The 49,653-nt window shown below is 67.1% G+C and carries 60 protein-coding genes, 3 pseudogenes and 1 other annotated feature (1 of these 64 cut by a window edge); of the genes and pseudogenes, 36 read left to right on the plus strand and 27 right to left on the minus strand.

Annotation, left to right across the window (positions count from 1 at the left end; genetic code table 11):
• Together ACFWAY_RS22545 and ACFWAY_RS22550 are read right to left on the minus strand one after the other, a co-directional pair.
• On the minus strand, positions 1 to 22 hold the start of the coding sequence (locus ACFWAY_RS22545) for a diguanylate cyclase domain-containing protein (protein WP_378512224.1). Its footprint begins 1,376 nt before the window's first position; the window shows 22 of its 1,398 coding nt (coding positions 1-22); the start codon lies at positions 20 to 22; its stop codon lies beyond the left edge, outside the window.
• Between the two features lie 202 nt (positions 23 to 224).
• Positions 225 to 1,169, minus strand: coding sequence for a phosphatidylserine/phosphatidylglycerophosphate/cardiolipin synthase family protein (locus tag ACFWAY_RS22550; RefSeq protein WP_378512225.1), 945 nt, complete (start codon positions 1,167 to 1,169; stop codon positions 225 to 227).
• A gap of 207 nt (positions 1,170 to 1,376) precedes the next feature.
• Between ACFWAY_RS22550 and ACFWAY_RS22555 the strand changes: the two genes are divergently transcribed.
• The 10 genes from ACFWAY_RS22555 (at position 1,377) to ACFWAY_RS22600 (ending at position 10,284) form a co-directional block, all read left to right on the plus strand.
• Complete coding sequence (locus ACFWAY_RS22555) at positions 1,377 to 1,604, plus strand: hypothetical protein (RefSeq protein ID WP_378512226.1); 228 nt, start codon at positions 1,377 to 1,379, stop codon at positions 1,602 to 1,604.
• Positions 1,605 to 1,881: 277 nt separating this feature from the next.
• Positions 1,882 to 2,274, plus strand: coding sequence for a hypothetical protein (locus ACFWAY_RS22560; protein WP_378512227.1), 393 nt, complete (start codon positions 1,882 to 1,884; stop codon positions 2,272 to 2,274).
• Positions 2,271 to 4,394 carry a hypothetical protein gene (locus ACFWAY_RS22565; protein WP_378512228.1) on the plus strand — a complete coding sequence of 708 codons (2,124 nt, stop codon included), beginning with the start codon at positions 2,271 to 2,273 and terminating at the stop codon, positions 4,392 to 4,394. The genes ACFWAY_RS22560 and ACFWAY_RS22565 overlap by 4 nt, the downstream gene beginning before the upstream one ends.
• Complete coding sequence (locus ACFWAY_RS22570) at positions 4,394 to 5,191, plus strand: hypothetical protein (RefSeq protein ID WP_378512229.1); 798 nt, start codon at positions 4,394 to 4,396, stop codon at positions 5,189 to 5,191. The genes ACFWAY_RS22565 and ACFWAY_RS22570 overlap by 1 nt, the downstream gene beginning before the upstream one ends.
• Positions 5,192 to 5,519: 328 nt before the next feature.
• Entirely contained in the window at positions 5,520 to 7,505 is a 1,986-nt protein-coding gene (locus tag ACFWAY_RS22575) for a cutinase family protein (protein WP_378512230.1), read from the plus strand.
• Entirely contained in the window at positions 7,502 to 7,762 is a 261-nt protein-coding gene (locus ACFWAY_RS22580; protein WP_378512231.1) for a hypothetical protein, read from the plus strand. Before ACFWAY_RS22575 ends, ACFWAY_RS22580 begins: the two co-directional genes overlap by 4 nt.
• 146 nt (positions 7,763 to 7,908) lie before the next feature.
• On the plus strand, positions 7,909 to 8,718 hold the full coding sequence (locus tag ACFWAY_RS22585; protein ID WP_378512232.1) for an N-formylglutamate amidohydrolase: 810 nt from the start codon (positions 7,909 to 7,911) through the stop codon (positions 8,716 to 8,718).
• 348 nt (positions 8,719 to 9,066) lie between these two features.
• On the plus strand, positions 9,067 to 9,228 hold the full coding sequence (locus ACFWAY_RS22590; protein WP_378512233.1) for a hypothetical protein: 162 nt from the start codon (positions 9,067 to 9,069) through the stop codon (positions 9,226 to 9,228).
• Positions 9,229 to 9,364: 136 nt separating this feature from the next.
• A complete protein-coding gene (locus tag ACFWAY_RS22595) occupies positions 9,365 to 9,853 on the plus strand; it encodes a hypothetical protein (RefSeq protein ID WP_378512234.1) in 489 nt (162 codons plus the stop codon).
• 155 nt (positions 9,854 to 10,008) lie between these two features.
• Positions 10,009 to 10,284 carry a response regulator transcription factor gene (locus ACFWAY_RS22600; RefSeq protein ID WP_378512235.1) on the plus strand — a complete coding sequence of 92 codons (276 nt, stop codon included), beginning with the start codon at positions 10,009 to 10,011 and terminating at the stop codon, positions 10,282 to 10,284.
• A gap of 212 nt (positions 10,285 to 10,496) precedes the next feature.
• Here the strand turns inward: ACFWAY_RS22600 and ACFWAY_RS22605 are convergent, their stop codons facing one another.
• Positions 10,497 to 10,754 (minus strand): hypothetical protein, encoded by a 258-nt coding sequence (locus ACFWAY_RS22605; RefSeq protein ID WP_378512236.1) that lies wholly within the window; start codon positions 10,752 to 10,754, stop codon positions 10,497 to 10,499.
• Between the two features lie 144 nt (positions 10,755 to 10,898).
• On the opposite strand from ACFWAY_RS22605, the gene ACFWAY_RS22610 reads away from it, so the two are divergent.
• Together ACFWAY_RS22610 and ACFWAY_RS22615 are read left to right on the plus strand one after the other, a co-directional pair.
• Positions 10,899 to 11,852, plus strand: coding sequence for a barstar family protein (locus tag ACFWAY_RS22610; protein WP_378512237.1), 954 nt, complete (start codon positions 10,899 to 10,901; stop codon positions 11,850 to 11,852).
• Positions 11,853 to 12,002: 150 nt separating this feature from the next.
• Complete coding sequence (locus ACFWAY_RS22615; protein ID WP_378512238.1) at positions 12,003 to 12,278, plus strand: hypothetical protein; 276 nt, start codon at positions 12,003 to 12,005, stop codon at positions 12,276 to 12,278.
• Here the strand turns inward: ACFWAY_RS22615 and ACFWAY_RS22620 are convergent.
• A complete protein-coding gene (locus tag ACFWAY_RS22620) occupies positions 12,269 to 12,769 on the minus strand; it encodes a serine/threonine protein kinase (protein WP_378512239.1) in 501 nt (166 codons plus the stop codon). The genes ACFWAY_RS22615 and ACFWAY_RS22620 overlap by 10 nt on opposite strands.
• A gap of 165 nt (positions 12,770 to 12,934) precedes the next feature.
• On the opposite strand from ACFWAY_RS22620, the gene ACFWAY_RS22625 reads away from it, so the two are divergent.
• Complete coding sequence (locus ACFWAY_RS22625; RefSeq protein WP_378512240.1) at positions 12,935 to 13,450, plus strand: hypothetical protein; 516 nt, start codon at positions 12,935 to 12,937, stop codon at positions 13,448 to 13,450.
• 31 nt (positions 13,451 to 13,481) lie between these two features.
• On the opposite strand, the gene ACFWAY_RS22630 is transcribed toward ACFWAY_RS22625, so the two are convergent.
• The 7 genes and pseudogenes from ACFWAY_RS22630 to ACFWAY_RS22660 form a co-directional block, all read right to left on the minus strand.
• Positions 13,482 to 13,949 carry a hypothetical protein gene (locus ACFWAY_RS22630; protein WP_378512241.1) on the minus strand — a complete coding sequence of 156 codons (468 nt, stop codon included), beginning with the start codon at positions 13,947 to 13,949 and terminating at the stop codon, positions 13,482 to 13,484.
• 64 nt (positions 13,950 to 14,013) lie between these two features.
• Positions 14,014 to 14,223: a glyoxalase gene (locus ACFWAY_RS22635; protein ID WP_378512242.1), complete on the minus strand. Its 210-nt coding sequence runs from the start codon at positions 14,221 to 14,223 to the stop codon at positions 14,014 to 14,016.
• A gap of 117 nt (positions 14,224 to 14,340) precedes the next feature.
• Positions 14,341 to 14,658: a hypothetical protein gene (locus ACFWAY_RS22640; RefSeq protein WP_378512243.1), complete on the minus strand. Its 318-nt coding sequence runs from the start codon at positions 14,656 to 14,658 to the stop codon at positions 14,341 to 14,343.
• Positions 14,659 to 14,787: 129 nt separating this feature from the next.
• Positions 14,788 to 15,241 (minus strand): annotated as a pseudogene (locus tag ACFWAY_RS22645) (SixA phosphatase family protein).
• Positions 15,242 to 15,766: 525 nt separating this feature from the next.
• On the minus strand, positions 15,767 to 16,003 hold the full coding sequence (locus ACFWAY_RS22650) for a hypothetical protein (RefSeq protein WP_378512244.1): 237 nt from the start codon (positions 16,001 to 16,003) through the stop codon (positions 15,767 to 15,769).
• Between the two features lie 172 nt (positions 16,004 to 16,175).
• On the minus strand, positions 16,176 to 16,496 hold the full coding sequence (locus tag ACFWAY_RS22655; protein ID WP_378512245.1) for an ANTAR domain-containing protein: 321 nt from the start codon (positions 16,494 to 16,496) through the stop codon (positions 16,176 to 16,178).
• Between the two features lie 143 nt (positions 16,497 to 16,639).
• Positions 16,640 to 16,840, minus strand: a complete 201-nt coding sequence (locus tag ACFWAY_RS22660) for a three-helix bundle dimerization domain-containing protein (protein ID WP_378512246.1) — start codon at positions 16,838 to 16,840, stop codon at positions 16,640 to 16,642.
• 204 nt (positions 16,841 to 17,044) lie between these two features.
• Between ACFWAY_RS22660 and ACFWAY_RS22665 the strand changes: the two genes are divergently transcribed.
• From ACFWAY_RS22665 to ACFWAY_RS22680, 4 genes are all read left to right on the plus strand, one after another.
• Entirely contained in the window at positions 17,045 to 17,566 is a 522-nt protein-coding gene (locus ACFWAY_RS22665; protein ID WP_378512247.1) for a DUF6328 family protein, read from the plus strand.
• Positions 17,567 to 17,581: 15 nt separating this feature from the next.
• The gene (locus ACFWAY_RS22670; RefSeq protein WP_378512248.1) at positions 17,582 to 19,042 is read left to right on the plus strand and encodes a CHAD domain-containing protein; all 1,461 of its coding nucleotides are present in this window, start codon (positions 17,582 to 17,584) and stop codon (positions 19,040 to 19,042) included.
• 429 nt (positions 19,043 to 19,471) lie between these two features.
• Positions 19,472 to 19,675 carry a three-helix bundle dimerization domain-containing protein gene (locus ACFWAY_RS22675; protein ID WP_378512249.1) on the plus strand — a complete coding sequence of 68 codons (204 nt, stop codon included), beginning with the start codon at positions 19,472 to 19,474 and terminating at the stop codon, positions 19,673 to 19,675.
• A 517-nt stretch (positions 19,676 to 20,192) separates the two neighbouring features.
• The gene (locus ACFWAY_RS22680; protein WP_378512280.1) at positions 20,193 to 20,660 is read left to right on the plus strand and encodes a SixA phosphatase family protein; all 468 of its coding nucleotides are present in this window, start codon (positions 20,193 to 20,195) and stop codon (positions 20,658 to 20,660) included.
• 35 nt (positions 20,661 to 20,695) lie between these two features.
• Here the strand turns inward: ACFWAY_RS22680 and ACFWAY_RS22685 are convergent, their stop codons facing one another.
• Both ACFWAY_RS22685 and ACFWAY_RS22690 read right to left on the minus strand, forming a co-directional pair.
• On the minus strand, positions 20,696 to 20,941 hold the full coding sequence (locus tag ACFWAY_RS22685) for a winged helix-turn-helix domain-containing protein (RefSeq protein WP_378512250.1): 246 nt from the start codon (positions 20,939 to 20,941) through the stop codon (positions 20,696 to 20,698).
• A gap of 23 nt (positions 20,942 to 20,964) precedes the next feature.
• Entirely contained in the window at positions 20,965 to 21,387 is a 423-nt protein-coding gene (locus ACFWAY_RS22690) for a hypothetical protein (protein ID WP_378512251.1), read from the minus strand.
• A 586-nt stretch (positions 21,388 to 21,973) separates the two neighbouring features.
• Between ACFWAY_RS22690 and ACFWAY_RS22695 the strand changes: the two genes are divergently transcribed.
• A protein-coding gene (locus tag ACFWAY_RS22695) for an IS3 family transposase (RefSeq protein WP_378512252.1) occupies positions 21,974 to 23,235 on the plus strand; the annotation gives its coding sequence in 2 pieces (ribosomal slippage) (positions 21,974 to 22,268 and positions 22,268 to 23,235; 1,263 coding nt in all).
• Positions 22,258 to 22,389 (plus strand) — a sequence feature (AL1L pseudoknot). It overlaps the preceding gene by 132 nt.
• 251 nt (positions 23,236 to 23,486) lie before the next feature.
• On the opposite strand, the gene ACFWAY_RS22700 is transcribed toward ACFWAY_RS22695, so the two are convergent.
• From ACFWAY_RS22700 to ACFWAY_RS22715, 4 genes are all read right to left on the minus strand, one after another.
• Positions 23,487 to 24,203: a GAF and ANTAR domain-containing protein gene (locus ACFWAY_RS22700; RefSeq protein ID WP_378512253.1), complete on the minus strand. Its 717-nt coding sequence runs from the start codon at positions 24,201 to 24,203 to the stop codon at positions 23,487 to 23,489.
• A 172-nt stretch (positions 24,204 to 24,375) separates the two neighbouring features.
• Positions 24,376 to 24,522, minus strand: a complete 147-nt coding sequence (locus ACFWAY_RS22705) for a hypothetical protein (protein WP_378512254.1) — start codon at positions 24,520 to 24,522, stop codon at positions 24,376 to 24,378.
• Between the two features lie 403 nt (positions 24,523 to 24,925).
• Positions 24,926 to 25,957, minus strand: coding sequence for a hypothetical protein (locus ACFWAY_RS22710; protein WP_378512255.1), 1,032 nt, complete (start codon positions 25,955 to 25,957; stop codon positions 24,926 to 24,928).
• Entirely contained in the window at positions 25,954 to 26,982 is a 1,029-nt protein-coding gene (locus ACFWAY_RS22715) for a hypothetical protein (RefSeq protein ID WP_378512256.1), read from the minus strand. The genes ACFWAY_RS22710 and ACFWAY_RS22715 overlap by 4 nt, the downstream gene beginning before the upstream one ends.
• 578 nt (positions 26,983 to 27,560) lie before the next feature.
• On the opposite strand from ACFWAY_RS22715, the gene ACFWAY_RS22720 reads away from it, so the two are divergent.
• Together ACFWAY_RS22720 and hadA are read left to right on the plus strand one after the other, a co-directional pair.
• On the plus strand, positions 27,561 to 27,839 hold the full coding sequence (locus ACFWAY_RS22720) for a hypothetical protein (protein WP_378512257.1): 279 nt from the start codon (positions 27,561 to 27,563) through the stop codon (positions 27,837 to 27,839).
• Between the two features lie 41 nt (positions 27,840 to 27,880).
• Positions 27,881 to 28,339, plus strand: a complete 459-nt coding sequence (gene hadA, locus ACFWAY_RS22725) for a (3R)-hydroxyacyl-ACP dehydratase subunit HadA (RefSeq protein WP_378512281.1) — start codon at positions 27,881 to 27,883, stop codon at positions 28,337 to 28,339.
• 609 nt (positions 28,340 to 28,948) lie between these two features.
• On the opposite strand, the gene ACFWAY_RS22730 is transcribed toward hadA, so the two are convergent.
• Entirely contained in the window at positions 28,949 to 29,152 is a 204-nt protein-coding gene (locus ACFWAY_RS22730; protein ID WP_378512258.1) for a hypothetical protein, read from the minus strand.
• A 428-nt stretch (positions 29,153 to 29,580) separates the two neighbouring features.
• Here ACFWAY_RS22730 and ACFWAY_RS22735 point away from each other — a divergent pair, with 428 nt between their 5' ends.
• Complete coding sequence (locus ACFWAY_RS22735) at positions 29,581 to 29,946, plus strand: Lsr2 family protein (protein WP_378512282.1); 366 nt, start codon at positions 29,581 to 29,583, stop codon at positions 29,944 to 29,946.
• Positions 29,947 to 29,975: 29 nt separating this feature from the next.
• On the opposite strand, the gene mihF is transcribed toward ACFWAY_RS22735, so the two are convergent.
• Both mihF and ACFWAY_RS22745 read right to left on the minus strand, forming a co-directional pair.
• The gene (gene mihF / locus ACFWAY_RS22740) at positions 29,976 to 30,290 is read right to left on the minus strand and encodes an integration host factor, actinobacterial type (protein WP_378512259.1); all 315 of its coding nucleotides are present in this window, start codon (positions 30,288 to 30,290) and stop codon (positions 29,976 to 29,978) included.
• Between the two features lie 356 nt (positions 30,291 to 30,646).
• The gene (locus tag ACFWAY_RS22745; protein ID WP_378512260.1) at positions 30,647 to 31,159 is read right to left on the minus strand and encodes a helicase associated domain-containing protein; all 513 of its coding nucleotides are present in this window, start codon (positions 31,157 to 31,159) and stop codon (positions 30,647 to 30,649) included.
• Between the two features lie 565 nt (positions 31,160 to 31,724).
• Here ACFWAY_RS22745 and ACFWAY_RS22750 point away from each other — a divergent pair.
• From ACFWAY_RS22750 to ACFWAY_RS22760, 3 genes are all read left to right on the plus strand, one after another.
• Positions 31,725 to 31,952, plus strand: a complete 228-nt coding sequence (locus ACFWAY_RS22750) for a hypothetical protein (protein WP_378512261.1) — start codon at positions 31,725 to 31,727, stop codon at positions 31,950 to 31,952.
• Between the two features lie 389 nt (positions 31,953 to 32,341).
• Entirely contained in the window at positions 32,342 to 32,683 is a 342-nt protein-coding gene (locus ACFWAY_RS22755) for an Lsr2 family protein (protein WP_378512262.1), read from the plus strand.
• A gap of 421 nt (positions 32,684 to 33,104) precedes the next feature.
• Positions 33,105 to 33,401 carry a hypothetical protein gene (locus ACFWAY_RS22760; RefSeq protein ID WP_378512263.1) on the plus strand — a complete coding sequence of 99 codons (297 nt, stop codon included), beginning with the start codon at positions 33,105 to 33,107 and terminating at the stop codon, positions 33,399 to 33,401.
• Between the two features lie 278 nt (positions 33,402 to 33,679).
• Here ACFWAY_RS22760 and ACFWAY_RS22765 read toward each other — a convergent pair whose 3' ends face one another.
• The 3 genes from ACFWAY_RS22765 to ACFWAY_RS22775 all read right to left on the minus strand — a co-directional run bounded on the left by ACFWAY_RS22765 (position 33,680) and on the right by ACFWAY_RS22775 (position 35,741).
• Positions 33,680 to 33,802, minus strand: coding sequence for a hypothetical protein (locus ACFWAY_RS22765; RefSeq protein WP_378512264.1), 123 nt, complete (start codon positions 33,800 to 33,802; stop codon positions 33,680 to 33,682).
• A gap of 272 nt (positions 33,803 to 34,074) precedes the next feature.
• On the minus strand, positions 34,075 to 34,224 hold the full coding sequence (locus ACFWAY_RS22770; RefSeq protein WP_378512265.1) for a hypothetical protein: 150 nt from the start codon (positions 34,222 to 34,224) through the stop codon (positions 34,075 to 34,077).
• Positions 34,225 to 34,286: 62 nt separating this feature from the next.
• Complete coding sequence (locus ACFWAY_RS22775; RefSeq protein ID WP_378512266.1) at positions 34,287 to 35,741, minus strand: wax ester/triacylglycerol synthase family O-acyltransferase; 1,455 nt, start codon at positions 35,739 to 35,741, stop codon at positions 34,287 to 34,289.
• A 338-nt stretch (positions 35,742 to 36,079) separates the two neighbouring features.
• Here ACFWAY_RS22775 and ACFWAY_RS22780 point away from each other — a divergent pair, with 338 nt between their 5' ends.
• The 3 genes from ACFWAY_RS22780 to ACFWAY_RS22790 all read left to right on the plus strand — a co-directional run bounded on the left by ACFWAY_RS22780 (position 36,080) and on the right by ACFWAY_RS22790 (position 37,017).
• A complete protein-coding gene (locus ACFWAY_RS22780; protein ID WP_378512267.1) occupies positions 36,080 to 36,409 on the plus strand; it encodes an ANTAR domain-containing protein in 330 nt (109 codons plus the stop codon).
• Between the two features lie 21 nt (positions 36,410 to 36,430).
• Positions 36,431 to 36,622, plus strand: a complete 192-nt coding sequence (locus tag ACFWAY_RS22785) for a hypothetical protein (RefSeq protein WP_120662243.1) — start codon at positions 36,431 to 36,433, stop codon at positions 36,620 to 36,622.
• Between the two features lie 194 nt (positions 36,623 to 36,816).
• Complete coding sequence (locus tag ACFWAY_RS22790; RefSeq protein ID WP_378512268.1) at positions 36,817 to 37,017, plus strand: hypothetical protein; 201 nt, start codon at positions 36,817 to 36,819, stop codon at positions 37,015 to 37,017.
• 376 nt (positions 37,018 to 37,393) lie between these two features.
• Here ACFWAY_RS22790 and ACFWAY_RS22795 read toward each other — a convergent pair.
• Both ACFWAY_RS22795 and ACFWAY_RS22800 read right to left on the minus strand, forming a co-directional pair.
• Positions 37,394 to 38,425, minus strand: a pseudogene (locus tag ACFWAY_RS22795) (phosphatidylserine/phosphatidylglycerophosphate/cardiolipin synthase family protein).
• A 545-nt stretch (positions 38,426 to 38,970) separates the two neighbouring features.
• Positions 38,971 to 39,852 (minus strand): annotated as a pseudogene (locus tag ACFWAY_RS22800) (GAF domain-containing protein); the annotation flags it as partial.
• Between the two features lie 857 nt (positions 39,853 to 40,709).
• Between ACFWAY_RS22800 and ACFWAY_RS22805 the strand changes: the two are divergent.
• From ACFWAY_RS22805 to ACFWAY_RS22820, 4 genes are read left to right on the plus strand one after another with little or no spacing between them, the layout of a single operon-like run.
• On the plus strand, positions 40,710 to 41,426 hold the full coding sequence (locus ACFWAY_RS22805) for an amino acid ABC transporter ATP-binding protein (RefSeq protein ID WP_378512283.1): 717 nt from the start codon (positions 40,710 to 40,712) through the stop codon (positions 41,424 to 41,426).
• Positions 41,427 to 41,461: 35 nt separating this feature from the next.
• On the plus strand, positions 41,462 to 42,349 hold the full coding sequence (locus ACFWAY_RS22810) for a glutamate ABC transporter substrate-binding protein (protein WP_378512269.1): 888 nt from the start codon (positions 41,462 to 41,464) through the stop codon (positions 42,347 to 42,349).
• Between the two features lie 29 nt (positions 42,350 to 42,378).
• A complete protein-coding gene (locus tag ACFWAY_RS22815; RefSeq protein ID WP_378512270.1) occupies positions 42,379 to 43,026 on the plus strand; it encodes an amino acid ABC transporter permease in 648 nt (215 codons plus the stop codon).
• Positions 43,023 to 43,841, plus strand: coding sequence for an amino acid ABC transporter permease (locus ACFWAY_RS22820; protein ID WP_378512271.1), 819 nt, complete (start codon positions 43,023 to 43,025; stop codon positions 43,839 to 43,841). Before ACFWAY_RS22815 ends, ACFWAY_RS22820 begins: the two co-directional genes overlap by 4 nt.
• 211 nt (positions 43,842 to 44,052) lie before the next feature.
• Here ACFWAY_RS22820 and ACFWAY_RS22825 read toward each other — a convergent pair whose 3' ends face one another.
• Positions 44,053 to 44,835, minus strand: coding sequence for an IclR family transcriptional regulator (locus tag ACFWAY_RS22825; RefSeq protein ID WP_378512272.1), 783 nt, complete (start codon positions 44,833 to 44,835; stop codon positions 44,053 to 44,055).
• Between the two features lie 204 nt (positions 44,836 to 45,039).
• Between ACFWAY_RS22825 and ACFWAY_RS22830 the strand changes: the two genes are divergently transcribed.
• From ACFWAY_RS22830 to ACFWAY_RS22850, 5 genes are read left to right on the plus strand one after another with little or no spacing between them, the layout of a single operon-like run.
• Positions 45,040 to 46,230, plus strand: a complete 1,191-nt coding sequence (locus ACFWAY_RS22830; protein WP_378512273.1) for a CaiB/BaiF CoA transferase family protein — start codon at positions 45,040 to 45,042, stop codon at positions 46,228 to 46,230.
• Positions 46,227 to 47,096: a citryl-CoA lyase gene (locus ACFWAY_RS22835; protein WP_378512274.1), complete on the plus strand. Its 870-nt coding sequence runs from the start codon at positions 46,227 to 46,229 to the stop codon at positions 47,094 to 47,096. The genes ACFWAY_RS22830 and ACFWAY_RS22835 overlap by 4 nt, the downstream gene beginning before the upstream one ends.
• Positions 47,083 to 48,045: a cyclase family protein gene (locus tag ACFWAY_RS22840; protein WP_378512275.1), complete on the plus strand. Its 963-nt coding sequence runs from the start codon at positions 47,083 to 47,085 to the stop codon at positions 48,043 to 48,045. The genes ACFWAY_RS22835 and ACFWAY_RS22840 overlap by 14 nt, the downstream gene beginning before the upstream one ends.
• Positions 48,042 to 48,485 carry a PaaI family thioesterase gene (locus ACFWAY_RS22845; RefSeq protein WP_378512276.1) on the plus strand — a complete coding sequence of 148 codons (444 nt, stop codon included), beginning with the start codon at positions 48,042 to 48,044 and terminating at the stop codon, positions 48,483 to 48,485. The genes ACFWAY_RS22840 and ACFWAY_RS22845 overlap by 4 nt, the downstream gene beginning before the upstream one ends.
• Positions 48,486 to 48,533: 48 nt before the next feature.
• Positions 48,534 to 48,722 (plus strand): hypothetical protein, encoded by a 189-nt coding sequence (locus ACFWAY_RS22850; protein WP_378512277.1) that lies wholly within the window; start codon positions 48,534 to 48,536, stop codon positions 48,720 to 48,722.
• On the opposite strand, the gene ACFWAY_RS22855 is transcribed toward ACFWAY_RS22850, so the two are convergent.
• On the minus strand, positions 48,709 to 49,392 hold the full coding sequence (locus ACFWAY_RS22855; RefSeq protein WP_378512278.1) for a ScbR family autoregulator-binding transcription factor: 684 nt from the start codon (positions 49,390 to 49,392) through the stop codon (positions 48,709 to 48,711). The genes ACFWAY_RS22850 and ACFWAY_RS22855 overlap by 14 nt on opposite strands.
• Positions 49,393 to 49,653 lie beyond the last annotated feature (261 nt).

Genomic DNA, 49,653 nt, shown 5'->3' on the forward strand with positions numbered 1-49,653 from the left:
CTTCCGCTGTTTCCGGTTCCATCCTTGCCGTCCTTCCCCGGCGTCGATGACGGGCGCCGCCATTGCGTCCACCCGCTCGGGTCGAGCCTTCGCAGGGCTTGTGATGATTCGAGTGAACACCGACAGGTTCGATCAGTCGATGGGTGATGCGTCCAAATCCTGGGTCGCGTTTCGGCCGTCGGGTTCGTCGGTTCTGTGCAGCGGACTCCCACGCTGACACAGGGTCAGAGGTTCCACAGTCCCAGCAGCGCGGTCCGGAGGCTGGGGGAGCGGACGTAGTGGTCGGTCGGCAACCGTGAGCCCGGGTGCCCGAGGTCGGTGAGCACCTTCTCCGCCTCGGGAAGGGAAAGTGGCGGCAGGTCGGTGCGGATACGGAGGAAGTACAACACCGCCCCGCCGGACCGCGGGATCTTCATGGCGTCGGACACCACGACGGCGGGTGGGTAAATCCATTCGTCGTCGGCGGAGACGAAGATGATCACGTCGCCGCGCTTCACACTGCTGGGTTTGTCGAGGCGAAGCGATTCGAGCTGGTACTTCACTGCAGGCCCAGCCGTGGTCCGCTGCCGCGACCGGTGCTCCTCGAGCACCTGGTGTTCGGTGTGGGTGGGTTCGTAGTCGACGGCATGTTTGACGAACATCCGGGCTACCGGCGCCGGCAGAAAGTCCGTGCCGGTGCGGACGCGGCCGGTGACCCCGGGCAGTGGGACGGCGCGGCCGATCTCCCATTCCCGGTTTGCGTCGTCGAGGAACACCTCATCGACCTCGGTGAGCTCGTCGAGGCCGTCGATGAATTTCCGCACCGAGGCGATGATGTCGGGGTCGTCGGTGATGACCACGGCGTCGTCGGCGAGGGCGGAATTTTCGGACGCATTCGCCGACCCGATCACCGCTCGCCGACTGGTGGCGATCACCTTGGCGTGCAGGGTCGGCGACGACAGCACCCGCACCCCCTTGTTCACGTAGTACGCGAGGGCGGCGGGGGAGGTGGCGTGCGCCCGGACCGCGGCCTTGGAGGCGTTGACGACCAACAGGTCCCCGGCGCGCAGCGGGAGCAGCTCGGGTGCGTCCTGACCGAGGTAGCCGATCGCGGCGTACCGCGCGCCGCGGGTGCGGATGGCGCGGGTGATGTGCGGCCACGGGCTCGGCCCGTGGAAGGTGGTCCCCATACCGACAGACGGTAACCGGCCCGCCCCCCGGGTGGTGACGCTCTCCCGGCGCAGGTCGACGGTGGTGCGTGTGACAGGTTGGCCGTGGTTGCCCGGGGTGCAGCGATCCGGCCGAATCTCGGTGCGGAAAATGCGTCGGCATCGGCCCCAACCGTCGGTCCGGCGCTCGTACGCTGTGGGCATCACGAGACCAGCGGGAGAAGGATGATGAGTTACGAAGCGATCTACGACGGGGTCCGTTATCCTCTCGCCGATGCGGCCGCCGCCCACGGCCTCGAGGACTCTATCCGGGGCCTCTTCGCAGACCACGGCAACGGCGGATTCGTCGGGTTTGTCAGCCAGAACTCGACGGTTCGCCTGCTGATCACGTCGGCGACTCCGGTCGCGATTCGGGGCAGCGACGAGCCGGACCCGAGCGTCGTCCACCGCTGGTAGCCCCGCCCACAGCCGATACCTTCGTCGGGCCGCAACGGTGGGTCCGTCCTCGCCGGGGACCGGGTGCCAGCGAGACTTTCGGCAACGATCTACCGCCAGCAAAGCGAAGGAGGGAGGGGCCGCACCTCTGCCGCAGCCACGCAGTGTGTGTAGTGGTGCAGTCACCTGTGGTGTCGGTGCCGTCGATCGCACTTGACCGCACTAAATTCTAAGCGCAAAACCGCACGCAAACATGCCAGCGAAAATACCTGCAACAAGGCACGTAGTGGGTAGGGTGATGTCCGCGCAAGCACACGGGCGGCACGCGGAATACGAGTGGGTGGGTATGGCGAAGGTGGGACATTCCGAAGGCGGCGCCCGCCGCCGCCCGACCGGAGCCGGACGAGGCGCCGCGGAGTCGGGGAAACGCGCTCCCGGTGCGGGAGACTCCGGTGGTGCGGGAACGCCGAGTCCGGAGTTGACGGCGAAGTTGGAACCGCGGAAGGGACCGACGAAGGTTCCGCTCAATACCCGGGTACTGGCCTCGACGGAGGCCCGGTTGACCTGGCTGGTGAACAATCGCCAATCCACGGTGACCAACGTCGTGGACGTGGCCCTGCAGGAGTTCTTCGACCGCTACAGCGTCCCGCCGGCAGATCATGACGGCCGGATCGCCGAGCACGACTCATGAGCGGGCCGTGGGAACAGATACCCCTGTTCGCACTGCCCGAGACAACCCTGACGACATCTCCCGATCCCACCAATGACGTTGTCCCAGATGACGACGTTGTCCCAGATGACGACGTTGTCCCAGATGACGACGTTCTCCCCGACGACGACGTTCTCCCCGACGACGACGTTCTCCCCGACGACGACGCTGCCTCCGTCGATGCTGGTGTCTGCATCGCAGCCGATCAGGCGGCCTCGGAGCCAGCCGTTGCCGGACACCCGGAATCGTCCGAGCACTGCGACGTCGCCGAAGCCGACGACGCCCCAACCCCGCCGTCTCCCGAGGTGGACAGCAACGAAGTGGACAGCGCTGCGGTGAACGGCGACGACGAGCCCACCGAAATCGCACCGGCGGAAACAGCTACGTCAGAAACCGCCACGACGGAACCAACGACACCCGCTGATGCCCTGGATCTCCCAGCATCGGAGATCGAGCCGACGGCAACACCCCGTACACCGGTGTGGGAGGCGTTGCCCGCCGGTGAGGAGGCCGATGGCCATGCGCTGATCGTGACCGCCGCGGGAACGTACACACCCTCCGGGCGGGAGTTGACCGGTCCGGTCGATTCGGTCGAGAAGCTGGACAAGCTGATCCGCTGGGCCGCGCTGACACCGTTGGGAGCCCCCGCACAGATCTGGGTCGTCGGACAGGGCGCATGCGAGCTGCTCGGGTGGATCATCGATCCGGGCAGCGAGGACGACGTCGACGACATGGAAGCCCTGCGCACCCGCGCCGCCCAAGAATTGACTGCCGTCCTCCAGGCCGCCCTCACCCCCCTGCTGAACGCGGGGTGGGAGTTGCGCGGCGATCCCGGGCACGTGGTGCACCTGTCCCGCTCGATCGGGAACTTCACCTCGATGGTCGATGTGGTGATCGAACCCTATGTGTGGACGTACTGGAACAAGGACTTCGGTTGGCACAACCGGGTCGGCGACATGGGGATCCTCGGCTCACCGACGGCCGGAACGTATCTCCCGGACGACGACCTCTCGGCAGCACGTGAACTCGGTCGCCGGTTGGCGTGGTGCGCCCGGCACCTGGGGGTGCTCCCGGGGCCGACGCCCGCGCGGACCGGCGCCGCGATCGTCGACAAGATCAAGCGGGAGCGCACCCGCAGCGGCAAGGGCATCGTCGTCACCGCACCTGGCTCGGTCCCACCGCTGGACGGCCCGCCGCGGGGAGATCTCGAACCCGCGGTCGGCTGGACACGCGTCCCCGACGCGCAGGATCTCGACGGGACGGGCCGGTTGGTGTCCATCGATCAGCGCGCCGCCTACCTTGCCTCCGCGGGCATGCTCGAATTCGGCTACGGGCAACCCAAGCACCTGACCGGTAACGCGGCGGCTGCTGCGGCGGTGGGGGAGAAGGGGGCCCCGTTCGGGCTGTGGCGGATCACCCTGCCCGCGGGGCAGACGTTGTCGCTGCCCGAGAAGCTACCTCTTGCGCACCCGCACATGCTCGCGGACCAACCGGTGCAGACCTGGGTTACCACGGTCAGCCTCGACGGGCTGTGCGCACCGGTCGCAGACGGCGGAATCGGCGCCGAACTCGACGACCTCGACATCACCGAGGCCTGGGTCTACCCGCAGCAAGGCCGCGCCCTCGACAAGTGGGCGAAGATCCTGCGCGACGCCCGCAAGGTTGCGGTGGATACCGAGGATGCGGCGACGAAGCGGTTCCTCGGCACCTGTTACAAGGGTTACATCGGGCGAATGGTGAACCCGGACATGTGGACTGCGAAGCAGATGCAGCATCACCACCAACCGCTGTGGCGGGCGTCGATTGTCGCGCACTGTCGGTGGCGTGGCCGCCGGGTGGCGATGCGGATTGCCCGCGAGCACGGCCGTTGGCCGGTCCGCACCGTCACCGACTCCTGGGTGTACCTCCTCGCCGACGGGGAGGACATCGCCGACCCGAGTGAGGCGTTGGGGAAGATGTCGGTGGAGAAGGACACACTCCTCACCGACACCCTGATATCGGCTTTCACTTCGGCGGAGGATGTGCACGATGTGAACCTGGCGATCAAGGCGGCATTCGCCGACAACGAGGACGCCGCCGACGAAGGGGAGGGGGTGCTCTGATGGCACTGCATCTTCCGAAGCCGCGCACCACGAAGCCGGCGCAGGAGGCGGTCGGTCTCGACGGCCTCAAGGTGTCCGTCGCCAACGCCGCGACCAGCGGTGTGGAAAAATCAAAGCAGGTCAAGAGCGGGGGACTGGCCGGGCTGACCAGCAAGGTCTCCGTCAAGCAGCTGCGCACGGAACTCGGCAACGAGGGCCTGCGGCAGGCGGCGATCGATGCCGGCCGCACACCCCCGTCCGACCGCACACTGCGCCGGTGGGCGCAGCAAGGCCGCATCCCGCACCCGGACGTTCTCGAGCGTGCCCAACGCCGCGCGGCGATCGAACGCCTCGGCGGCGTCGATGCCGTCGCCGCGAAGATCGGGCGGTCCCGCTCCGCGGTCTCCCGATACCGGTCCGGGGAAACGAACGAGTTGCGTGCCGATGCCAGCAAGAAACTCAGGAACGTCAAAGCCGAGGACATCATGAAACGCGCCGGAGTGTTGCGCCCGGACGGAACACCGAAGAAGGCGGTCATCCGGGTCAAGGGCGGTGTCATGGTCCGCAACGGCGCCGACGAGGGTTACGACTACCGGGTCCGCACCCTGGACTTCGCGAACTCCGACACACCCTTCAGCAGCGACGAGTCCCGCGAACTGGCCGCCGCGCTGGCCAACGACGATCACGCCCGGGTCGTCGCCTTGCTCGAGCGGCACGCCACCCTCGACTACCCGGAGAACAAGGGTTTCGACAAGTACAGCGACCAGTTCGGATTCCACTTCGACCACATCGACTCCGTCCACATCGACTGGATCTGATCCCGGCCTGGACCGCATCACAGGGGGACGGGACGCTTTCCACAGCCAGATCGCGAAGCACCGCTGCCGCAGAACGCACTGCTATGTCGGTAAGCACTGCTATCGAAGCTAGCGGTTCTCGCAACGCTACGGGAGTGCGGGGCGGTGGCCCGGGTAGCAGACGACCCTCCAATGAGGGCCGGGCAGAAGATGTTATCCCCATACCCCGTTGAATTCCGTTGCCGGATTCGGGCACCGTATGCACCTCACCCCAACCGGGGCGGTTCCCGACACGGGACTCGCCCGGCGGGGGGAGTGTCCGAGCCCGCCGGCGACAGATGAGGTGCCCATGCCCGCAAGATATTCGAGAGCCCGCAGCCTGGTGGCTTTCGTCGCGTGTGCGACCGTCGCCGGCGGCAGTGTCGCGGTGACCGCCCCCGCTATCGCGCACGCCGACCCCACCGGTTGTGCGGCGACGTTCAACCTGCTGATCCCCGGTACCTGGGAGACCTCCGAGACTGCCGACCCTACCCATCCTGTTGGGATCCTCAAACCGGTCGCCGACGCCATCACCGCCGCCCACGGTGACCGAGCCAAGGTCTACACCCTCCCGTACATGGCCCGCGCGTTCGACAACGGACACACCTACGCCGACAGCAAACTCGACGCCCTCACCAAGGCCACGGAGGTTCTCACCGACGTGGCGAGCGCGTGCACGAACACGAAGTTCACGATCACCGGCTACTCCCAGGGCGCCGACGCCGCCGGCGATCTCGCCTCTCAGATCGGCAACGACCACGGGCCCGTCCCTGCCGACCGTGTCCTGGCGATCGGCCTGCTCGCCGACCCCGGCGCCGGCACCAAAGGTTCCGCCATTGTCGGTCCTCGCACCTCCGGACACGGCATCGCCGACCCCCGCCCGCAGGGCATGGGCACACTCTCGGGTCGGGTTGCCTCGATCTGCGACCCCGGGGACCTGTACTGCTCGATCCGCAAGGGCGACAACCCACTACTGGGCTCGCTCGGGTCGATCCTGACCAAGACCCCCAGCACGAACGGCGACACCAGCAACGTTCACGCCGGAAACGTCCAGCTGGCCACCGCGCTGACCTCAGACTTTTCTGCGGCCGACTTGCCGGGACTGGGCGCGAATGTTGCCGCACTCGGACAGCAGCTCGCCGAGCCGAACGTCAATGTCAGCGGCGTGGCAGCGACGGCAAAGTCCATCGCCACCTCGCTCGCCCCGATGGCTGACCTGATCGACTCCGGGGCCGCACGTGCCGCCACCGGGCAGCTCGCCGCCGCCCCGGTGGGCAGCCCCGAATACAGTGCCTCCGAGGTGCTCTCGAAGGCCGGGGCCTCGGATCTGTCCGCCGCGCTGAACGCGGTGACGACGATCGCCGACACCGCACGGAAACTCGCCGATTCGGGGACTACGACCGTCGCCGCCACATCCGCGGACGCGGCGCAGCTGTCGACCGCGGCCACCACCCTCGGCGGCCAGGTCGCCCCACTGACCTCCACCCCAGTCGATGCGCTGTCGGCGGCCTCGACCGTGCTGTCGGTACTCAAACCGGCCACCGTGGTGGGCCAGGTCCTCAACGTCGCCACCGGGGTGACCGCTCTCGACGTCCCGGGCATTCTCCGCAACCTCACCGTGCTGCCGCAGAAGGTCGCCGCCCTCGACGCCCACGGTGCACATCAGGTCGCGGGGGAGCTGAACAACCAATTCGCACCGTTGGTGAAGATGGCCGCAGCCGTGGATCTGCGCTGGATCTCCCAGGTGCTCTCGGTCATCCCCGACCCCACCGGATACACCCAGATCGCCGCGCTCGTGGCGTCGATCCTGGGAGGCGTCGACGTCATCCGGCTGGCCACCCTCATCGGGCGGATCCAGGACATCGCCTGGACCGCGGTGGAGAAACTGCTGCCGCCCCCCGGACAAGTCCCCGACCCCCTCGGCGCCGGGGCGGCGATGGCCGGCCTGCTGCCCGTCGGCCTCGACCTGGCCTCGGTGGCGGTGAACATGCTCTCCGGCAAGGCCTCCAAGACCCCGCCGGAACTACTCGGCAAGCAGTCCACCGCGGCCACCAGCATCAGCGCCCAACCGGAGAACGTTGATCTGCCCGCGCTGACCGGCTCGCTGACGACCATGGCCCAGTCCCGCGGCGCCGAGGACCTGACCGCCCTGGTCGGCGAAGGCCTGAAGGCCGCGAGCTTTTTCACCTCCGACGCCCACACCAACTACAGCGCCCTGGTCGTCGACAACGCGGGCCGCGACGCGATCACCTGGCTGTCCGATTGGCTGAATATTCAGATCGGACGGTCCGTATGACCTCCCGCGCCCACAACCCGGCCGCCCGCTGGACGTTCTGCGACCTGTGTCATCACCGCGGCTATCACAGCCGCGCGGACGCCAAAGCCGTCCGCAAACGGCACCCCGGGGAGAAGGGCCTCGCGGTGTTCGTCTGCCCGCACACCACCGGGCTGTTTCACATCGGGCACCGCCCAGAAGCGTTGAGCAACGGGCAGATCGACCGACACCTGTTACGCGTCCAGGCGGTCCGCACCAACCGAGCTCACAATCGATGACCGTCCGAGATCGCCGTGCCCGTCGCCGACCTTGCTACCGACCGACACCTTGGCGGAGCGCTTCCGGCCCTTCCCCACCGAACGAAACGCGCAAGCGAACACACTCCGGCGTCCCACTGCCCGACCACCCCAGAAAGGGAGTTGTCATGACGATCTGCCGCATCCAGTCGGGCGATCCCGCATCCCCGGTCATCCTGCACGTCCCACACGCATCCCGGGCGATCCCCGGCACCGTCCGCAAGGGGCTGCTCCTCTCCGATGCCGAACTGCACATGGAACTCGACGAATCCACCGACACCGCAACCGACCTCATCGCCTCCGGTGCCGCGGACTACGCCACGTCAGGGCGGGGCAGGCCCTGGCTGGCGATCAACCAGGTCTCCCGATTGGTCATCGACCCCGAACGATTCCCCGGCGACGACGAGCCGATGAACACGGTCGGTAGGGGAGCGGTCTACACCCGCACCTGCACCGGCACCCTGCTGCGACCCGAACCCGCTCCCGACACCCAATACCTGATGGACACCTACTTCCACCCCTACGCCACCACCCTGTCGGAGCTGGTCGACGACCGGCTCGCCGCCACCGGAGCCGCGGTGATCATCGACGTGCACTCCTACCCTCGGTACCCGTCCGGATTCGAAGACCCCACCCGGACCCGACCCCCGCTCTGCATCGGGACCGACGACTTCCACACCCCCGAACCGCTGACCGAACAGGTACAGGCCGCCTTCGCCGGACTCCAGGAGAGCGCCGTCAACGCCCCGTACGCCGGCTGCTACGTGCCCCTGAGCCGGTACCGCACCGACCCCCGAGTCGGCGCGGTGATGATCGAACTCCGCCGCGACCGGTACCTGAAGACCGATCACACCCCGGACCCGGACAAGGTTGACGCACTGTCCCGCATGCTCGCCACCCTGGTGGACCGATGCACCGTCACAGGGGCCGCGCACTGATGTGCCAGCCGAAACCGGGACCCCGCTGCACCCCACACGCGCGGGGACGCCTGCAGCGCGCCCGCCGCACCCTTACCGACGCCCGCTCCGCGCTCGAACACGACCCCGACAATGTCACGGTCGGTGAACGCGTCCGCCGCGCCGAAGCCGCCGTGGCTGAGACTCGGGCACTGTACGACTCCACCCCCGGCGGACAGGCCGAGCTGCGGGAGCAGATCGACCGCCAATCCGACACCACCGCCCGCACAGTTGCGCAGCAGCGCCTGACGGCGGGCCAAGAACTGCGTGCCCGGCAGATCGCCGCGCTACGCCATAATCAGCAAAACTCCACCCCTGAGGACGGAACCGATGACCAACGAACCGACACCGACACTGACACAGGCACAGCGAGAAGCGTTCTGGGCCCGTCAGGAGGGCTGGACCCCGCAGATGCCGGAGCCCGAGCGGCGCGCGATCGAACAGAAATGGAACGACGAGGCGATCACGCTGGCGCAGTTCCACGGCTTCTGATCAACCACCGGGAAGTCCTCCCACCGCAACACATTCCCTGCCCGGCGATCGTGCCCGGTATCTGCGGGCCCGGGGCTACAGCACTCCCGACCTCTACGAGCTGAGCCCTCGTGATGTCGCCCTGTACCACGCCCAGATGAGCGCACTGAAGGACAACAACCCGTACGCCGCGTCGGTCTCCGTGTACGACATCGACGAATACCGTCACATGCGCCTGCTGATCACCGACGACGGCAGGGCCGGCGTCGCCCTCAAGGCAGATGAGGTGGTCTCCGTCTACGCGCACCGCGACAGCCGCCACCCCCGAGCGGGGCGTGCACTGCTGGAAACCGCAGTCGCACAAGGAGGTCGACGCCTCGACTGCTTCGACACCGTGCTCCCCGACCTGTACAGCAAGGCCGGATTCGTCGCGGTCGCCCGGTTGCGCTGGAACGACGACTACGCACCCGACGGCTGGGACTACACCACCTTCCGGCAGATCAACGGCGGACGGCCGGACGTGGTGTTCATGGCCTACAACCCCCGGGCGGTCGACTCGACCTATCTTCCCGGCACCGGCGGGTACGTCGACGACTACGACCAGGGTGTGCACGCGGCCCGCACGCACTCGGGCCTCGGCCAGTAACCCCAGGTGCCGAACGAACACCGCGCCCGTCTGGGCGGAACTCGATTCATCGATGTCGGCCCCCGCGTACTGACCCATCCGAATGGCGCACCGCCTCGAATCACACAGGTGTGCGTCCCGTGGCCAGTGCTGCGGCTCGAGAAGGTGAGATCGCGATGACTTCTGTTCCTGGCCCCACGCCCGACACTGTCGGGGAGCCGCAGCAGCGGCCCACGCTGACACCACGCGAGCTGGAGATCCTCCGCCTGTGGCTGCGGAGTGAATCGAAGACTGTGGCCGCATCCGACCTGGGCATCAGCCTGGGCACGATCAACACCCACCTGATCCGGATCCGAGCGAAGTACGCGGCCGCCGGGCGCCCCGTCGCCGACAAGTCCGGCTTGTTGATCCGGGCGCTGCAGGACGGGCTGGTGTCTCTCGCCGAGCTCTGACGCGACTGGTCCACCTGCATGCTTCACCAGGGCGGAGCGCCGCAGAGGGGGCGAGTTTGTCGATCTTGCAGTGTGGAGTGGGGGCGCCGTGGCTGTAACTCTCAGCAGGGCCCTGGCGCCGTGCCGCGACGACTGCAAGCGGCGGACAGTAGCGGGCTGTTCCGTGACTAGTTCCACCCGTTCGTCGTGCGGATCGGCTGGCGTGTGTGGGGTCAGCAGGCTCTCGGGCGCCGGGGCAAGGTTTGGTTATTGAGCCGTGCTGCCCGGGCATTCTCGTGCGCGACGATCGCTTCCTGCCAGTCATGATCGGTCACGGCGGCGTGGCCGCAGGTGACTGGGGGTGGAACACCGAGCTGCGCGGCGATCTGCGCCCACGATATGCCCGCCGCGAGGGCCTCGATCACCGCCCTGGTGAGGAGATCGTCGGTCCGGTCGCCGCCGGAGACGGCAGCCTGGCTGTCAGAGTCCACCGGAATACCCGACCTGGCCCGCTCGATGGGCGCGAATTGATTGATCCATCCCCGGCACTGTATCGGCGTCCAGAAATCGACGACCCGGTCACCGATCGGTGGTCGGTCACGTTCCGTGTGCTCACCCGCCTCTACGCTCGGAGTATGGCGCACAGAGGTGTGTTCGATCCGACCGACCGCGACGTGTTCAACGAGCAGCGTCAACGCTTCGACTGGAGCCTTCTGCAGAACGGCAACGTGCACCGGTATGACACCGCGTTCCAACTCGACAGCGCGTGCGCCCGCCTCACCGATCTCGGCTACCTCGTACACCGCATCGACGCCCATCCATGGACCACCGTCGCGAACATGCACACCGCTTTCGCGAAGGCGATGTCCTTTCCCGCCCACTACGGCCGCAACCTCGACGCGTTCAACGACGTGCTCTCCGACGTCGCCAGGTTCGACTACGGCAGCGATCCCGCCAGCTCGGGGACCGTCCTCGCCATCGCCGGATACGACACTCTCGCAGGAATGGACCGGCGCACCGCCGGCATCGTTCTCGACATCTTCGCGGTCCAAGCGCGTGTAGCCGCTCTCTACGCGCACCCGATGCTCTGTCTGGTCGAATCCACGGTCACCGACTATCCCGCGGTCGGTGGCCGCCCGGTCTACTTCGGCAGCGTCTGGGATCTCGGGCCGGATCCGCCAGCGCCGTTTCACGACGGGGATCTTGTCGAAAACGTGTTACAGATCTATGCGGACGAAGCCACCGCCTCCAAGTACGTCGCCGCACTGCACCCAGTCCTTGCCGACACCCTCGCAGCCCTCGGCCGCTGGCAGATCCTCAATCCCGTGCTGGCCTCCGAGCGCACCGCAGCGTTTCACGCCAAGCATCGACCGAAACCACCTCCACCGGGAACTCGACTGTGGGAGATCTTCATCGGCCTCCAAGGCGCCGGGGACCACACCATCCTCGGCGACCAACTCGTGCACGTCCTCTCGGACGCCGGAATGCACTTCGATCAACTGATAACCAGGTTCTACACGGCCGGAACCGAGGAACGAAGGCAAGCTCTGAGTCACTATCCCGACCGCCGAAATCCAGACGACAGATAGATGAACGCTGGCATGCCGCGGCACACCACCAGGGCGCACCCATTGACAGGCCCCCGTGTGAGGTCATCTCCGCATTCCACATGGGTCCCTCAAACCGAAAGGCGTCACCCCTGATGAGCACCATGAACGTCTTGTCCGGGCAGCGAATCGTTGTCGTGGGAGGCGGTTCCCGCCTCGGCGCGCCATCACCATCGCCGCCGCCGACCAGGAGCAGACATCGCCGTCGCGGGACGATCACCCGAACGGGCGGCGGTCCTCAGACTGGCTGGCGACGGCCGGCCCACGACCACCGTCCTGCGGTTGCTCACCGCGGTCGCGGGTACCGCGATCGTGCTGGGGGCACCCGACGGGACACCACAGCTACCCCGAACCTTCCGGGCGTTCCTGCGCACCATCGCCGACCACAGGCGAGACGATTACCTGTGAGCGCGCCGGGTTCGGCGATCCGCGACGTGGTCGAGGGCAAGGGTCGCGATGGTGGGGTTCAACCCGATCTGCCGCCACTCGGCGGTGAGGGTGAGCGACCGCACGGGTGAGTCATCGGTGTCCGTGCCGATCCAGTACTGGGGTTCGGTGCGGTAGGTGCACATTCCGGCCGCCGATGCCTGGATGTCGGGGCGGGCACAGTAGGGGTCGGCGACGATCAGGTGGCCGGTGGTGCCGAGCCAGATGTCGAGATAGGACCAGCGGGCGGAGGTGTCCCGGGGGTCGGTCAAGGGGCGGGTTTGGTACTGGGCCCGGTGGGCGGAGCCGGCGGCGACGGTCAGCGTGAGGTGGACGGCGAGGCCGGCGTCGTAAGCGACGACTCGGGCCAGCTCCAGCGTCAGGGAGGTGTCGGCGACCAGGAGGCGTCGACCGTGTACTTCGGTGCCTCCGCAGGCCGGTGCCGGGTTCTCCGGCCACCTCCGCATGCACATGATGTCTGTGATCGTGCCGCATCGTCGCCGGATCGGCAACGCCGCCGCGGTAAACAAACCCCGTGGTCGGTGCCCTGTTCAGGTGGGCGGTCGGTGGGTACTCCCGGTCGGACAGGATCGGCGGCGTCGTCGATCTCCAACACTGGTGGAGCGGGGCGAGAGGGCATGAACTTGGTCAACGGAACGGCACGGGCGGTGACCGGGGTTGGTGAGGCCGCGACGGCCACACTCGGCGCGGTCGGCGGAGCCGCGGTCGGCGTCCTGGTCGGCAGCATGAAAGGTGCGGCAGTCGGGGCTGCGGAGGGTGCCCGTCGCGGAAGTCATTCGACGCCCGCGGCCGTGTTGACGATGGGTGCGGTGGCGGTGACCGGTGTGGTGCAGTGGCCGATCGTGGCCGCGGTCGGTGGGACTGCGCTGGTCCTTGATCAACTCAAACTCGGCGCGAAGCCGGACAACACGAAGCCGGACAAGCCTAGGACCGATGAGCAGTCGACCGGCCCCGGGGCGAGGACCGATGCCGGAGCGAAGGCCGCAGCGGTGTCGGCGGCTCCGGCCGGAACCGCGGCCGAAGCGATCACTCCTGCTCCTGCGCGCAAGGCGGTGCGGGGACGTCGGACGTCGGCGAAGGTACCGCCCTCGAAGACCGCATCCTCCAAGACAGCACCCTCGTCGACACCGTGATGGTTTGGCCCGACGCGGACGTGGCCGGGGTCTAGGTGTTGTTGGCCGTCCGCGGGGTGGCGTTGCGGGCTTCGATGGCCTTGACGGTGTTGTCGAACGGCTTTCCCAGGACGCGGGTGCCGAAGACGCCGAGCACGGCCCCGAGCGCTCGTCCTTTGAGGTTCTTGCCGTCGCGGACCACGACGGCGTCGACGTCGGTGGTCCCGTCGGGCCGTGGGGTGAGGGTGTAGGTGTGGCCGGACTTGCCGCCCCACAGGTTGGAGTCGGTAGTCGTCATGACGATGCGGTGCGGGTCGGTCCAGTCGTAGTGCAGGCGTTCCCAGGCCCCGCCGGAGCCCTCGGTGACGTCGGCGTGGTCGGTGCCGAGTTCGTGCACCTGCAGGTAGGCGTCGGCGCTGTTGCCGAACAGCGTCTGGCGGCCGGGCCCGAAGTCGGTGAGCGCGTCGAGGAATTGTTCCGGGGTGGCGGTGGTGGTCTGGTGCAGGTGGATCGTGGACATGGCGTCCTCCTGGGTGGGTGGGGCGGGGTGAGGGGTCGACCGGTGGGGTGGCGAGGCAGGGCAGTTAGGTGGGCAGCTCCGTCCCGGCCCGTTCGGCGACCATGTAGGCGGCGTACCAGTCGGGCCAGTTCGGATCCGCTGCGCCGGTGCGCTTTTCGTGTTCGCCGTGAGCGATCGCGGCGCGGATCAGCGCACCGGTCAGGTCGGCGGTGTTGCCGAATGTTGTTGCCGTGGTGGTGACCGCCTCGGTGGGGCGGGTGTCGGTGGTGCTCATGGTTGCCTTCTCGCGGGTCTCAAAAGCGGGGTGATGTCGGCTGCGAGGCCGTCAGGCCCTGGTGGGGAGCGCTGTGCGCTGCTTCGCTCCCCTGGGGGGTGGGGCGGCCGGGCTGCGCTACATCGGGGTGCTGTTGTTCCAGCCGACCAGGATCTGGTCGAGCACGATGGTTTCGGCGCGCCGGTCCTGCCGCTGGTCCCGCTGGCGGTCGTGCTGGCGTTGCTGCTGCATGTCGTTGTCGCGGTCGAGCGGGTTGTCGTGGGTGACGGCGGCGGCGACGGGCTGTGCAGGGGCCGGTGCGGCGGCGGTGGCGTTCGCGGCGGCGACCGGGACGAGGCCGACTGCGACGGTCGCGGCGGCGACGGCAGCCAGGCGCTTCCAGGAGGAGGTGCTGGTGGCGGAGCGGGTGATCCGGTGAAGCTGTGTGGTGCTCATGGCGGGTGGTCCTCATTCGGGTGCCGCGGGCCCAGCGTCTGCGGCTACTCGAACGGTGTCCGGAAGGGCCGGAAGCGTTACACCGACCAACCCCGGGATCGAGTGTGACGTGTGTCACTACCAGATTGGCTACTGTGGCGGATCGGGGTCGATGTAGCGCGGCGGGGTGTGGGCATTGAGCAGCCAGGCCCCACCCTTTGCGGTGTCACCGATGGGGAAATGCGCGGGTTCCGTCGGTGCGGGTGCATGCGGCGAGCGCGGTGAGGGTTTCGCCGTGGGTGCACCACAGGGTGCCGGCCAGGTCGACGGTGTCGAGGGCGGCATGCAGTTCGTCGGCGGCGGCGTCCGGGGCGAGAAGTGGGTGCTCGTGGACGGGCAGGCGGTGGGCGGCGGCCAAAGGGGCGGGGGTGTCGAGGCAGCGGGTGGTCGGGCTGCAGTACAGGACGCGCAGCTCGATCCCGGTGAGGGTGTCGACGAGGCCGGCAGCTTGTTTCTGGCCGAGGGCGCTGAGGGGCCGGTGGGCGTCGGGCCCGTGCCAGTTCTGCTTTCCTATCGCGTGGGCGTGCCGGAGCAGGACGAACATTGCAGGGCCTTCCCTGATGAGAGCGAGGGTGTGCGGGTCAGCATAGGCGCCGGAGTCGAACGGATCGTGAAGATTCGCGCAGCACGGGCTGGGCGCGAGACGGTGTCCGGTGTGACGGACTCCGGCGATGTTCACCTGACGGTTACGGTCGGTGTCGCCCGGGTGGAATACGGTGGAAGTGCTGCGGATGCCTGTGCTGCTCGGGGGTGGTGCCGTCGCGGTTTCACCTGTCGGCCTGGGGAGTTGCCGTGGAAGTGCTGGCTGTTGTCGTCGTCCTCGTCACCGTTGTCCTGATCGTTCCCGCGGTCCATCTGTTGCTGTGTGCGGTGATCCTGGTCGAGCGGTGCCGCCTCGGTCGGCCCGCGCCGACTCCGGACTCCGTGCCTACGCGGATTGCCCGATTGAGTCGGAGGGTGGGTAGGTCGGATCCGTGGCGGGGTGTTCGAAAGGTGGTCGACAGCCGGCGCGGGAACGGGTAGCGAGGCGGACGCCTGACGGCGCGGGGTGTGCGGTTCATCGCGCGTGCTAGTCGGAGGTGGGCCGGTCGGGCGAGGGTTCGGGGGTACGGAAAATCTGTTTCTCACCGCGGGCTTGCTCCATGCGGTCCTCGAATTCGTGCTCCTTCTCATCGGTGTCGGTGTCGGTGTCGTCGTCGGCGGTAGGCGGTGCGGGGGTTCCGGGGGCACCCAATCCCGGGTCTGCGGCGTCGATCTCGTCGCCACGCACGTGTGTGATCGGCAGGAACGGCTCGTTCATGGACATGGATCCCATCCTGCCCCGGGCCGCGGGGACTGCCAACAGCCCTCGCGCGGGCGGGATGGTCAGTGTGGCCGACGATCTGGAGGCCACGCGGCCGGGAGCAAGGATCTCGGCGGGCCACGCGAGATGCCGCTGCCCGTCGGGCTCTGCCGAGCAGCATCGGCTGGTGGTGGCATCAGGTGGCGTTACCGAGAAGATCCTGGCCAATGTGCGAGATGTGCCTCCCACTCGGCCAGCGCTCCGGAGGCGTGTGCCGTTCCGGGGATCCCAGTGGGGGGTGGGCGTCGATGGCGAGGTCCACCAGAGCATGGGCGACGGTCAGCACGCTGAGGTGGTGACGGTTCGCGACTCGGAGCAGTTCTTCGAATGCATCGATTTGGCTGCAACGACGTCGGGCGATCAGGATGCCCTCCGCCACCGACAGGGTTTCCCGTCCATCCCTCGCGCGGTGGACACCCACCCCGGCCTGCCTGGTGATCGAGTCAGGTTCGGGCACCGTCCTCATGGGGCATCATCTCCCGGGGTGTGGCGTCACTCTGCGGCCGCCGATCGGGCCGGCGACCCAATGTGGCGTACCGCGCACGGTGACACTCACACCTCACGCGAGGACGTACGCCTGCCCGTGTCGGAAGCGACGCCTCACGTCTCGATCACGGAGGCGAGCTTGGCGGTCGCGGTGCGCTCGATGAGCAACGGAACGAAGTCCCGGATGCGCCCGCTCGTGAAATGCGCGACCGCTTCTTCCACGGCGGATTCCACCACCTCCGGCGAGGCGGTCGGGAACTTCGTGAGCAGCCGGGTGGTGACCTGCGAGACCTGGCGTGCTTCCGCGGAATTCATACTACGAATTGTTCTGGCCCGTGACCTTCCAGGTCAATCCAGCACCGGAGCTCTGTGATCAACATATCTCCGGGCAAGAGTGTCGCCCGACCGGCCTTGCAGACCGGGCGCGTGTGCTCGACGGCCTCAGCACTCGCGGCCGGGGCACGCGTGCCGGCGGCCGTTGCGGGTTCGGATGACCAGCAAATCGGGTACCACCTGGGCATGGACGCAGAGGGCCGGGACGACGCCGCATGGAACCGTCGGGTCCGCGACGAAACCGAAACCCAGCGACTCGACCGCAACTGGAGCAACCTGCTGCAGGAACTGCGCGTGGTGCAGACGGGTGTTCAACTCCTGACCGGATTCCTGTTGACGTTGCCGTTCCAGCAGCGTTTCGAGGAACTGTCGGACGCCCAGGAGGTGATCTACCTCGCCACCGTCGCCCTCTCGGTCACCGCGACGATGATGCTGGTCGCGCCGGTCGGCATCCACCGGCTGCTGTTCCGGCAGCATGCCCTGCCCACCCTCGTCGCGACCGGACAGCGACTGGCGATCGGCGGCATCGCCGTCCTGGGTTTCGCCCTCGTCGGCGTGGTGCTGCTGATCTTCAGCTTCGTGGTCGACATGCGCACCGGGATCATCGCGGCGGCGGTGGCGATGGTGATGTTCTTCGGGTTCTGGATCCTGCCGTCGCTGCTCGCCCGCCGGTCCACCGGCGATCGGCAACCACACGAATCGGTGTGAGGGCAGACTGGACTCATGGTGTCGACGCAGCGTGAGCGGGAAGACAAGTACGACGTGGACCGGAATTTCACCCTGCCGGATCTGGAAGGGCTGGTCCCGGCCGGTGGCCGACTCGACACCGCAGCGGCGACCCTGACCAGTGTCTACTACGACACCACCGACCGGGACCTGCTTCGCCAGCACCTCACGCTGCGCCGCCGCACCGGTGACACCGGCGCCGGGTGGCAATTGAAGGTCCCCGCCGACAAGGCCCGCACCGAGCTATCCCTTCCTCCCGGCGACGGCGACACGGTTCCCGGCGAGCTTGCCGGCCTGCTGTACGGGATCGGCCTGGGCAAACCCCTGCACCAGGTGACGGCGCTGTCCACCGTCCGGCGCACCCAACGGCTGCTCGACCGGGACGAGCAGTTGCTCGCGGAGGTGGCCGACGACCTGGTGCACGCCACCGTCGCCGGGGACGTCGCCGTGGTCAGCGAATGGCGGGAAGTGGACGTCGAACTCGGCGAGCACGACAAGCCTGCCCGGGCTACGAAGGTCCTGGCCAAGGTCGGCAAACGCCTCACCAAGGCCGGCGCGAGGCCGTCACCGCACGCGTCGAAGCTCGGCCGCGCACTCGCCGGCACCCACCCACCCGCCGCCGACACACGCGGCGCGGCGGAGCGGGCCCTGACCGAGTACCTCGACGCCCAGGTCCAGGCGATCGTGGCCGGCGACGTGTGGCTGCGCCGCGGGCTGGACCCGATCCATTCCACCCGGGTGGGTATCCGACGGTTCCGCAGCACCCTGCGCGTATTCAACAAGCTCTTCGGTACCGCGGCGCGCACCACGCTGGACGCCGAATTGTCCTGGTACGCCGGTGTGCTCGGTGAGGTGCGGGACCGGCAGGTGCAGCGGAAGCGGTTCGCGGAGAAGGTGGCCGAATTGCCGGACGAGCTGGTGATGGGTCCGGTCGCCGCCCGCATCGAGGGTGATCTGCTCGCCGAGCAACACCGTCACCTCGCAAACGCGATGGAGGTCCTCGACAGCGACCGCTACCGGGCGCTGATGGCCACCCTGGCGCGGTGGCGCACCGATCCGCCCTTCATCGCGCCGGCCGATTCCCGTTCCGTCCGCAAGGCGACGCGCAAGGCCGGGCGCAAGGCGAACAAGAGGCTGACCGCCGCGGTCGCCGACACCGACGACGCGGCGCTGCATCGGGCGCGTAAGGCCGCCAAGCGGGCCCGCTACGCCGCCGAGCTGGCGAGACCGGTCCTCGGGAAGAAGAAGTCCAAGAAGAAGGCGAAGAAGTACAAGGAGATCCAGACGGTGCTGGGCGAGCACCAGGATTCCGTCGTGGCCGCCGAGACCCTCCGTACCCTGGGTGCCCGGGCCGGAACCACGCCGGGCGAGAACGGGTTCGCGTTCGGGCTGCTGTACGGACTCGAACAGCAGGCAGCTCAGCGGGCGCGAGCGGACGCCGTGCGTCTGATCAGCTAACCCACTCGCGGCCCGATGTCTCCTCCAGGTCGCGCACGTCGGTGGTGGGCTGGCGGGTGTTCAGCCAGATCCCATAAAGACAGGTTAATCGGGGGTGAGACCGTGTGTCGCCGGCGTGCGAGCGCAAAGAATTCTTGTCGGAGTGCCCCGGTCGTTGGCAAGGCCGCGCGGAGCGGTGGTGCGGCAGCATTGCGATTATCTCGACGTCCATGCCCTCCGCAGCGCCTCATGGCATCGCCAAATGAGTGCTATGTGGGCACACGGCTCGTCTACCACTCGGCCGCCGGCACACCGCGGTGACGGCAAGACCGACCCCAAAGGGATGCATGCGTACGGCGCTGGCAAGAGTCGCGTGTTCGCGGGTGCGCTCGTCATCAGGCAGTGAGTGCCGGATTGACGCGGCGACCGGGGACGTGCACGCTGTGCGGCATGAACTCCGCGGAGGAAGCCCGCCAGATTTCGCAGGTCGCGACCCGGTTGCGGAACAAGTTCCCGGTCGCGTCGCAGAAGGCGGTCGGGACCGCGGTGGAGGCGGCGGTCGCCCACGTCGCGGGATGCCCGATTTGTGATTTCGTTCCGTTGCTAGTCGAGCGTACGGCGACCGCGAAACTCGGCTCGTTGCTCGCGGCATGACGCTCCGAATGATGGCGGACGACTCGGACGTGGCGCAGGCGCGGATCTTCCTCTGGTCAACTGGACGCGGAGATCGACGTCATCGCGGCGCGCATCGAGACCGTCGAAGCTGTTGCCGGGTGCGCTCGGAGGGCCCACCGGCTGACCGACCGGCTGCGCACCGAGGCCGCGGCGCTGCGCGCCGAGCTGTATGAGGTGCACCGGCTTATTGATGCGATCGTGTTCCGGTTTCCCGAGGAGATGACCTGGGACGCATCAGCACTGGGCTGACCACCGGGAATTGGTGTCGGGGTCGCTGCCACCGGCCCTGCGGGGCCGTGCCCGTCACCCTGCCTTCCGCGGGTGGCGGGTTCCGTTGTTCGCCCCTGCCCGCGCTTGATCAGTCGACACGGTGACGAGACGGGATCCGGGTGGCGAATTCTGTGGCGAACGATCGTCACGGGAGCGACGCGTCGACGATGATCACATCTGACGCCGGCCAACGACACCGAATGGCCGGGTGACCGAGAGGGTGCGCATGTTCGTCCTGGTTCGTCACGCGCATGCGGGTGAGAAGATGGGCTGGCACGGCCGTGATGCGGACCGTCCGCTGAGCACCCTCGGGTACTGGCAGGCCCGCGGCCTGGTCGCGGCGCTGGGCGGCATCGAACTGCGGGCCCTGTTCGCCAGCCCCACCGCCCGCTGCCGTCAGACGCTGCTGCCGCTCGCCGCGGCGCGCGGGCTGCGCATCGACGATCACCCGCTGCTGGCGGCGGACACACCGCCCGACGAACTCCTGACGGTGCTGGAGGCGCCGGAGGCCGACGGGGTCGTGTTCTGTACGCATGGGGAGGTCCTCGACGCCCTGGCGGATCCCGCACGGGCACGGGGCGCGGTGTGGGTGCCGCCGGCGGCGTCGACCGCGAAGGGCGGCGCCTGGATCGTCGACCGCAACGCCGGTCCGGCCCCGACCCTGCAGTACCGTCCGCCGACCCCACCCAACTGACCGAGACTCCGCACTCTGGCCCTGTCTTCGAGGCGTCACCGTGTTCGTAGGCTGAACCCGACGCCCCGCTCGGTGTAAATGCGGTGCGGGGCACTGTGGGAGTCGAGTTTGCGGCGCAGTGAATAGATGCACGTGTTGAGGCTGTTGTTCGTGGTGTCGATCGGGAGTCCCCAGACGGTCTGCAGCAGCCGTCCGCGGCTGACCACCCGGTCGGCGTTCTTCGCGAGAACGACGAGCAGATGGGTTTCCGTTCGGGTCAGGGGAATTCGAACGTCACGCATCTGCACGCTTCGGCACACGATGCTCAGCGAGATCGCCTCCGCCGTGGTCGGCGGCGTGGGAGCCCTGGACGGTCCGATGCGGCGGAGAAGGGCACGCACCCGCGCGACCGCCTCATCCACACCCGCGGGGCGCCGAGCACATCATCGACGCCGGCCTCGAAATAGGCGCAGGTGCGTTTGTCGTCGCGGCGGCTGAACTGTCCCAACACAACAATCCCCGGAATGGACTGGGCCGCTCTCAGTGCCCGGACGATGCGGAGTCCGTCGACATCGGGTGCGCGTGCATCGAGGACCACCACATCCGGCGACTCGGCACCTACTTGTATCGGCACGACCTGCACGTTCAGGCCGGCGGCGCGAAGCGATGCGGTGAGCGGCGATTCGACGTCGGGGGCGGCGACGAGCACGGTTCCGGGAACGGGTGGGTGGTCGGCGGGGCAGTTCATGCCAGGGCCTCCTCCCCTCCGTGACCGTGTCGCCCGTGTCCTGATCGAGGGCGTGCTCGATGTGGTGTGTCCGGGACACAGCCGACCACACCGGTGGTGGTTTCGCAGCCTGAAAGGACTCGGGCAGTGCACCACCCCTGATCGAGGCGTATGTGCGCGCCGGCAGGCGGGTGCCGCCCTCGGTGTGCGAGCAGCTGCACAAACTCACCCGAACAGACTCCAGGTCGAAAGCTCAGTCGGCCATGCGCACGCCTTGGGTGGGAGACAGGTTCGCCTTGCGCGACCGTCGGCGCAGTCGGCGGCGGGCGCCCTGCCCTTCAGCCACGGCGGACATGATCGGCCGGATCACCCTCGCCGGCGACGGTGTGGTCGGACGGGGCACTGGGTGGCTCTGTCCGCTACGTCGGTTCATACCCGCGAGGTGAGATGGTGATGCTCTCCGGCCCGGAAGTGAAGGCTCATCCGATGATCGGTCGGACGCGGCAGCGCCAGTAGTTGACGCACGCACAGTGCCTTGGCTCGGGTTCGGCCCTTGAACCGTCCTGGACGAGGTGGAGACTCCTGATCGAACAAGGAGAATGCTGGTATGCCTGCACCGAGGAAGTACGACGCCGAGACCCAGGATCGCGCCGTCCGGATGTATCGGGACCGGATCGACGAGCACGGAGGCTCGAAGGTCGCAGCCCGTCGCCATGTCGGCGAGCTGCTCGACATCGCGCCGGCGACGCTGAGGAACTGGATCGAGCGGGAGGAGAGCCGCCGGGCCCCCGGAACACCGTCTTCGGTACCTGACGTGTCGGCCGAGGTCGCCAGGCTTCGCCGCGAAGTAGCCGAATTACGCAGAGCCAACGAGATTTTGAAGACCGCGAGCGCGTTTTTCGCGGCGGCGGAGGTCGACCGCCGACTGCGGTGATCGTCGACTACATCGACGCCTACCGTTCCCGTTTCGGGGTCGACCCGATCTGTGCCGTGCTCACCGAGCACGGCATCAGCATCGCCCCGTCCACCTATTACAAGACCAAGCAGCGCGGACCTATCTCGGACACCGACCTGGGCGAGGCGTACGCCGCCAACGCCGTGCACAGGGTGTACGTGGCCAACAAGCGCCTCTACGGTGCCCGCAAGATCTGGTGGGCGATGAAACACGCCGGCCACGTCATCGGGCGCGATCAGGTGGCCCGCCTGATGAAGATCTGCGGGATCCGCGGGGTGGTCCGCGGCAAACGCCGCACGACCACCACCGAGAGCGACGAGCGGGCACCACGACACCCGGATCTGATCAACAGGAAATGGGACACCCCGGACCGTCCGGACCAGTGGTGGGTCGCGGACTTCACGTACGTGTGGACACTCACCGGATTCGTGTACACGGCGTTCTGTGTCGACGTGTTCTCCCGCCGGATCCTCGGGTGGCAGGTGATGACATCCAAGACCACCGTGTTGGTCACCGGAGTGCTCGAGCAGGCGTTGTTCACCCGCAGAAGAACCGATATCCGTTTCACCTCAACGGGTTTGGTGCATCACAGCGATGCGGGGAGCCAGTATACGTCTCTGGCGTTCACCGAGGCGTTGATCGCTTCGGGGATCGCCGGGTCGATCGGCAGCGTCGGTGACGCCCTCGACAACGGATTGATGGAATCGACGATCGGTCTCTACAAAACCGAGCTGATCGACCGTGACGCGTCGTGGAGCGGTCGGGCCGAGGTGGAGCGGGAAACCGCCGAGTGGGTGCGGTGGTTCAATGCGGACCGGTTGCACTCGTCGATCGACTATCTCTCGCCGACCTGGTACGAGGCCCGCTATCGTGAACAGCGTCCCCCGGCTGCCTCAACCCCCGAGGTGGCCTGAACCGGAGTCTCCACTCGATCCAGGGCGATTCACTTCCCATGTCGACAACAGCGCCGGTGACACGGTCGCCGGACCCAAACGCATCTGCTGTGCGACCCACGCTCGAATCGCCGCGTGATTCATAACGTCGCCTTCTCTGGGTGAACCAGTATCCGCGCCCGCGGAGGCACGGCGACCGCGGACGCTCCGTGCGGTGCCGACGTCTGCAACGTCAAACAAACCCGGTGAGGATAAGAAGAATTCCTTGACGGTCAGCTGAGCGAGTTGCGGTGCTGGTCGATCATCCGGCGGGCGATTTCGGCGATCTTGATGTTCATCAGCTGTGAGGTGCGGCGCAACAGGGCGATGGCGTCGTCGTCGGAGATGTGGTGCAGGGCCATCAGTAGGCCGATGGCCTTGCCGATTTCCCGGTTGCTGTCCAGGCCGGCCCGCAGGGTGGCGGCCTCGGCGCCGCCGCTGATCGCCGACACGGTGACTCCCGCGAACGCCGCCAAGATGACCGCGTGCTCGGCGGCGCCGTCGGTGAAGATCCCGGCGGTGTCGGTGAACAGGTTCAATGCGCCGATTTTGCGTTCTTCGACCAGCAGTGGGAACCCCATCGCGCCGCGTACCGGGGTGCCGGCGAGAATCCGGGCGGCCAGACGCGGCCATTTTGTGGGGGTGGCCAGGTTCGGCTCGATCTGCGTGGTCTCGTCGTCGATGGCGTCGACGCAGGGTCCCTCACCGAGGGTCCGCTCGAGGTCGTCGATCCGGCGGGCGACGTCGTCGCTGGCGGCGACCGTGACATAGGTGTCGCCGTCGCGCAGCATCACGCTGGCGTGGTCGCAGCCGGGCACCAACAGCGTCGCCGCCACACAGATCGCGGCGTACACCTCGCTGTCGCTGGAGCGGTTGTAGACGATCTCGGCCAGGGCGGTGAACACCGTGGCCGGGTTGACCGGTGGTCCGGGAGTCGCGGGATGCTCCATCGATGTCCTCCTCGCTCACCCCCCCGTGTTGTCACCGTATCCCGCGACCGGACCGGACGGTGGTGGGTCAGGGGCGTGGTGAGATCGCGTGTGCCCGGCCAGTCCCCGCTGCCGCCGCGTCCGCGAAGTCTTCCCGCACTCTCGCACCCGAACGCTGAGATCCTCTGGATGCTCACCTGATACATGGAAGCGCGCTTCCGCGTCCTGGGCGCTGCCTGACCGACGGCGCGTCGGCCAGGGCCAGCTCCACGGTGAGCTGTACCTCGTCCACCTCGACGTCCCAGGTCTTCGCGAAGGTGCGCAGCGTCCGCAGTCCCACGCGCCGGACCGGGCCCAGTGTGCTGTCGATGTGGGGGCAGGCGCACCGGGAGCGGCCACGCTCGGAGGTCGACGGCGACCCCCTCGGACCCGCGCACGCCCCCACCACCACCAGAACCCGCCGCTGCACTGGGGGATCACCGCCTCGGCCCCGCCGCACCCCCCGGTGTTCACCAGCACGGTTGTTCGCTACCTGCACTGCACGGCAATCGGACGGGGGAACACCAAGTCGACGGCGAAATCCGCTGCCGCAGAGCATCTTGTCGACTCGCTCCTCGACGAAACCACCGCAACTCGAATCGGCACGTGAACTGCCGAACCGCGGCGGCCGCATGCTCCGGGCGATCGCGGGTCAGGACTCGAGGATGGAAGGCTGACGCCGCACCCGCTCCGGCGGGACGACATTACTCGGTCAGTGCCAGTTCGATGTGGCGTCGGCCGATCGTGTCCGCGGGTTCGTCGCAGGCATGGGCGAGGGCACCGTGCGCCGCTTGGATGACCTTGCGCAGGTTGCGGTTCGCTGCCCGATAGTGGGCGAAGAGCCGGTCGAGGGCGTCGGGGTCGACGAGATCGCCGATCCGCCAATCGCTGTCCTCGGCCCTGGCGCGGGCCCGGTGACGCAGGATGGCGCCGATGGCGTCGGGGGAGGGAATCTCGGGCAGGGTGATCCGCGACTCGAGGAATCCGGATGCCTCGCGATAGGCCGGGTCGGGCAAATAGGTTTCGTGTACGGCGATCACCGCCGCCGTGGACAGGCGCTCGGCGATCATCCGCAGCGTGGACCCGAAGAAACCGGCGATCAGCGGCTCCGGATCCAGCCCGGCGCGCCGGATCCAGTGATCGGTGTCGGGCAGAACCAGGACCGGGGTGACCCCGCGGGCGGCGATGATCTGCAGAATCAACTGGGCCTGTTCGACGACGTCCTCCCCGGACACCGCCCGGGTGTGGACGACGCCGCCGAGTTCAACCGCGAGATCACCCTTGAGCCACGGCAGGCCGGCCCCGACGGTGACCTTCACCGGACGTGTGTCGGAGACGCCGCGGGCGGTGTCGTCGGTTCTGGACGCCTTCCGGCGGTCCGGCCGGGTGTGATGGTCGTCGATGTACTTGCGCACGGTGTGCACCACATGCCCGGCGAAGTCCGCGGGTTGGGTCGACACCGCCGGGGTCATCATGTCGACCCGCACCCGGATCGGTGCGACGTCATGGACGAAACCGCCGAGGACGTGTTCGGTGATCGAGGTCTTTCCCGATCCGGAGGCCCCGATCAACGCCACGCGTTCGCCGCGGCGAACGGCCCGGGCCAGGGTGTCCTCGTAGGCCCTGCCACCGGTCAGGACGTCGAACGGCACGTGCAGCGACGCCAACTGCGCCTCCGGTGGTGTCGAATCGAAGGCGTGCGCGTTCTGCAGGGCCCGCAGCAGGCGCGCGCTCACCGCTCATCCTCCGTGCGCGAGGGCGGGAGAAGCAGTTCGTCGGCGAAGGCCAGCCGATACACCTTCCGGGGCCGGCCCGGGCCGGCCGCCACGTCTTCTCCCACGACCAGTCCTTCGTCTTCGAGTTTCGTCAACACCTGCACCGCCCGGGCCCGGGTCCAGCCCAGCCGATTCAACAGGGCGGCATCGGACGCGCTGGCACCGCCCAGGGCCTCCAATTCCGCGGCGAGCATGGATTCGGATCGGCCCAGCGCATGGATCCTCCGGTTCCGCAGGGCGAGGACGTCCAGTCGGGCCCGGTGCTGCGGGGCGGGGAGGTCGACGAGGTCGCGGGCGGCGGCGATCAGTCGCCGGGGGTTGCCGCCGACCAGCCCGGCGATCTCCGCGGGCAGCGATCCCGGGTCCGGTGACAGCCGGGTGGACAACAGGGCCGCGGCGGCCTCGGCGGTGAGGGCGGGCAGGTCGATGACCGTGTCGAAGAACGCGTCCGCCGGCGGGGTGAGCAAACCGCCGCGATCAGCGGCGCGGGCGGCCACGATCCACTGGTATCCGGTTTCCCACAGCTCGTCGCGCAGCCGCCCGAACAGCTCGTGGCCGGCGGTCGCGGTCACGTCGTCGACGACGAGCACGGGCCCGGCGGCGGTGGCCGTCTCCGCACCGGCACCGGTGTCGTCCAGCAGGGCGGAGCGTTCGGCGGTCAGTTGGTCGAGCAAGTCCGCGGTGGTCGCCGTGGGGGTGTGCTCGCCGGTCACGATCTGCGCCAGCAACCCGCGCCCGTCGGGTATCCCCTGGGCGTGGATGAATCGCATCGGATATTCGCCGACCCGGTCGCCCGCCTGCGGCGTGCGGGCCCGGTACATCACCTGCCGGAGCAGGGTGGTCTTCCCGAGTCCCGGATCGCCGGTGACCAGCACGTTCAGGCCTCGGCGCACCGCGGTGTCGATCCGGGACAGCGGTTCCTCGCGGTCGACGAACAGCGCGGCGTCGACGGGATTGTCCAGCAGCGGCCGCCCACTCAACAACATTCCCTAACACTACTTACTGTAAGAATTGTTAGCAACCGTCATTCGATGAGAGTTGATGGTGTGGCTCTGTGGCTTGACCCACGATTGCGTCCATGAGGATGGTGTACGAACCGGATCCGAATCTGACCGGCGTGTCGTAGCCAAAGACGGCGGCCATCGCGTGACTCTTCGAGGGATCGACCAAAGTCACTCGATGAAGGAGCGCGCGCGAGAACCACTGCCCACGATATCGACCTGTACCAGTTCCTGAGCCCTGTCCCTCGCCCGGCTGGTCGTCGTTTGCCGATAACACGGCAGGCACCATCGTTCGAGTGGTCTTATGGGGGAACGATCATCGCCGCAACGGCAACGGCGATCTCGCGGCGCGGTCTTGGTGGTGGGTCCCGTCCGTCCTTGGGAGACAACGCATGAGTATGCGAATTATCGAGGTTCCACTCGATGGGGCGCAGGTGGTGTTCGTCGAGGTGAACGGCGAGGATTTCTATCGGGGCGGGGGATGCTGTGGCGTCGGTCGACAACGTGGACAAGATGCTCCGCGTGTGGGGGATCGGTGCGGTCGGCGATTGAATGACGTGATCATGCCGACTATGCACACGATCTTCGATCGAGTAGATGAGGGAACGCCTGCCCGGGACTCTGTCGAGATCCCCGACCAGGGCGAAGCCGCCGGATTCCCCGTCGACCGAGTCCAGGCGCTGCGCGCACATCATGACGAGGCGGTGCAGATCGCCTCTGCGGAGGTGTACCAGTGGTACATCACGTACCTCACCTGTTCCGCCGCTCACTTCGGCAGCGGACACATCGGGGTCATGCCGGTGACTCTCGTCCGCCACGGCACCGGCGGTGTGCCCGGGTGAGCGATGACGACGCAACACCGGGGAAGGCCGATCCTGCCGACATGGTCGGCCGGCACTTCCGCCTCCCCGACTACTACGAGGTCGGGCGGGAGAAGGTACGCGAGTACGCGCGGGCGGTTTTCGACCCGCACCCGGCACACCGGAACGAGGCCGCCGCCGCCGACCTGGGCTACGCCGGGCTGATCGCACCGCTGACCTTCGCCTCACTGCTCGGTGGCGTCGCCCAGCAGCGCGTGTTCGCCGACCTCGTCACCGGCTACGACCTGAGCCAGGTCCTGCACACCGAGCAGCGCCTGCACTTCCACAAACCCTTCACAGTGGGGGACCGCCTGATCTGCGACATCTACGTCGATTCGTTCCGTCGCAGCCACGGACAAGACGTCATCGTGATCAAGAACGTCATCACCGACCTGCACGGCATCCTCATGCAGACCACCTGGACCACCATGGTCGCCCGCACTCCGGACACGGCCCCACGCCCGCGACCACCTCGGCCGTAACCACCCGCTGCCCCACACGGCCACTCTCCCTCCGGGTGTACGGTCGTCGCCGCACGGCTCCCGCCGGTCGATTCAGGCCGGAACTCGGCGAGACAGTCGTGCGGCAGTTGCATTTGACTGCTGATCGAATGCGACCGCGCCGCTGCCCCACCTGTTCCACGACGAACTTCGCCGCCGGGGGCGTTGCTGCGCCGCGCCACCATCGGTGCCCGGTGATCGATCGGAAAAGGGTCATCGATCGGGGACCGACGGGTGCGTTCGGCACTGGCCTCTTGCATCAGCTCGGCGAGGCCTTGGCTGGATGCAGGGGACTTGCCGACCGTCCGTCATCTGCGCGGTAGCGGTGGGCTCGCTCCGCCACGATGGGGGTGCACCGACGACAGGGCCACGTCACCGCGGTGGACCGCACCGCAGACGCGACCCGGTGGCGCAGGGAGCGAACCGAGTTGGTCCCTGCGAACAGCAGGGACGCAGGAAACGGACGATGCGTCACTCCCTTCTGACGGGGTGCGTCGCATCGTGCGATGTTGGGCGGGCGTCCCCGTTCCCTACATGAACGGCCCGCCCGATTACCCTGCAGACGTGGGGGATTGACAGTAATCGCCCAGCTCATGTGTCCGGTCTGTCGGCCCGGCCGGTGGGCGCGGTTGACCACACGTCGGTCAGGCCGCCACCGTCCATGTAGCGGTCGATCTGGACGATGCCCATTTGAGTTGCGGTAGGCCTGTGTGTCTCATTGATCGCCTGAAAGTCTGAGGCGAAGGGTTTGTCGCTCGATGTTCCGTTGCGAAGAGTCACCTTGTATTTCGGCATGGTCAGCAATATGCCACTGTCGGCGTGGTGCCGCACCACTAAAGCCTGGATCCGTGGAGATTGCTGTGTGACGGCATGTAAATGACGAAAGTGTCTCCCGTAGTGAGGGAATCGAGATTCTCAGGCCGCGATTGTCCGCATACGGAAAAGCCGCTTTCAGTGCACTCACCGCACACGTTCACGACTGGGTCCGCGGTGTTCGACGAACGCAATCTCGTGGCGGCGGCAGGGTCGGGTGCCGGTCCTCGCACTCGCCGAACAAAGCGAACAGCTACTTCGTCGACGCCGATGTGAGAGACGGGCATCGAGAATTGTGCCGTCTCAATTGCCGCGTGCAATTTCGTCGGCTGATCTGGCGGATATCGCGCGGATGCCATCCTCTCGCGCGGGCAGTACAGTCGACCGGTAAAGAAAATGAAGGAGTGGTCATGGCGCGCCATATAGTGGTCGAACACGTCGACGACATCGATGGAACTTCCATCGACGAAGGACAAGGCGAGACGATCGCCTTCTCCGTCGACGGCATCGATTACGAGATTGATCTGTCAGCGAAGAATGCGACACAGTTCCACAAGAAGCTCGATTACTACATTGAGCATGCGACAAGGGTAGGCGGCCGCAAGAACCGGACCGCAGGCACTATCCACTCCGGCGGTGGCCCGACGACGCCGGCACGGCGAGACCGCGACCACGTGCGAGCGATCCGCGAATGGGCGCACGAGCAGGGCTACGAGGTGGGGGTCCGTGGGAGGATGCCCACGGATATCGTGGAGGCGTACAACGCAGCTCACTGACCCGCTGCGATGTCCGTGCAGCGCACCGGTCACTTCGCGGCGGCGTCGACAAGTGCCTTCCGCTGATTCGGCCCCAGACCCCCGATCCGGCGCGTAGCGGAAATCGACAGCTCCTCGAGCAGGTGAGCGGCCTTGATCGGACCGACGCCGGGGAGTGCCTTGACGAGGGCAGACACCTTCGTCTTCTTCACGATTTCGTCGGATTCGGCCTTTTCGAACACCGCGCTCACGGTGAGGTCACCCGACTTCACAGCCGAGAGAAGTTCGCTGCGCAGCTTCCGTGCCCGAGCTGCCTTCGCCAAGGCTGCCGCCCGCTGTTCCGGTGTCAAAGTCGGCAATGCCATGAGAACTCCTCCGAGTATCCGCGACTAAATTACTGCCGCTGGACGGAACTGCGCGGGCAGTAACGGCAACAAGAACGGCCATTACTGCATCGATCGTAACAATCCACGCAAACGCACTACGGCGGATCGCACCGCAATCGGAAATTGTCGCCTGACCTATTTAGGCGATATTTAGGTTTCGATCAACGTGGAATATGGTACGAGCGAGTCGATATCAGGGGTCAGGATGGGGATCGGGCGAAAGACATCGCACGGCACCAGCACCGAGATCGACACCCGCGACACCCGGTAGGTTCGGACCCGTGGGGGTGGATGCGGTCCTGGTGATCGGCACCGGACCGGCGCCACGCGAGAAGCTATGCCGCCGTGCGAGGACCCCGCGGACGGGGCGCCGGTGACACGCCAAGCAACGCTAGCGGTGCTTGCTCCTCGTCCGGCAGGGTGTGCGCGCGCCACTTCTTCACCGCCCGATACAGCCACTGCCCCACCTGCTCGCCATCATCGGTGACGTAGTTGGCGGGCAACAGAGCGTCACCGTGCTCTTCGCGGTAGGCGGCGATCGCCGTCAACATGCGCCGACGCTTCGAATCCGTCCTCGCCACCGCCGGGAGGGGTCGCCCGTTCTCGGCCCACACGAAACCGATCGCGTCGAGCTCGCTGATCCGGTCGGCCGGCAGTGTTCCGAGCATCCGGGCGACACGCTGACGGGTCTGCCACCGCCCGAGACGGTATCCGTCGTCGGTGACGTAGTCGTCCGGGATCGGAGAGTGCGGGTGCGTGCGACGGAACGCTGCGTACATCCGCAGTGGCGACAGTGAACTTCTGGCGTGTGCTGGTCGCATCGACATCGATCCTTCCGCGTCAATCATGAGGGTCCAGTTGTCCGATCGTCGCTCATTCAAGTATGTCCACCATCACATATATAGCAGCACCCCGCCCTCGCAATCGTGCTGCTCCGCTTGCCTCGGAGGACCGACATTCCTCGCGACGTGGTGTGCACCACGGCCGCGCGGGAAATCATTCCGCAGACCTGCCGGGCAAATGTTCAGGAGTCGTTCGCTCCCGCAACCGGATTGAGCCGGAAATCAGAAGTCAAGGAGGAGACGCCATGGGGTGTCGGATCGGCGATACCACCTCCGCGTGCTCGCATCCTGGAGCCAGACACTGTTCGTCGCACGGGTTGAAGATCAGATCCCGGCGTGTGAGTCTGCCGTTTCGCCTCTCCTGGACCGGGATCGTGACGCCCTCGCGTTCGGTGGGGCTGGGCGTCCGCCACGCGTCTATGCGGTACGTGATGGCGATTCCGACGCTCACCCCGCGACCCGAACCCACCCCCTCCATTCGCCTCGGTTCTTGGCGGCCCGGTCCCGCTGTGACACAGGCCGTCGCAGAAGCGGATTCCGTACTGGGCAATCGTTCAGTTACAGTCGGTGCGTGAGATGTTATCGCTGGCTGTGGAAGTCGTGCGCTGTCGCGAGCGCCGTGGCGTTCCCAATGGGCGCTCTGGTCGCAGTCGCGTACGACAGCATTGTTCTCGGCGTCATGGCCGCCGTCCTGCTTGGTGATGCGGTAATACTCGGAATCATCGCAATACGCGGCGGCGCGCATCCAACCCTCGACGAGGACCCCCGCCAACCGTGCTCGTGCGATCCCGGATCATGAAGACGATTCCTCGTGGCCGGCCTGTGAGCGGTAGACGGTCGAGGCTCGACCGTCATCGGCAGTGTCGTGTGGCCGCCGATGGGCTGACCGCGCACCCCGCGGCTGCGACTCCCATGACGTTTGATGGTAAGCGGTACGACGCGCACGCGGTATCAATACCACTGCCTCACAGTCGGACCGGAAAACTTGTGCGCGGGTCCACCTATGAACCCGCCCGACAGCCCGCTGCTCCCCAACGTGCACATGGACAGAGCAACGCCCGGCTGCACTGCGACGGTGACCACAGTTTCCCGTGGTCCTATGGGACCCCGTAGACCGCTGATCTCGCGGGGCTACCTGATACTTCCAGTACTATTCATCTTGTCCGTACCGGAGAGGGAGCGAAATCTGTGGCGCGCAAGGTCGTAGTAGAGCTGACCGACGATATCGACGGCACCGTGTTCGGAGAGGACGGCGAAAGTATCAGCTACGCCGTCGACGGCGTCGAATACGGGATCGACCTGAAGGACGAGCACGCCAAGGAACTCCGCGAGACTTTCGAGTACTACATCGCCCACTCAACCCGGGTCGGCGGCCGCAAACACCGAGCAGACCGGCAGGTCAACCCCGCGAAACGGCCATCGGACGAAACCAAGAAGATCCGCGCCTGGGCTATCGAGCAAGGCTACGAGCTCTCTGCCCGGGGCCGCATCCCCACCGAGATCGAGCAGGCCTTCCACGCCGCCCACTGACACGGACCCCACCCGCCTCGTCGGTGAGTTCGTGGCCCGCGCGCGTTTCAGCTCGGTCCGGCCCGTGCGCGAGGGGACCCAATCGGATCGACGCCGAGGCGAGGTCAAGAAGATCCGGCAGTGGGCGACAGAACACCCGGCTACGAGATGCCCGCTCGAGGCCGGATCCGTGCCGAGATCGTGCAAGCGTCACACCGCTCGCGACGCCACGCCCACGAGCTCTCGTAGTCGCGAGAACTGGTGGCGGGCAACGCACCGCATGAACCGCCGAGTGACGCTGGGTGCCCTGCCGCTGACAATCCGGGGGTCCGGATCCTCTACAGGGCCCGGGCCCGCCAGTCCCGTCCCGGCACCACGTCCGAGCTCCCCGGCATACTCACACCACAACAACGCCCCAACCACGCCGAGAGACGGTACCGCCATGATCAGTTGGACCCTCACCATCACCGCCGAAGACGCCGCGACCGCCCAGACCGGTGCCGCCCTCGACCTCCGCACCGCAGCCACCGAACTCATCGACGCCACCAGGGCCTCCATCATCGAGTCCGCCGCCGCGCACCGGCCCGTCTACACGCTCACCCTCGACGGCGACTGGCTCACCTCGATCGCCACCGGCGAAACCTCCACCGGCGCACCCGACCGCGACCTCGCCCTCGACCGGCTCGCCGAGATCGAAATCGAACTCGTCGGCCGCGACCGCGTCACCGGCCCGAACTAACCGGCACCACGAGCCGTACAGGTGCCGGCGCAGGCGCGCGGCGGTGAAGGACTCGGGCGCGCGATGGTGATCCGGTTGACGAGGACATGGTGGGGGATCACCGTGAACGTGCTGGGCCGATATCGCGCGGCCGACGTGGCTCCCTGCTCGCGGGCGACGATGATCGTGGGAGAGCCACAGAAGGGCGGTCGGTCGGGGAGCAACCCGTGAGACGGGCTGGGCACGGTGCCGGTTCACCGCTGGACGCGGCACCGCACCGGGGTGCGAGATGCTACGGGTCAACCGGTGTCGGGCCCGGGCAGGATTCCCAGGATGGAGAGCAGGGTTCGGCAGTCTTCGGTCCGTACGGCGACAGCGAGCCGTGCCCGGCGGATGGAGTCGGGGTCGAGTTCGTACTCCACATTTAAACTTCGCCATGACCTCACCGAAAATCGCGGCGTTGCGCCCCCGATCCGACACCCAACCGGGTGCCCGATATTCGGCCGAACAACCTAATGGGTGCTCCGACCGGCAGATCCGGACGTATCACCGGCGCCCCCGTGCCACGACGCACCGCGGTTGCCGGTTCGCCCCACACGGATGTGCAGGGCGACGATGTGCCGACTCCCGCGAGCACCAGCAGCAGGGCAGTATTTTGGCCACGATCTCCGTTCGATGGACCGCGGGGACGGTGTCAGCGCGCCTCACGCTGCTGATCGGGGCGGTCGTCGGCGAACATGGCCTCGATCCGGGCCTTGATTTCCTCGGTACTGATCGCCGCGGCGTGCGCGGGACCGCGCCCGCCGGCGTTGATCGCGGTGACTGGTGTGGTCGGGGTGTTCATCGTGGGAGTTCCTGCCTTCGTCTCGATGTGGGGGACGTTCCTGCGCGGGTGAGGCGTAGGGGTCAGAGTCCGACGGCGGTTTCGAGGAGATCGAGTTCGGCGTCGAGCTGATCGAGCATGGGGTGCAGATCCGGGACGGTGCGGCGGCAGCCGGTGAGGCCGAAGACGATCTGGTCGTCGCTGCTGGTGCAGGTGATGTTGAGTGCCTGCCCGGTCGTCGGGGTGGAGAGCGGGTAGAGGGTGTCGAGTCGGGCCCCGTTCCAGTACAACGGGGTTCGGGGTCCGGCGACGTTGGAGATGACGACGTTGAACGGTGGCCGCAGCGGACCCCGGCGGCCGAGGAACATTTCGACTCCGAGCGGCGCAGCGCCGAGGGCGCTCATCGCGAGCACCTGGGCGGGACTCATCGCCTGGAGGGCGGCTTTGCCCTCGTTCATGCAGTTGCGGACGGTCTCGAGCCGGTGCGCGGGGTCGGGGAGATGGGTAGCCAGGTTGCACATCAGCACTCCCACCCGATTACCTCCCGGCGCCCGGTCACCGGTCCCGGTGTCCGGTGCGCGCAACGAGACCGGGACCATCGCGATCAGCGGATTGTCCGGCAACGCGTTGCGGGTGTGCAGGTAGGCCCGGAGGGTGCCCGCGCACATCGTCAACACGATGTCGTTGATGGTGGCGTCGGCGTGCTTGGCCAGCAAGCGGATCCGTTCGAGGGGGAAGGACCGCGCGGCGACGTGCCGGGCTCCGCTGATCGGCACGTTGAACAGGGTGTGCGGCGCGGTCAGCGACAGCGCACCACCCTTGCCTCGGCGGGCGCGGTCTACGGTTTCCACCGCCGCAGGCACCAACCCAGTCACCTCGCCGGCCACACCCCGGGCGGCGCCCCATGCCAGTCCTGGCAGCGTCGCCAGTCCCGGCAGCGTCGACCCGCCCCGATTGTCCGTGCCCGCGGTCGGTGTCGGTGTCGGTGTCGGTGTCGGAACGACAGTTAACCGATGGTGGGGTTGCCAGGGGGCGGGCATGTTCCGCCGGTGCGGGTCCTCGCTCATGCTCTCGCGCAGCAGCCTCATCGCGGACGCACCGTCGGCGAGGGCGTGGTGGATCTTGGTGTAGACCGCGTACCGGCCGTCGGCGAGTCCCTCGATCAGGTGCATCTCCCACAGGGGGCGGCTGCGGTCGAGCAGGGTGCCGTGCAGCCGCGACACCAGGGTCATCAGTTCGGCCATTCCGCCCGGCTGGGGCAGGGCGTCGCGGCGCACGTGGTGTTCCAGGTCGACCTCGTGATGTGGGAGGGTGTCCCAGCCCCACTGACCGAGTGACGTCACCGAACGGCGGGCCCGTTTACGGAAGGGTGTTGCCACCTGATCACCGAGAAGGGCGGCATCGAACATCGCGCGCACATCTGCCGCCGAGGCGCCCTCCGGTGGGGTGAACACCGCCAGGCCGCCGACGTGCATCGGATGCTCGCGGGACTCGCCGAGCAGAAACAGTGAATCGGTCGGTGCCATCGGCAACAACATGTGTGTCCTTACCGTTCCCGAAACCGGATCCACCTGCGCGGATCCGTTCCCCCGAAACTGATGGTCAAGTCGATGTAGTCGTTTCGCAATATAACGTTTAGATGTGGTTCAGATCACAAACCCGTCTCGCTGTTTCCGTTCTACAGCACCGCCACCGGCCGCGCCACCTGCGCAGATGGCCGCCCCATACCTGGACGTTTGTATAGATGGCCGGCGCGTGGCGTGTGCTAGAACTGATCAGGCATCGACAGTGACGTGACTCACATTGTTCGTCCCACGGGATTTGTCCGCACACCGGCGGATCTCGGCCGATGCACGAGAGCGAAGGAACACGCCCCATGATCGAGGACACCACCGAACCACCCCTCACCCCGGTTCCCGGCCCGACGCGCCTGATTCCCCGCCGGCGGCCCGACGGTCGCGAACTCCTCGCCACCGCGAAAGCAATCCTGATCGCCGCCCGCGGCTGCAGCGACGACCAGGCGTTCGACGAACTCCTCGACGTATCTCGCCGACATCACCTGACCATCCTCGGCGCCGCCCGGAGCCTGGTCGACCTCGCCGCCGGCCCCCCACCCCGGCGCCGCCGGTCCGACGCCGTCCGATTCGACGGGTGGGACCAGCTGATCACCCAACTTCCCCCACACCGCCACGCGCACGCGAGCTGACGCGACAGGATGCGCACGATCATGTCTGAGACCGACTGTTCGAACGACACCACCGGCACCGCATCGAGCCAACCGGGCGAGAGCGCATCGCCGGTCGCCGACGACACGATCGTGTGGCCCGAACCCAGCCCGCTCGATTCCTGGTGGGAGCACGTGGTCCACGACCATCCGGCCCCGCCCACCGCCGAGTCCGCACTCGGCACCGACACGTAGCTGTCCGGCGACCGGACCGAGGTCACGATTCCGGACGAAACCGCATGCCGTGACACGTATCCCGTAGTGCGACGGAAGGTGCCGGAGCGGCCGGGGTCCGGGTTATCACGGCGCGGCATGCGCCTGCGTGGGCCACCACGACCCGGGCGGGTTGTGTCATGCTGGGTGCACAGTGTCGAAGTCGCGGGGGTGACATGACTACATTTGCAATGGTGCGGTTCACAGGCAGGCGTGGCTGGACGTTGCGATGCGATCTGTGCGAGCACACCTTCGACGCCGCCGTCGCCGGCCGGCCCGAGGCGGTCGCCTTTGCCCGCACCAACGGATGGATCGTCGGTGACGCGACCTGGTGCCCGATGTGCGCGGTCACCCACACCACCCGCCGCACAGCCTGAACCCGCGGATCTGCAGCCCTGACCCGGGACTGCGGTGCGGTTGCTCCGCGGCGAGGATGTACCTGAAGATTTCGTCTGCAACCGGAGGTCATCGGTGAATGCCGCCGGACGGTCACCGCGGTCGACCAGGCGGTCACCAGCGCGAAGGACCTTCCTGAACTCGCGCATCCCGACGCCGCGATGCTGGATCTACTTGCCCGCCACCTGGAGGCGCGTTCATGGGTCCTGGCCCTGGCGTGAGACCACCCCGATGAGTCTGGGATGAGAGGAAACGGGGTGGGCGAAGCCCACCGAAAATCCGCGGCGATGTCGGTTTGCCGCAATGGCGGGGACGCTGTCGTATGCCCTGGTCAAGCCTGTAAATGTGCGGATCGGTTTACAGGTTCCAGAGTCGGAGCAGCGCGGCCCGCAAGCAGGGGGAGACGATGCGGTGGTCGGCGTGCAGTCGGGGATGGGGGTGCCCCAGGTCGGCGAGCCGTGCCTGTGCGTCGGTTACCGCGATGGGCTCGAGGTCGCTTCGGGTGCGTAGTTGGTACGCCACTGCTGTGCGGGTGTGCGGGATCGTGATCGGGTCGGAGTCCACGACCGCGGGGCGGGTAGAGCCATTCGTTGTCGGCGGTGACCTGGAGCTGTCACCCCGCTGGAGTCGGCTACGGCTGCTTCCGCCGGGGAGATCGAGGCGGAACCATTCGAGCTGGTACTTCGCGGTCGGTCCGGCGGAGGTGGTGCGGCGGCTGGTGTGGGCTGTGCGCTCGTGTTCTTCCGCGGCGCCGGGTTGGTAGTCGGTGATGTGCCACAGGAACATTCGGGTGACCGGCGTGGGCAAGAAGTCAGGCTCGGCGCGCACCCGGCCACTGATTCCTGGTAGGGGGACGGCGCGGCCGATCTGCCAGATGGCGGTGGCGTTGTCGAGGAACACCTGGTCGACCTCGGTGATCTCGTCGATGCCGTCGATGAACTTCCGGACGGCGGTGACGACCTCGGGGTCGTCGGTGATGACCACGGCCTCATCCGCGATGGTGGAGCTGTACGACAAGCTGGCGGAGCCGATGACCACCCGCCGTTGTAGATCCACGTTGTCGCCTCCCGCAGCGTTGATGGTGGGCTCCCGGGTGTGGTGCTCCTGCATCTCGAGGCGATCCGCGCCCACGGGTGGGTTGGCATTCCGCCCACCGGCGTGGGTGCCGTGGTGGGGTGAGTGGTGATTCCTGGTCGCCGCCCGATGTAACGCACACGGACCGACGCGAACGTCGGGAAGTCGCCTCGTGACAATGGGTGCTGTTTTCCTGCGTCGCGCCCGACTCTTGCCCCTCACCGGACGGGCAGTTGTCGCCCCAGGGGCCGGATGATGTTTCGACCGCCTCCGCGCACGAATGGGCCGCGGGCTCCCCGCCGCCGTCCGGGGTATCCATCACGAAGATGGGGAACCTGATTTCGCCGACCGTGGTCCACTCTGTGGGGAGTGGGGGAGTGGACGGAAAGGGCTGGTCAGGAGGATGGTCTGCATCATCCGATGGTGGGGATTGGCGGAAAAGGGGCGCCGTGGCGGGTGTGAAAGACCGATCGGGTTGGCGATCACGCCGAGTGAAATCGTGTCCACGGATCGTGGTTGCGGCGTAATCCCGGGGCAGGAAATTCCGGGGGGAGGTGAACTATTTCCTGCCCGATGACCTCCTCATCGCCCGCAACCCGAGGAGGGCTCGTATCTGGTCCGGGTGCCGCTCGGTGCCGACGGGATCGTGTTCAAGGCCCGGTCGTCGTGGCCGCGGGAGGCGAAGGTGTACTGTCACCGCGCCGACGGCTGGCCGGCCGACGCCGAGCTCTTCGGAACGCCTGACGGTGTGCTCGTGCACCCGCCGCGGGGCGGCGATCGACCTGGTCCCGACACCGGGCCCCGGGGAGAACCGGTTGGCCAGGTCGTACATCAGCACTCTCGCCCGGTTAGCAGACCCAGTGTATGTAGAACGGCCGTCGAGCTTTGGGCCCGAAGTCGTCCACGGTAGACAGGCGGGCGGTCTGCCCGCTGGGAAGGTCCACGATGTGTCGATGTCGGGTCGGCGCAGTGGTCAGATCGACCGCGTGCTCGAGCAACGCGGCCTGATCTTGGGCATCGATTGCCAGGCGCAGTCGCCGGTTCATCAGGACGACATCGTCGCCGAGGGCCAGTACCCCGGTCTGCGGTGCGCGGCGACAGGCTTTCAGGTAGGCGTCGAGCAACGCGAGCTGTTCCGCGCTCGCCTGGGCGAGCAGCCGTCCTTCTATCTGGGCGGTGGCCGACCGCGCGAGGGTGGCCAGTAACGGTCCGCCGTCCTCGACCCAACCGGTGAGATCGAGCGCACCGACGAGGGCGCCGGTCACCGGGTCGTTGATCGGCACACCGGCGCATGCCAGTTCCCCGAGGCAGTCGGCATAGTGTTCGGGGCCCGTGACGAGGGTGGGCTGACGAGTTTCGAGGGCGGTGCCAATCCCGTTGGTGCCGGCGAATTCTTCGGAGTAGCTGAAGCCAGGCGCGAGGTTGACGTCGTCGAGTGCCTGATTGAGTCGTCGGCTGGCGGTGATCCTGGTCATTACCACGCCGTCGGCTGAGGTCAGGATCACGCTGACCGGCTCGGCAACGAGCCCGTCCGCCAGTTGAAGCAGTACGGGGGCGGCCGCCGTGACGAGGGGGCTGTCCAGGTTCGGTTCGCGGACGAAGGGAAGCGCGAGCTGATCGGGTCGTACCTCGAGCGCTTTCGATCGCTGCCACGAATTCGAGATGGTGTCCCGAACGGAGCTGTCGAGATCATGCTCGACGAGAAAACGGTCCCGTGCCCTCTGCAGGTCCTTGGTGGTCATCGTTGGTCATCGCCCTGTTCTCCACCGGTTACGTAGACGAGCGTACGTCGTCTCCGTGCAAGTCGGATCTCAGTCTGAGACGCGGTGGCTTCGCGGATACGCCCAATCTCAGGACTGGCTCGGGCATCTGGGCCCCTACGGCGGTGACGCGCTGAGATTGTTCGGGTGGTCCTCTCGCTTCACCACCAAAGAGAGGGGAACTACCGCTGGCACGCGGCGACATGTGCCGAAAGTGCTGCTGCACAACCAGACCACTTGACAATCTGAGCGCAACTGTGCCCGCGGGAAGCCCTCTTCGACTCACTGTGACGGTTGCGAAACCCTGCGGCCGGGTGCGGCACCACACGGAAGGCGAGCTCGCGGGGTGCCGCACCAGGGGCACGAGAAATCGGGGAGATCGAGCCGATCGAGTTTCATCACGTTGTCCACGCGGAGGCGAAGTTCCGAACGAACTTCTCCTTCGCGTCGTCGGCAGCGTAGACCCTCGGCCGGAACGCGCAGCTCCGAGTTCGACCCGAACTGAACAAAACCAGTTCCGCCACCTCTCGGAGCAAAATGCCAGGTGGACGCACTTTGTGATCTGCAGGCGACTTTCGAGGGAGCTCATGCTGCAGTTCCCTCGATCGGTAGTGTGAGGCCAACTGGACGATCCACTAGATGATTTATATGGACCGCCTGACGGTTTGTGTGCTAGCTTCGTGTATCGGAACATGACCTGGATCACTCCCTGCCGAGCCTGGTGAGGGTCCGTCACAGACATGACCTGTCGGGCTTTTTTACGGAGGAGCATCATGCACTCGACTATCGATCAACCGTCGCCCACGTCGGCGTCCTTCGACGCGCCGGTGCTGGTGCGCATGGAGGGTGTGAACAAGTACTTCGGCACCCATCACGTGCTCACTGATGTCGACCTCGACATCACTGTCGGCGAGGTGTTGGTGGTGATCGGCCCGTCCGGGTCGGGAAAGTCGACCTTGTGTCGCACGATCAACCGTCTCGAGCCGATCAGCTCGGGTCGGATCCTGCTCGACGGTGTCGAGCTGCCTCAGGAAGGCAAGCAACTGGCGCGGTTACGCGCCGAGGTCGGGATGGTGTTCCAGTCGTTCAACCTGTTCTCGCACATGACAATCCTGCAGAACGTCATGCTCGGGCCGACCAAGGTTCTCGGACTCGGGAAGAAGGAGGCCGAGGCCACCGCCCGCAAGCTCCTTGACCGAGTCGGTGTGGGTAATCAGGCCGAGAAGATGCCGGCCCAGCTCTCCGGCGGACAGCAGCAGCGCGCGGCGATCGCGCGTGCCCTGGCGATGAAGCCGAAGGTGCTGCTCTTCGATGAGCCGACGTCCGCCCTGGACCCGGAGATGGTCAACGAGGTCCTCGAGGTGATGAAGGAGCTCGCCGAGACCGGTATGACGATGGTCGTGGTCACCCACGAGATGGCCTTCGCGAAGTCGGCAGCGAACCGGGTGATCTTCATGGACGCCGGACGCATCGTCGAGGAGGCCGATCCGCACGCATTCTTCGCCAATCCCCAGACCGAGCGCGCCAAGGACTTCCTGTCGAAGGTCCTGCACTGACCGCCGCACCGTCGACACGAAAAAGGTTGTCTGTCATGAGGTTTTCCCGTAAGGCGATCGTGCCGCTGGTGGCCGTGTTCGCCATCGCCGGTATCGCTCTGTTCGGCACTCGCTCGACCGTGACCACGGGCATCACCCCGGCGGTTGCTCAGTCACCCCAGTTCGCACCCGGCACGACGATGGAGAAGATCGCTCGTGAGGGTGTGTTGCGGGTGGGAACCCGGTTCGATCATCCGGGGCTGTCGGCGCGCAACCTGCGCGGCGAGCAGGAGGGATACGAGATCGATCTGGTCCGGTACATCGCCGGCAAACTCGGTGTGCCCGCCGACCGGATCGAGTGGACGGAGGCCAACTCCGCCAGCCGCGAGCAGCTGCTGCAGCAGGACAAGGTCGACGTCGTCGTCGCGACGCTGTCGATCAACGACAAGCGACGTCAGGTGATCAGCTTCGGCGGCCCCTACCTCGACATCAACAACGACCTGGTGACTGTGAAGGGGAACCCGAAGAACATCACCGACCCGCAGACCCCTGCCGGGGTGACGGTGTGCTCGACCCTCGGTGGGGCGGTGTCGGCGTCGCTGCGCAAGAACTTCCCGCAGACGAACCTGATCGAGTTCGACGTCTCGTCCAAGTGCATCGATGCCCTCAAGAACGGGTCGGTCGACGCGCTCGCCACCCAGGGACCGATCGGCGCCGGGTACGTCAGCAAGGATCAAAAGGACATCGAGCTGATCAACAAGCCCTTCGCCGTCGAGTCGTGGGGGGTGGGTATCGCCAAGGGCGATGTCGCGTTCTGCGAGTTCCTCAACGGCGCGATCACCGATTACTACCGCGACGGCTCCGCCGAGGAAGCCTGGGCCGACAGCCTGGGCCGTTACACCAAGCAGCAGCCGGTCATGCCGGAACTGCAGCCCTGCACCTAGATCTTTTCGTCTCACTTCGAGGACATCCCATGCACACCGTAGTCGACCATTTCGGCGCCCTGATGGAGGGTTTCGCGGTCACGCTCGCGCTGATCGGCGTCTCCACGGTCCTGGCGCTGATCGGCGGAACGATCCTCGCGTCGTTCCGTGTCTCCCCGATCCCACTCCTGCAATCGATCGGCTCCGGGTACGTCGAGACGTTCCGTAACGTCCCCACCGCCGTCATCTACTTCATGACCCTGTTCGCGTTCCCGCAGCTCGGCATCAAGATCCCGTTCTTCTGGGCGGCCGTCGCCGCCCTGGCGATCTACTACTCCGCCTTCTTCTGCGAGGCCGTCCGCTCGGGTATCAACGCGATCCCGGTCGGGCAGTTCGAAGCCGGCCGCTCCATCGGTCTCACCTTCGGCGGCTCATTGCGCTACATCGTGCTCCCGCAGGCGTTCCGCAGCGTCGTGCCCCCGCTGATCAACGTGTTCATCGCACTGACCAAGAGTTCGGCGATCGCCAGCGCGTTCGGTGTCGCGGAACTGCTCACCCGCGCCGAAGGCGTGATCGCCGAGGAGAGTCAGGCGGTGCTGTGGATTCTCGCGGCCACCAGCATCCTGTATTTGGTGATCACCATCCCCGCCGGGACCATCGCCAACATCGTCGAGAAGAAAGTCGCGGTGGCCCGATGACAACGACAGCGACTGCGACGAAACCGACCACCCCCATGTACGACGTCCTCGGCCCGCAAGGCCAACGCAAAGTCCGCAACGCCACCTGGGTCGGTGCCGTCGTGGTCGCGATCACCGCGGCCGTGGGGCTCTACCAGCTCGGCTCCCACGGTCAGCTCAGCCCCGACCTGTGGTCGGTGCTGCTCGACCGGGACCTGATGCGCAGCGTCCTCAAGGGCCTGCTCGCCACCATCTCCTGCGCGATCGTCTCCATCGTGCTCTCGGTGGTGTTCGGCATGATCCTCGCGGCAATGCGGATGTCCGACAACATGATTCTGCGCGGCATCGTGCGGGTATGGGTGGAGATATTCCGCGGGCTGCCGCTGCTGGTGCTGATCTTCTTCATCTTCCTCGGCGCACCCCAATTCGGGATCGTCGTCCCGTCGTTCTGGGCGTTGGCCCTTGGCATCTCGCTCTACAACAGCGCGGTGATGAGCGAGATCTTCCGCGCCGGGATCGCGTCGTTGCCCCGCGGTCAGGCCGAAGCGGCGGCCGCGATCGGCATGCGCAAGACCCAGATCTTCCGCATCATCCTGCTGCCGCAGGGCATCCGGATCATGCTGCCCGCCCTGATCAGCCAGGTCGTGACGATCGTGAAGGAAACCTCCCTCGGCTTCGTCATCGGCTACACCGAACTGCTGCGCAGCGGCCGGGTCGCAGTGGAATACCTCGGCGGACAGTACGCCATCCCGGTCTATGTCTTGATCGCGATCATCTACCTGCTGATGAACGTCGGGCTCTCGAAGCTAGCGCGCCGAATCGACGCCCGCACGTGAGGTAGGAGAAGGCCTTTCCCTCGGCCGTTGTTGTCCGAGTGGAGAGCGCGATCAGTGCCGGCATCTCGACCGCCCGTACCCCGGTCGAGATACCGGCATTTCTCGGTGCGCCAGGGGAAGAGCAATATCCACCACCCCCGCGAGCGCACCCGCAGAAAGCGGCGTGCTGCCCGCCCAGTCCCGCGTGGCCGGGCAGCACACCAGTTGGGGTTCAGTCCAGGCCGGGCAGGCCGATGGCCGAAATCTCCTCTGCCGCAGCCCGGGTGCATTCGATGTAGCGGGGTGTCCGGTCGTCGGTGAACCGGCCGGTGGGACCGCCCAGGGTCAACGCGGCCACGACCGTGCCGTGGGAGTCGATGAGCGGGAAGGACAGCCCGGAGGAGCCGAGCTCCCGCTCGCCGTGCACCAGTTGGTAGCCGCGTTCGCGCCCGGTCTCGACCTTCTCTCGCAACTGGTCGGCGAATTCGGGGCCGTGCGGGGAGTCCGCGGCCACGTCGTCGATCAGTTCGGGGGCGGCCAGCAGCAAAATCTTGCCGGCGGCGCCGGCCCACAGCGGGTACGGCACTCCGAGCGGGATGACGCTTCGTACGGTCGCGGTGCTCTCGCACTGCGCGACCACGACCCGGGACAGGCCCTGCCGGATGTACAGGTTCACCGTCTCGCCGGTGTCGGCGCTGAGCTGGCGCATGATGTCGACAACTTCTTCCGGCGGCGCCCAGGTCTTGCCCGCCAGGCGCACCCAGCGCAGCATCTCCGGGCCGAGGCTGTAGGACCCGTCCGCGCGGCTTGTCAGCACGCTGCGCGCACACATCGTCGCTACCAGGCGCACGACAGTGGTTTTCGGCAGTTTCGTCCCCTCGACGAGTTCTTTGAGGCTGCGGGTCGGGTGCGTGGCATCGAACAACTCGAGCAGGTCTATCACCCGGGTGACGCTGCGGACACCCGAGTCGGCGACGGCCGGCTTCTCTGCTGAATCCATAGGTACCGCAGTCACCTCTGATCCTCCCTGCTCAGCGATTCTTCCGATGTACCACCCTACGGTTCGGAGAAACCGATCTCCAGGGATGCTCTCCGGTTGACAACAGAAACCATCAGGCGGTGCAGATAGACCGCTAGATGGTTCAGATGGTAGGGTTAGGCACGTCACACAACGACACCTTTTGTTTGGTGGGATTCGCCCCACGGAAAGGATCTTCCGATGAAGCTGCTCGACGGAATCCGAGTCTTGGATCTCACCAACGTCCTCGCCGGCCCGTACGCGAGCTACCAGCTGTCGCTGATGGGTGCCGACGTCATCAAGGTCGAAGTACCCGGCAGCGGCGACCTGGCTCGACAGCTCGGTGCCGACACCGCGCTGTCGAGCCAGAAGTTCGGCGCGTCCTTCGTGGCCCAGAACGCCGGTAAGCGCTCGATCACGGTCAACCTCAAAAGTGAGGCCGGCCGGAACGTGTTCGACCGGTTGATCGCCGGCGCCGACGTCCTCGTCGAGAACTTCCGCCCCGGAGTCCTCGCCCGCCTCGGCTACTCCTGGGACGAGCTGCACGCGATGAACCCCCGGCTGGTGTACTGCGCGATCTCCGGTTTCGGGCAGACCGGGCCGATGCGCGAGCGCCCGGCGTACGACCAGATCATCCAGGGTCTGTCCGGGATGAGCGCGGTCACCGGCACCCCCGACACCGCACCATTGCGCGTCGGATTCCCCGTGTGCGACACCCTCGGCGGAATGACCGCCGCCATGGCCATCAACGGCGCTCTCGCGTCCCGGGCCCGGACCGGCGAGGGCGTCTACCTCGATGTGTCGATGCTCGAGAGTTCACTGACCGCGCTGGGCTGGGTGGTCTCGGACTACCTCATCGCCGGACGGCAACCCAGCGCGAACGGCAACGAAAACCCCACCGGCGCACCGTCGGCGACCTTCCAGACCGGATCCGGTGCCCTCAACATCGCGGCCAACAAGCAGGAACAATTCGAGATCCTGTGCAAGCTGATCGGCCGCGAAGACCTCATCGACGACCCCCGGTTCGCGCTGCGCGACGACCGCAAGAACCGGCGCTCCGAACTGCGCGTCGAGATCGAGGCCGCCCTCGCGGCCAAGTCCGCCCGCGAGTGGGAGCCGCTGCTCAACGAGGCAGGGGTACCCGCCGGACTGGTCCTCGACGTCACCGAATCCCTCGACCTCGAACAAATCACTCAACGCGAACTGGTCCACCAGGTCGACCTGCCCGATCGCACGGTCAGCGTCCTCGGCACCGGCTTCCACGTCAACGGCCGCCCGCTGGCCCCGGCGTCGGCGCCCCCGACGCTGAGCGAACACACCGACGAACTGCTCACCGATCTCGGCTTCACCGCCGCCGAGATCACCGAACTGCACACGGAAGGCGCGGTATGACCACCACCGCACGCCGCCCGGTCCCCGGCGCGGCCGAGACCACCATCGACGACGTCACCGGCTGGTGGCGCACCGAGATCAGCGACATCTCACCCGGCGTCATCCGCTACCGCGGCTACGCCATCGAGGACCTGATCCCGACCACCTCCTACGCCGGCATGGTCTGGCTGATGATCCGCGGGCAGCGCCCCACCCCCTGGCAGGAACGACTCCTCGACGCCGCCCTGGTCGCTGCCGTCGACCACGGCCCGCAGGCACCCTCGATCGCGGCCTCCCGCATGGCCGCCACCTGCGGGGTCGGCCTCAACAACGTGATGGCCACCGGCGTCGGAATGCTCGGCGACGTCCACGGCGGCGCCGGTGAGCAATGCATGAGCGTGCTCGCCGACATCGTCGAGCAGGCCACCGACCCCACCGAACTGCGCCCCGTCGCCGACCGCATCGTGGCCGAATACCGTTCCGCCAAAAGGTATGTGCCCGGATTCGGGCACCGATTCCACCCCCGCGATCCGCGCCGCGACCCACTGCTCTCGCTGGTCGCCACGGCCCGCGACGACGGCGCGGTGTCCGGCCAATACCTGCACGCCGCCCTCGCCCTCGAGCAATCCCTCGCCGCCGGACGGACCCGACCGGTCCCGATGAACATCGACGGCGCCACCGCCGTGGTCTACGCCGAACTCGGCTTCCCCCCGCCCCTCGGCCGCGGACTGTTCGTCCTGTCCCGCTCGGTCGGCATCCTCGCCCACGGCTGGGAACAGACCCAGCAGGGCGGCCGCAACAAGGGACCGATCCCCCGCACCCTGCTGCCCACCTACACCGGCCACCCGGCCCGCGCCGTCGAGGACACCACCCATGCCGATCGATAACCCCACCACCGGCACAGCGACCGCGCCGACGCGCTCGACCTGGGGACAGTTCCAGACCACGCCCGACCGGGGAATGGCCAACTACGCCGGCCCCGACCACGTGCGCGACGCCGCCACCCTGGTCCAGCGGGGAGCTGTCTTCGGCCTCGACTACCCCCTCGACGCGTTCGTGCCGTCCCTGGCGACGCTGCGCAGCGCCCCCGAACATCATCTGGTGTCCCGGCACCGCGACCACCGCGACGACTACCTGGACGGATTCTGGCCGCAGGCCGCCAGCCACCTCGACGGGTTGCGGCACCGCCGCCACGCCGAGCACGGCTTCTACAACGGCACCCCCGACGCCGCCATTGTCGCCGGCAATCCGGCCCTCGGCATCAACCACTGGTCCCAGCACCCGATCGTGGGCCGCGGCATCCTCATCGACATCGGCCGCCACCGCACCCACCTCGGGAAACCGATCGATCATGCCGGCGGCGAAGCCCTCGACATCAGCGAACTCGACGACACCTTGGCCGCGCAGGACGTGCAGCTACGCACCGGTGATCTGCTGCTGATCCGCACCGGCTGGGCTCAGTGGTTCCTCGACGAGGCCACCGCCGACGAACGCGCGCAGATCCACACCAGCAAGACCTGCACCGGCCTCGCCCAGTCGCAGGCCGCGATCGACTGGTTCGCCGACCATCAGGTCGCCCTCGCCGCCTCGGACACCTTCGCACTCGAACGCCTGCCCGCAGTAGCTGATTCGCCGTTCGGAGCCGACACCGACCACGGCATGATGCACCAGGAGCTCATCGCCCTGCTCGGCCTGCCCATCGGCGAGCTGTGGAAACTCGACGAACTCGGCGAGGACTGCGCCCGCGACCGCCGCTACGAATGCCTGCTGACCGTCAAACCCCTCAACCTCACCGGCGGTGTCGGCTCACCCGCCAACGCCACCGCCATCAAGTGACCACCGGCTACGGTGCGACGGCGCTGTCACCCGAGGACGGATGGACCGAGGTGATCGACGACGGTTTCATCGCCCTGGTCTGCCCCTTCTACACCCGCACCGACGGCGAACACACCGAGGTCGCGGTCGTGTGCCAGGACAAGCACCGCAACCGGCGAGGGATCGTGCAAGGCGGGCTGGTGATGACGTTCGCCGACCGCGCACTCGGCATCGCGGCCCGCGCGCACAGCGGCGCCCCCACCACGGCAACGGTGCACCTCGACGTGCACTTCGTCGCTCCCATCCACGTCGGCGACATCCTGCGCGCCCGCCCCCACACCGCACCCGGGACCCGGTCGCTGCTGTTCATGCGAACCGACCTCACCGTCGACGACACCCTGGTCGCGACCGCCACCGGGGTGTTCACACCCCTACGGACCGCACCCCTCGTCGAGGAGTGAGATTCGGCATGACCCCGAGCCCCGTGGAAACCATCCGAAAGAGGTGTCGTGGTGCAACCCGACCAGCTCGTCGCAGCGTTCGCCCGTATCCCCACCGCCACCATCGGTGACGCCCAGGACCGCTTCGGCTGCCCGACCGGAATCAAACCGATGTGGCCGGGAGCGACCATCGCCGGGCGAGCGTTCACCGTCTGCACCCGAGCCGGAGACAATCCGGTCCGTCTCAGTTCGTCGTAGCGGGCTGGTCCTGGTGGTCGGACGATCCTGTGACGGGGACGTTGGTGCGGGCGGCCCGGATCCGCGTCATGCCGTGATGCCGCGTGGCGGGCATGATCCCGGGTAGCAGGAACATCCACATCTGGTCGACCCGCTGCTCGAGATCCGTGCGGTGGGCAAGGACCTGGGACACGGTCTGCACTCCGGTGAACGCGCCGATGACGAACCGCGCGAAAGACGGCGGATCAATACTCGTGAGGAGGTCGCCCTCGACGACGGCACGGGTCGCCAGGGTCTGGCAGGCGGTGATCCAGTCCAGGTAGGGGCCGGCGGGGCCCCGGTCGTCGGCGCTGAGCTCGAGGGTGATCCGGATGCCGGCCCGCACGATCGGGTCCTGCACGATCTGCCGGGCCATCTCGTGGCAGAGCATCACGATCTGCTCGATCGCCGACGCTTCCTGTTCGGCGATGGCCTGCACCGTCGCGATGGAGATCCGGTGTTGCTCGGCGATGATGTGCCGGGCCAACTCCTCCTTGGAATTGAAATGAAAGTACAGGGCACCCTTCGTCATTCCGGCCGCTTCGACGATCTCGACGAGACTGGCTCCCTCGAACCCGGACTTGTCGAACATTTCCGCTGCTCCGCGGACGATCTGCGCTCGGGTCACCGCCGCCCGTTGCTGTTGAACCATTTGTTGCACCTTCCGTGCCTTTCGTGGGTGATGCCCGGTGAATCGGGCCGCACCCCTCCAGCCTGCGCGACGCTACCACCGGCACTGGATTGCAATCTTCTGACGGAATACCCGTGTCCCGCATGCACATACACTCACACCAATGGCCAAAACAGACCACTAGCCCCAATACCGTTTACTTAGAATCACACGGCTGTTATTCTCGAGCCCGTGCCACGTGTGGGATGGGTGAAGCCGAGCAGTGATCAGCGGTTGTCTGAT

It is taken from the genome of Rhodococcus sp. NPDC059968, assembly GCF_042738615.1.
Classification (GTDB): Bacteria; Actinomycetota; Actinomycetes; order Mycobacteriales; family Mycobacteriaceae; genus Rhodococcus_F.

Coding starts and splice junctions, on each gene's coding strand:
- ACFWAY_RS22620 (WP_378512239.1), bottom strand. CDS start 12,769: ATGTGCATGCGGAGGTGGCCGGAGAACCCGGCACCGGCCTGCGGAGGC.
- ACFWAY_RS22690 (WP_378512251.1), bottom strand. CDS start 21,387: ATGAACTGCCCCGCCGACCACCCACCCGTTCCCGGAACCGTGCTCGTC.
- ACFWAY_RS22770 (WP_378512265.1), bottom strand. CDS start 34,224: ATGAACACCCCGACCACACCAGTCACCGCGATCAACGCCGGCGGGCGC.
- ACFWAY_RS22625 (WP_378512240.1), top strand. CDS start 12,935: ATGAACTTGGTCAACGGAACGGCACGGGCGGTGACCGGGGTTGGTGAG.
- ACFWAY_RS22660 (WP_378512246.1), bottom strand. CDS start 16,840: ATGAATTCCGCGGAAGCACGCCAGGTCTCGCAGGTCACCACCCGGCTG.
- ACFWAY_RS22685 (WP_378512250.1), bottom strand. CDS start 20,941: ATGCGTGACGTTCGAATTCCCCTGACCCGAACGGAAACCCATCTGCTC.
- mihF (WP_378512259.1), bottom strand. CDS start 30,290: ATGGCATTGCCGACTTTGACACCGGAACAGCGGGCGGCAGCCTTGGCG.
- ACFWAY_RS22670 (WP_378512248.1), top strand. CDS start 17,582: ATGGTGTCGACGCAGCGTGAGCGGGAAGACAAGTACGACGTGGACCGG.
- ACFWAY_RS22610 (WP_378512237.1), top strand. CDS start 10,899: ATGGCGCACAGAGGTGTGTTCGATCCGACCGACCGCGACGTGTTCAAC.
- ACFWAY_RS22840 (WP_378512275.1), top strand. CDS start 47,083: ATGCCGATCGATAACCCCACCACCGGCACAGCGACCGCGCCGACGCGC.
- ACFWAY_RS22715 (WP_378512256.1), bottom strand. CDS start 26,982: ATGTTGTTGAGTGGGCGGCCGCTGCTGGACAATCCCGTCGACGCCGCG.
- ACFWAY_RS22735 (WP_378512282.1), top strand. CDS start 29,581: ATGGCGCGCCATATAGTGGTCGAACACGTCGACGACATCGATGGAACT.
- ACFWAY_RS22665 (WP_378512247.1), top strand. CDS start 17,045: ATGGACGCAGAGGGCCGGGACGACGCCGCATGGAACCGTCGGGTCCGC.
- ACFWAY_RS22580 (WP_378512231.1), top strand. CDS start 7,502: ATGACCTCCCGCGCCCACAACCCGGCCGCCCGCTGGACGTTCTGCGAC.
- ACFWAY_RS22570 (WP_378512229.1), top strand. CDS start 4,394: ATGGCACTGCATCTTCCGAAGCCGCGCACCACGAAGCCGGCGCAGGAG.
- ACFWAY_RS22805 (WP_378512283.1), top strand. CDS start 40,710: ATGGAGGGTGTGAACAAGTACTTCGGCACCCATCACGTGCTCACTGAT.
- ACFWAY_RS22785 (WP_120662243.1), top strand. CDS start 36,431: ATGTCTGAGACCGACTGTTCGAACGACACCACCGGCACCGCATCGAGC.
- ACFWAY_RS22675 (WP_378512249.1), top strand. CDS start 19,472: ATGAACTCCGCGGAGGAAGCCCGCCAGATTTCGCAGGTCGCGACCCGG.
- ACFWAY_RS22720 (WP_378512257.1), top strand. CDS start 27,561: ATGCCGACTATGCACACGATCTTCGATCGAGTAGATGAGGGAACGCCT.
- ACFWAY_RS22790 (WP_378512268.1), top strand. CDS start 36,817: ATGACTACATTTGCAATGGTGCGGTTCACAGGCAGGCGTGGCTGGACG.
- ACFWAY_RS22635 (WP_378512242.1), bottom strand. CDS start 14,223: ATGAGCACCACCGACACCCGCCCCACCGAGGCGGTCACCACCACGGCA.
- hadA (WP_378512281.1), top strand. CDS start 27,881: ATGGTCGGCCGGCACTTCCGCCTCCCCGACTACTACGAGGTCGGGCGG.
- ACFWAY_RS22810 (WP_378512269.1), top strand. CDS start 41,462: ATGAGGTTTTCCCGTAAGGCGATCGTGCCGCTGGTGGCCGTGTTCGCC.
- ACFWAY_RS22590 (WP_378512233.1), top strand. CDS start 9,067: ATGACCAACGAACCGACACCGACACTGACACAGGCACAGCGAGAAGCG.
- ACFWAY_RS22760 (WP_378512263.1), top strand. CDS start 33,105: ATGATCAGTTGGACCCTCACCATCACCGCCGAAGACGCCGCGACCGCC.
- ACFWAY_RS22575 (WP_378512230.1), top strand. CDS start 5,520: ATGCCCGCAAGATATTCGAGAGCCCGCAGCCTGGTGGCTTTCGTCGCG.
- ACFWAY_RS22835 (WP_378512274.1), top strand. CDS start 46,227: ATGACCACCACCGCACGCCGCCCGGTCCCCGGCGCGGCCGAGACCACC.
- ACFWAY_RS22550 (WP_378512225.1), bottom strand. CDS start 1,169: ATGGGGACCACCTTCCACGGGCCGAGCCCGTGGCCGCACATCACCCGC.
- ACFWAY_RS22555 (WP_378512226.1), top strand. CDS start 1,377: ATGAGTTACGAAGCGATCTACGACGGGGTCCGTTATCCTCTCGCCGAT.
- ACFWAY_RS22855 (WP_378512278.1), bottom strand. CDS start 49,392: ATGGTTCAACAGCAACGGGCGGCGGTGACCCGAGCGCAGATCGTCCGC.
- ACFWAY_RS22745 (WP_378512260.1), bottom strand. CDS start 31,159: ATGATTGACGCGGAAGGATCGATGTCGATGCGACCAGCACACGCCAGA.
- ACFWAY_RS22600 (WP_378512235.1), top strand. CDS start 10,009: ATGACTTCTGTTCCTGGCCCCACGCCCGACACTGTCGGGGAGCCGCAG.
- ACFWAY_RS22630 (WP_378512241.1), bottom strand. CDS start 13,949: ATGTCCACGATCCACCTGCACCAGACCACCACCGCCACCCCGGAACAA.
- ACFWAY_RS22780 (WP_378512267.1), top strand. CDS start 36,080: ATGATCGAGGACACCACCGAACCACCCCTCACCCCGGTTCCCGGCCCG.
- ACFWAY_RS22650 (WP_378512244.1), bottom strand. CDS start 16,003: ATGTCCATGAACGAGCCGTTCCTGCCGATCACACACGTGCGTGGCGAC.
- ACFWAY_RS22585 (WP_378512232.1), top strand. CDS start 7,909: ATGACGATCTGCCGCATCCAGTCGGGCGATCCCGCATCCCCGGTCATC.
- ACFWAY_RS22680 (WP_378512280.1), top strand. CDS start 20,193: ATGTTCGTCCTGGTTCGTCACGCGCATGCGGGTGAGAAGATGGGCTGG.
- ACFWAY_RS22565 (WP_378512228.1), top strand. CDS start 2,271: ATGAGCGGGCCGTGGGAACAGATACCCCTGTTCGCACTGCCCGAGACA.
- ACFWAY_RS22820 (WP_378512271.1), top strand. CDS start 43,023: ATGACAACGACAGCGACTGCGACGAAACCGACCACCCCCATGTACGAC.
- ACFWAY_RS22775 (WP_378512266.1), bottom strand. CDS start 35,741: ATGTTGTTGCCGATGGCACCGACCGATTCACTGTTTCTGCTCGGCGAG.
- ACFWAY_RS22815 (WP_378512270.1), top strand. CDS start 42,379: ATGCACACCGTAGTCGACCATTTCGGCGCCCTGATGGAGGGTTTCGCG.
- ACFWAY_RS22700 (WP_378512253.1), bottom strand. CDS start 24,203: ATGGAGCATCCCGCGACTCCCGGACCACCGGTCAACCCGGCCACGGTG.
- ACFWAY_RS22595 (WP_378512234.1), top strand. CDS start 9,365: ATGAGCGCACTGAAGGACAACAACCCGTACGCCGCGTCGGTCTCCGTG.
- ACFWAY_RS22730 (WP_378512258.1), bottom strand. CDS start 29,152: ATGCCGAAATACAAGGTGACTCTTCGCAACGGAACATCGAGCGACAAA.
- ACFWAY_RS22830 (WP_378512273.1), top strand. CDS start 45,040: ATGAAGCTGCTCGACGGAATCCGAGTCTTGGATCTCACCAACGTCCTC.
- ACFWAY_RS22640 (WP_378512243.1), bottom strand. CDS start 14,658: ATGAGCACCACACAGCTTCACCGGATCACCCGCTCCGCCACCAGCACC.
- ACFWAY_RS22560 (WP_378512227.1), top strand. CDS start 1,882: ATGTCCGCGCAAGCACACGGGCGGCACGCGGAATACGAGTGGGTGGGT.